Source organism: Collinsella aerofaciens (assembly GCF_009876115.1).
In the GTDB taxonomy this organism is placed as follows: Bacteria; Actinomycetota; Coriobacteriia; order Coriobacteriales; family Coriobacteriaceae; genus Collinsella; species Collinsella aerofaciens_N.
Window position 1 is genome coordinate 1 of the sequence record NZ_WWSY01000019.1, and the last position, 41,942, is coordinate 41,942.

Consider the following 41,942-nt stretch of genomic DNA (forward strand, 5'->3'; position numbering starts at 1 on the left):
GGAGGAATTCCGGAATCAGTCCCTATGTGCGGCGTAGGCCGCTTATTAGCCCGTCCAAGAATTGGGGCGCAGTTCATTGGAGGCCGGGGCCCGTAGATTTTGGAATATGCCTAGAAATCTACCGCGGTTGAGTGCTACTCGGCGTCGGCGAAGCCGTTGGGGTTGTGGCTCTGCCAGTTCCAGCTATCGCGGCACATGTCCGCGATGTCGTACTGGGCCTTCCAGCCCATCATGCGCTCGGCCTTGGAGGCATCGCACCAGTTGGCAGCGATGTCGCCGGCACGGCGCTCGCGGATCACATAGGGCAGCTCCTTGCCGCAGGCCTTGGAGAAGGCGGCGACGACCTCGAGTACCGAGGTACCGGTGCCGGTGCCCAGGTTAAAGATCTCGACGCCGGTCTTGCCGTTCATCCAGTTGAGGGCGGCAACGTGACCAGATGCCAGGTCGCACACGTGGATGTAGTCGCGAACACCGGTGCCGTCGGGGGTGGGGTAATCGTTGCCAAAGACCTGAACGGCCTCGAGCTTACCGACGGCGACCTGGGCGACGTAAGGCACCAGGTTGTTGGGGATACCCTTGGGATCCTCGCCGATCAGGCCCGACGGATGGGCGCCGATGGGATTGAAATAACGGAGCAGCACGACGTCCCACTCGGGGTCGGCGGTGTGGACGTCCATGAGAATCTGCTCAATCATCCACTTGGTCCAACCATAGGGGTTGGTCGCGGGCTTCTTGGGGTCCTCTTCGGTGACGGGAGGATTGTCCGGATCGCCGTAGACGGTCGAAGAGCTCGAGAAGATGATGGACTTACAACCGTGGTTGCGCATGACATCGATGAGCACCAGGGTGTTCTCGATATTGTTGTGGTAGTACTCGACGGGCTTGCTCACCGACTCGCCAACGGCCTTAAAGCCGGCGAAGTGGATGACGCGGTCGATCTGGTGGGTATCGAAGATCTTGTTCATCGCATCGCGGTCGAGCACGTTGGCCTCGTAGAAGGTGAGGTTCTTGGCGGCCTCGTCGCCCACGATGGTCTTGACGCGGTCGATGGCAACGGCGCTGGAGTTGGAGAGGTCATCGACGACGACAACCTGGTAGCCACCCTCGAGCAGCTGAACGACGGTGTGCGAGCCGATAAAGCCGGCGCCGCCGGTAACGAGGACGCAGGTGTCTTTGGGGTCGAGTGCTTTGGACATGTAGTCTCCTATCGAATCAGGAACACTTCTTGAGGGGAGTATAGCGCAGCTGGGGGCACCCAAAACACGCGGGGCAGGAAAACCAGAGGATTGATGTTAACGTACTCATAGGTCGTTATTTGCATAATCCTTACCTTTGACGTGGGACGTATTTGCGAGCCGCTGACCATGCTTTTCCAGCCGTTCGTGGAAATAGTTGGGACAAGCGCGATGTGCGTTAATATGTTTGAGTTGAGCGACATATAAATAAGCATGTAACGGAGTACATATGTCACCAAACAACGATTCCATCTTTACGCAGGAGCTTTCGCGCCGCACTGCCCTTAAGGCTCTTTTCGGCGCCGCTTCCGCAGCTGTTCTTTTTGGCCTGCCCGCCCGCGCCCATGCGGCTGAGGCCAGCCAAGAAACCACCGACAAACTGAATGCCGCCCAGGCCCAGCTCGACGAGGTCCAGGCTCAGCTCGACAGCATCGCCAATGAGTACGCGACGCTCGCCAACAAGAATGCCCAGACTCTCAGCGATATCGAGGGCGTTCAGGGCCAGATTGACGAGACGCAGGCTCAGATCGACACCAAGAAGTCGGAGCTCAAGAAGAAGCGTAACGACCTTTCCGATCGCGTGGCGGCAAGCTACAAGTCGGGCGGTACCAATATCCTGTCGCTGCTACTGGCTTCGGGCTCGTTTGAGGAGCTCGTCGCCAACGCGCATTACGTCGAGAAGATCAACAAGAGCGACCGCGACGCCATCGAGGATATCCAGACGATTCAGGCTGAGCTCGACGCGCAGAAGACCGAGCTCGAAGCACAAAAGGCCAACCTGGAGAAACTCAAGGACCAGCAGACGGCTCAGATGCAGGATATGCAGGCCAAGCAGCAAGAAGTCCAGACCGTGCTGAACGGTCTTTCCGACGACGTCAAGGAGCTCATGGCTCAGCGCGATTCCGAGATTCTCGCTGCCGCCCAGGCCGAGGAGGCCGCTAGGAAGGCCGCCGCTGCCGCGGCCGCCGCGAACAAGAACAATTCCTACTCGGGTGGTTCGAGCTCGGGCGGTGGATCGTATGCGCCCGGAACTCCGCAGCAGAATGCCGGCTCGGGCAAGCAGCAGGCCGTCGTCAACGCGTGCTACTCCACGCCTTCGCCGGGTCAGAACTGGTGCGCGGCGTGGGTTACCAATGTCTTCCGCAATGCCGGCGTGGGCTATTTTGGCGGCAACGCGTGTGACATGTTCAACGCCTGGTGCTATAGCTCCGACCGCTCGGCGCTGCAGGTGGGCATGATCGTGGCCGATTCCTCGCACAGCGGCACGGGTGCTCCGGGCCTTATCTACGGTCATGTGGGTATCTACGTTGGCGGCGGCATCGTTATGAGCAACGAGGGTGCCATTACGTCTAAGTCGCTTGATTCGTTCATTAGCTTTTATGGTACTGGCTCTGGCGTGCGCTGGGGCTGGCTCGGCGGTATTGCGCTGTCGTAACGCAAGTTGGGCCGCGTGCCCGCCCGCAATATATTTGATTGCCTGCTCGGGCAGTCCTGCGCAAGACGAAGGCCACATTAAGTGGCCTTCTTTGCGTGCGGAACTCGCGATCAATCAAATATATTGCGGGCGGGCACGCGGCCCTCTCGGGTCCTGAGCGCGACTCACCGGACTGGTTGTCTGATATTAAGATGGTGAAGGCCCCTTTCGGGGCCTTCTTTTTAGAGGAATTCGCCGACTCGGTGGACTTCGGTTTTGGTATTTGGAACCGATGGTTCACCAAAAAGAAAAATGAAATATAACCTAGCTGCAATAATCGCCTTGTTGCGAACTCGAACTGATCATGTAGATCTAAAATAGTCGCAATATACAATTGTCGAGCGGTGCGTTGGGTTGGAGCTGCTGCGGGTCCTATATGGATTGCGGTCTTGCGCCCCGATGTTCAAACAGGTTTCTCTCTAGACGGGAAGTTGCTCATGGACACCATATATGATGGAGACGACTGGGTCGATCATTATAGTTGGCGACTAGTCGGCTCGGATGACAATGGGGATGTGGTGTTTGATGGACTATGTCCAAAGCATCTCCATCCTTTTGTCTCGTCGTTAATTGAGAGTTCCGCTCGTGTTGCCCCCTACAGCTCGGCGTCGCTTCATGATACGGACGTTTTGAAGACCATAAAGGAATCAATTGACGAGGGCACGATGAGTAGCTTGCTGTTTTCTCGCCTTGTGGGGCTAGATGAGATTGGCTCGAAACGACTGCTTGCGGGCGAAAAGGTGGAACTCACTTATCGGTCGATGATTTCAATCCTGCGGATGGCCGATGTTCTTCGCAAATAAATGAAAACGGGACAAGTGAGCTACATCACTTGTCCCGTTATTAATTAAAGTGGACCGCGGCGAGCGGGCTATAAAAATTCGCCTACTCGGTGGACTTCGGGTTGTAGGTCTACTCCGAATTGGTCCTTGACGGTTGTTTGGATGTGGCGGATGAGTTCGTCGACGTCGGCGGCGGTGGCGTGGTCGGCGTTGACGATGAAGCCGCAGTGTTTTTCGCTCACCTGCGCGCCGCCGACAGCATGGCCGCGCAGGCCGGCATCCATGATGAGCTTGCCGGCAAAGTAGCCCTCGGGGCGCTTGAAAGTGGAGCCGGCACTCGGCATGTCGAGCGGCTGCTTGTCCTCGCGGCGCTGGCGGTAGTCGTCCATGTCGGCCTTGATCATCGCGGCGTTGCCCGGGGCGAGATTGAAGGTGGCCGAAAGCACGATAAAGCCGTCGTCGGCGATGCGGCTCTTGCGATAACCCAGGTTGAGCTCGTCAACATCGAACTCGATGATGCTGCCGCTGCCGCGGGTGCCGTCGTCGAGCATGCGGGCGGGCTTGTAGACGCGCACAGACCCCAGCACATCGGCCATGCAGGCACCGTAGGCACCGGCGTTCATGTAGCAGGCGCCGCCGACCGATCCGGGGATGCCCGAGATGGGCTCCATGCCGGTGAGACCGGCCTCGGCTGCTGCCGTGGCGACATCGGAAAGCAAGGCGCCGGCTGCTGCCGTGACGTGCGTGCCGTTGACCGTAATGTCGGAGAGGCCCTCGCCCAGTGCCACGACGATGCCGCGGATGCCCTTGTCACCGACGAGCAAGTCGGAGCCGTTGCCCACGATGGTGAGGGGCAGATCGCAGCGATAGCAGGTATCGAGCGTGGCGACGAGGCCCTGCTCGGTATCGGGCGTGACAAAGACGTCGGCCGGGCCGCCGATCTTAAACGTGGTGTGCTCGCGCATGGGCTCGCTCATCAACACGTTGTCCTCGCCGGCAACGCCAGCAAGCGCGCACAGCAGGTCCTCGTTAAAAAAGTCGTTCTCGTGCATACGAATATCCGCCTTTTGGTGGTCGTTGTCATCAATCGATTGCAATATACCCCACCCGGACGGATTTGGTGCGCTGGCGGCGATAAAACAGCCGTCTACCGGATTGGTAAAGTGTTTATCATCGAGGTAGAGGGACGGTCGCTATACTTTCAAGAGATTGCGCGAATACTCGGAAGGAGCGAGATGGGCAACAAAGTTACTCTCAAGCAGATTGCCCAGGAGGTGGGGCTTTCCCCCTCGTCGGTCTCGCTTGTTCTCAATAATCGGCCCTGCCGCATCTCGGAAGAAAACCGCAAGCTCATCAAGGAGGTCGCGGCGCGCAACCACTATGTCCCTAACCAGATCGCGCGCAGCCTGGTCATGCGCGAGTCACGCACGCTGGGCCTTATCGTTCCCAATATCGAGAGCCGCTTTTTTGCCTCGCTCGCCGGCAGCTTGGAAAAGCGCTGCCGCGAGGACGGTTACGCGCTCTTTATTACCAGCTCGGGTGGAAGTGCCGACGACGATCTTGAACTGCTGCGCCAGCTGGTGACGCGCGGCGTCGACGGCGTCTTTCTGGTGGTGGGTGACGAGTTCTCCGACGACCGCGCCCTGCGCGAAGAAGTCAGCCATCTGCCCATACCGGCGGTAATGGTCGACCGTGCCATTGAGGGGCTCGAGTGCGACAAGGTGATGTTCGACCACGAGATGGGTGGCTACATGGCTACCCGCTATCTGATCGAGCAGGGTCATCGCCGCATCGCCTGTCTGGTTAACGCGCGTCGCTCCAATACGGGTCGCAAGCGACTCGCCGGTTACGAGCGCGCGCTGCGCGAGGTGGGACTGCCCATCGACGCGCGCCTGGAGTTTGAGAGCGAATATTACATCCCGAGCGCCTACGAGGCCTCGGAGGCCGTGCTTGCAACCGATGCCACCGCCGTGTTCGCAAGCTCGGATAACATTGCCCTCGGTCTGCTCAAGCGCTTGCACGAGATGGGTAAGAGCATCCCGGGCGATATCTCGGTCGTAAGCTATGACAACTCGGCGGCCGACGTTCTCTTTGAGCCGGCGCTGACCGCGATTGAGCAGGATCCTGGTGTCCTCGCGGAGCATGCTTTTGGCTGCATGTCCAAGCGTCTTGCCGGTAGGGGCGGTAGGCGTGCCGAAGAGGTCGTTTTGGAGCCGGCGCTTATCGTTAAGGGCAGCGTGCTCGAGCTTACCGAATAAAGCTAAGCGCACTTGTTTGTTTGCATAGATTGCATGCGGAGTGTCCGCTATTTGCCGGCGGGGCCGGGGAGGCATACTTTGTTTTGAGAAGTTCGCGAAGCCCACTTCCAAAACCAAGCACCCCACCCCGGCCCTCGTCCGTGAACCCTTCCGCTGGGCGAGCCATAGACGCCGCGCACCGATGCGGTAAAGCGGCGGCTTGAAATTGGTGCTATATTCTGCTTGAGTTGTTTAATACTAGAACGGGAGGCTGATATGGGGCTGTTCAAGAAGAAAAACCCGCAGGATGCCTTTGATCCCGATGTGTTTACCATCACGGATACGATTTTGGACCCGCCGCGGTTTACTTTTTTGCCGGCTATCTACCAAGATGCCACGCGCCGCAAGTGGGCCGTGCATCAGCGCGGCGGCGAGCCGAAGATTTTTGACTATGCGGACGTGCTGCAGTGCGAGATTGTCGAGACCGGAAATCCCGAGGATGTGTCGGAGCTTAGCAATCGCGAACTAGCTCAGCAGATTTTGATTAATCCAGCTCAGGCTACCAAAAACAACGCTGCCAAGCGTAATATGTGCCTTGGTATGGGTGTCATCGTTGCCGTGCAAACCGGCGAGGATGAGATTTCGAAGCTTGAGATTCCGGTGACCGCGGGCGAAGTCAAGCGGGACTCCGGCCTATATCGGTCGTATCGGAACGTTGCAGAGCAGATCAAAGAAGCCTTCGACGCCATGGGGCGTCCGGAGCAATGATGCCCGCAGCATCAAGCGGTTGAGGAGCCGTGCCCATGCCGAGTGAACTATATGCGATTCCGCCCAAAGATCGCGCCTTTGAGGGCATTCTTTGGTATATCAATCATTATGACCTGCAGGGTGGCGACCGGCTGCCCGCCGAGCGTGTGCTCTGTGAAGAGCTGGGCGTGTCGCGCACGGCGTTGCGTGCTGCGATTACGCGCCTTATTTCGTGCGGAACTTTGGAAAGCCGCCGCGGTTCGGGCACCTATGTGTGTCCTCCCAAACCACTGAACATCTTTCAGGAAACATGGAACTATACGCAGGCGGTGGAGAGGGTTGGCTCAAAGTCGACCGCACGCCTGGTTTGGTCCAAGGTCGTGTACGCCGATATCGATCTGGCCCAAAAGGCCCAGATCGACCTGGGCATGCCGCTCTTCTGCATTCGACGTGTGCGCGTGGTTAATGGTTCCCCGGCGTCGATTGAGACGGCCCACGTCAATCTGTCTTTGTGCCCCTCGCTTCCCGATCACGATTTTGAGCAGGAAAGCCTCTACGACGTTTTGCTCAAAGAAGGGAATGTCCATGTGACGCACGGCAAGGAGCATATTTCCATCAGCCGTCTGAACGCCGACGAGGCCAAGTTGCTGGGTGCTCAGGAGGGCGCGCCGGTGTTTTACAAGGCTTCGCACGAGCGTGACGAGAACGATGGCTTTGTCGAGTATTGCAAATCCGTGATTCTGCCGACCAAATATCGTTTTGCCGATAACGGCGAGGCAGACGGCGTTGCGACGAAGGTGGGTATCGAATGGCTGATGCAGTAGAAGACTTGCCGGTTTACAAACAAATTCGCCGCTGCATTGCGGAGCGAATCGAGCGCGGCGACTACCCGACGGGCTCGATGATTCCGTCCGAAAACGAGCTGGCCGAGGAGTTTGGCACGACGCGCCTGACAATCCGAAGTGCCATGGACAAGCTGGTCAAAAGTGGCCAGATTCGTCGCGTGCAGGGCAAGGGCGCCTTTGTGGGACACAAGTGGTTTGACGAGCACGAACGCAAGGGCGGCTTCCGTCAGTCGGTTCTGGCGTCGGGCGCGACGCCGTCGGTGCGCATTCTGGCGCGCTCCAAACGCTACGCCGGCCCGTATTACGCCGACCTGTTTGGCATCGCCGAGGACGATCTGCTTTACTCGGTGCGCCGTCTCAACTGCATTGATGGGGAGCCCGTGTCGATCGAGATGACGCTGATTCCGTGTCTGCTGTTTCCGGGCATCGAAGACGTGGACATTTCGGTCTTCAGCCTGTTCGAGACCTACGACATGTTGGGGCGCAAGCCGGACAAGTCGATTGAGAAACTCGATATTGAAGCGCTGGGCGCACACGATGCGAGTTTGCTCAATCTTGAGCCGGGCGATCTGGCGCTCGTACTGGAATGCCTGACCTATGACTCGAGTGGGCAGGCGATCGAGCATGCCAAGTCTTTTAACCGCGGCGATGCCGGCGGATATACCTACAACTATTAGCGTCTAGAGCATCCTCGTGCACGGCGGGGTGCTCATTTTTTACGGACATGTGTCGCATGACCGATGAGCGGCAAAAACTGACCGTCTACCGAGAGGGGAGGATGAAATCAAAAAATCGGTATTAAAAACGGCTAACCTGTAATCGTTCACTGGTATTAAGAACCTTTGAATTGTTGAGCTTGGGGCCAAAATGTCCACAAGGTTAAGCGGCGCGACGGGGCGGCAAGCCCGTCCATTCCGTGCGACAATTCAAACTGCTCGTGAAAGGAGCGGGAATGAAGGAGACCGAGAAGATCGAGATCATGCACTTCGACCAGGAGGGCTACCTCGAGGACGGCAGGAACGTCTACGAGGCCGGCAAGCGGATGACCGCCCTGGCCGACCGCGTGCACGAGGAGGGCTACGACGCCGTCTTCCTGATGGGCGTCGGCGGCACCTGGGACGAGTTCATGCAGCTCGAGTACCTCATGAACAAGTTCGGCGACCGCGACCTCGAGGTCTACCTGATCCACGCCGCCGAGTGGAACGTCATGGGCCACAAGCGCATGACCGACAAGTCCGTCGTGCTGACCGCCTCCGAGTCCGGCACCACCCCCGAGGTGCTCGAGGCCGTCGGCAAGATGAGGGAGATGGGCGTGCGCGTCTTCGCCATGACCAACCCCGAGGGCAAGATCGGCCAGGCCGTGGGCGCCGAGAACTGCGTCATGATGGCCTCCGACCACGGCGCCGGCGGCTGCGAGAAGGGCTACTACCTCGCCGACTGCTTCGGCCTGCGCCTGCTCAACCGCCGCGGCTGCTTCCCCAAGTTCGACCTGTTCATCGAGCAGACGAAGGACGTCTGGAAGGACATGCTCGACATCCGCAAGCGCTTCGAGCCGCGCGCCGAGGAGCTCGCCAGGAAGTACGCGCTGGCCGACTACACCATGTTCATCGGCTCGGGCGCGCTGTGGGGCGAGACCATCCTGTACTCCATGTGCCTGCTCGAGGAGATGCAGTGGAAGCGCATCCGCCACATCACCTCGCACGACTTCTTCCACGGCACGCTCGAGCTGCTCGAGCCCGGCGTCCCGGTGTTCCTGTTCATGGGCGAGGACGAGTGCCGCGCCCTCGACGAGCGCGTCCGCGCCTTCCTCACCAGCGGCGTGACCGGCGACGAGGACTACGTCATCATCGACACCGCCGAGTACGCGATCCCAGGCCTGGACGACGACTTCCGCGTCATCGTGTCCCCCTGGATCCTGTCCGCGCTGACCACCGACCGCCTCGCGCGCAACTACGAGCTGGTCACCAAGCACAACCTCAAGTACCGCCGCTACTACCACCAGTTCGACTACTAGGAGCTGGCCACAGGTCCGATATCTTGGCTGGTTGATATCTCGGCCCTACACAAGGGCGCCCGCATTCGCGCGGGCGCCCTTTTTGCGTTGTGACAAGAGACTGCTGCTAACCGCTCGCCCTATGTTTCCAAATGAATACGCTGTGAGCCGTGAAGGACGATTCTCCCCGCAAACACTCTAGTATGCTAAAGTACTCAGAAGACCGGCGGAGCTATGCCGGTCTTCTGTTCTATATGAAACGCAGCATGAGGAGGCTCACCAGATGACGGCCACACCGTGGGGATTCCGGGACATATTGCCCGAGGAGGCTCAGGCGCGCGAAGAGATCGCATGTACGGTGAAGGGCTGCTTTAGGGAGCATCATTACCTGCCGGTTGAAACGCCGCTACTCGAGGACAAGGGTTCGCTCGAGGAGGGCGGGCGCATTGCGGACACGCCGTTTAAGCTCTTTGATGGCGACGGCCGCCTGTTGGTGGTCCGTCCCGACAACACGCTGCCGATCGTGCGCTTGGTTTCGACCCGCATGCGCGCTGCCGACTTGCCTCTGCGCTTACGTTACGAGGCGCCGGTGGTTCGCGAGTGTCAGCGCAATGCCGGTGGTTCGCGCCAGTTTACGCAGTTGGGCTTTGAGCTTATCGGCGCGGGCGATACCTCGGGCGATGTCGAGATTGTCTCGCTGGTCGCCGATGCCGTGCGCGAGCTGGCACTTCCCGATGCGCGCATTATCGCAGGCAGCGTGCGTCCTTTTAAGGAATTGCTCGCGGTATGCGAGGATCGTGAGCTGGCTGCCGAGGCCCTGCGCTGCGTGCATGCCAACGACTTTGTGGGCCTCGATGCTCGCGTGGCTGCCAGCGCCGAGTCCGGTGCCGTCAAGGCCGCCATTAGCGAGCTGCCGCGCCTGCACGGTGGTGCCGAGGTGCTCGACCGCGTGGACGCGCTGCTGGAGGCCGCCGGTATCGCCGCGCCGTTGACGCGCGAACTGCGTGCCCTGGTCGAGAGCCTGGCACCCGAGGACGCCCAGGTGCTGTCGTTCGACTTCTCCATCATGAACTCTTTCGATTACTACACGGGTCTGGTCTTTAAGGCCTATGCCGGCGGCTTGCCCGATCCGGTCGGCTCGGGTGGACGCTACGACTCCATCTTTACCGGTGCATTTGGCGACGGCATCGAGGTACCGGCGGCGGGCTTCGCCTTTTCGCTCGAGCGTCTGGAGGCCGCGCGTACCTCGGCCGAGGACGCCGCTTCCGATGGTGATCACGCCGCGGGCCGTGGCGCCGAGGGTCCGCTGCGCATCGCCGTGCCCAAGGGCTCGCTTAAGGCTGATACGCTCGACGTGCTCGAGGCCGCGGGCCTGGACGTCTCTGAGCTGCGTGACCCCGGCCGTCACCTGATTGTGCGCGGCCGCGACGCGCGTGCCGGCAAGGGCACGGTCGGCGATATCGAGTTTGTCATCGTGCGCCCCAGCGATGCGCCTGCCTTTGTGGGCTGCGGTGGTGCCGATTGCGGCATCTGCGGTTGGGACTCGCTTATCGAGGCCGACCTTAACCTGCTGCAGCTGGTCGATCTGGGCTACGGCCTGTGCACCTTTATCGAGGCGGAGCCCGCGTGGCGCGCCGGTCAGGCCGAGCGCAACTATGCCCGCCGCGGGTCGCTTCGCGTGGCCACCAAGTATCCGCGCATCGCGAGTGCCTGGTATGCCGAGCGAGGCGTGAACGCCGACATCGTTTCGCTGCATGGCAACATCGAGCTGGGCCCCATCGTCGGCATGGCCGATCGCATCGTGGACATTACCGCCACGGGCGCCACGCTGCGCGACAACGACCTGGTCATCACCGGTCGCATCATGGACTGCACGGCCCGCTTCTTTGTCAACCCGGGTGCCGCGCGCCTGGATCCGCGCGTGCGCAATCTGGCCGATCGCTTGGCGGCGGCCGTGAAGGACAAGCATTTTGAGCCCGTTGCGGGCTCGGCGCAATAGCGCGAGCACGCACGGGCGCCCCAACGTCTGGGCTGCGGGTCGACTGGCGCCGCCGCCCGGCCTCTCGTTTTTCGAACATAACCTCGACCGATAGGGGATACCGATATGAAGACCATCAAGCTTGCTCCCGGTGAGCGCCTCGTTACCAACCAGCTCAACCGCAAGGGCGTGCTGCCGCAAAACATCGTCGACGCCGCCCGCGAAATCGTGGCCAACGTGCGTGCCAACGGCGATGCTGCAGTGCGCGACTATTGCCAGCGCTTTGACGGCGTTGAGCTGCAGAGCTTCCGTCTGCCGCAAGAGCAGATCGATGCCGCGCTCGAAGGCCTCGATCCGGCCTTTGTCGCCGCGCTCGAGAAGGCTGCACGCCAGATTCGAGAGTTCCACCAGCGCGAGGTCGAGCAGAGTTGGTTTACCACGCGCCCGGACGGCACGATGCTCGGTGTTAAGGTGACCCCGCTCGCTGCGGCCGGCATCTACGTGCCGGGCGGTCGTGCGCAGTATCCCTCCACGGTGCTTATGAACGCCATTCCCGCCAAGGTCGCCGGCGTTAAGCGCGTGGTCATGGTGACCCCGCCGCAAAAGGGCTGCCTGATCAGTCCCTACACGCTCGCGGCCGCCAAGCTCGGCGGCGTGGACGAGATCTATATGGTGGGCGGCGCCCAGGCCGTGGCCGCGCTGGCGTACGGTACCGAGACCATTCCGCGTGTCGACAAGATTACCGGCCCGGGTAACGCCTTTGTCGCCGCTGCCAAACAGATTGTCTCGGGTGACGTGGGTATCGATATGGTCGCTGGCCCCTCCGAGGTCTGCGTGCTTGCCGATGCCACGGCCAAGCCTATGGTGGTCGCGGCCGACCTGATGGCCCAGGCCGAGCACGATCCGCTGGCAGCCTGCTATCTGGTGACCTGCGACGAGCAGTTTGCGCGCGAGGTCGAGGCGGGCATCGACATCCTGGTGGCGCAGTCGCCGCGTGCCGAGATCACGCGTGCCTCGCTCGATAACGAGGGCACCATCGTGGTGGCCGCCGACATGGCTGCCGCCGTCGAGGCGGTGAACACCGTGGCGCCCGAGCACCTGGAGCTGCACTGCAAGGACGCGATGGGCCTGCTTGGCGGCATTCGCAACGCCGGCGCCATCTTTGTGGGCGCTTGGAGCTCCGAACCGCTTGGCGATTACGTTGCCGGCCCCAACCACACGCTGCCGACCGGCGGTACGGCCATGTTCTCCAATCCGCTTTCGGTCGAAGAGTTCGTTAAGCGCTCGAGCGTCATTTGCTATACACCCGAGGGCCTGCTCTCCGACGCTCCCGCTACGCAGCGCCTGGCCGAGGCCGAGGGACTGTGGGCGCACGCGCTATCCGCCGCGCTGCGTCGCCGCGTGCTGGAGCAGGGCGAGGGTGCCGTGAGCGCCGAGTCGCTGGCCGCGGCCGACCTGACCAAGGTTGCCTGGCCGGGTGATGCCGTGGCGACGGTTGCCGAGGGCGTGGACCTGGCGGCTGCAGGCGCGGGTGGCGCCGGCGCGACCGGTGAGGAGGCCTAACATGGCCGAACTCACGCCCCGCATGAAGGAGCTCGTCCAGCCCTACTTGGCCGGCATTGAGCCCTATGATCCCAACTTTACGCCCACGCGCATCAACCTTTCGGCCAACGAGAACACCTATCCCGTGCCGGCCGGCGTGCGCGAGGCGATCGACGCGGCCCTGGCTGCCACGCCGCTCAACCGCTATCCCGATCCCATGTCCTGTGACCTGCGCGACGAGCTGGCCGCTTGGCATGGCGTGGCTCGCGAGAACATCTGCGTGGGCAACGGCGGTGACGAGCTGCTCTATAACTACCTGCTGGCGTTTGGCGGCGCGGGGCGGACCCTGCTCAACTGCCCGCCGTGCTTTAGCGAGTATGCGTTCTTTGCGTCGCTCTGCCAGACTGAAGTGCGCGATGTGTGGCGCGACCCGGCGACCTTTGAGCTCGACCAGGCGGCTATGTTCGCGGCCGCGCCCGAGTGCAACCTGGCGATCGTGACCTCGCCTAACAATCCCACGGGTGACGTGGCACCGCTCGACTTTGTCGCGGCCTTGTGCGATGCGTGCCCCGGCATGGTGATGGTCGACGAGGCCTACGTTGAGTTTGCCGACGATTCGTTTGGCGCGGCCACCACGGCGCAGGGACTTATCGCCGAGCATCCCAACCTGGTGATTCTGCATACGCTGTCCAAGGCGTTTGGCGCCGCCGGCGCGCGTCTGGGCTATGTGATCGCGGCGCCCGAGGTCATCGACGTGTTCGCGGCGATTCGCCAGATCTATTCGGTCAATGTGCTGAGCCAGGCCGCCGCGCTTGCCTGCGTGCGCGCCCGCGATGCGTACGCGCCCGTGGTGGCACAGGTCGCATCCGAACGCGAGCGCGAGCTGTGCGCCCTGCGCGCGATGGCTGCCGAGGGCATGCCCGTGGAGGCATGGCCGAGCGCGGCGAACTTTGTGCTCGTGCGCACGCCGCATGCCACGCGCGTGCGCGAGCGTCTGCGCGATGAGTATTCGATTTTGGTGCGTGACTTTAGCTACGCGCCGGGGCTCGCGGACTGTCTGCGCATTACCGTGGGCACCCCGCAGGAAAACGACGAGGTGCTGGCTGCGTTTGCCGCGCTGGTGAAGGAGGAGATGTAGATGGGCCGTTATGCCGAGGTGACCCGCAAGACGGGCGAGACCGACATTGTCGTAAAGCTCGACCTGGACGGATCTGGTGTGTGCGATATCTCGACCGGAGTGCCGTTTTTCGACCACATGCTCAACGCCTTTGGTCGTCATGGTCTGTTCGATTTGACAGTACATGCGGTAGGCGACGTGGAAGTCGACGCGCACCATACCGTTGAGGACACGGGCATTGTGCTGGGCGAGGCGTTTTGCCAGGCGCTGGGCGATAAAGCGGGTATTACGCGCTTTGCCGACGCGGCGATCGCCATGGACGAGACGCTCGTGATGGCCGCCGTGGATATCTCGGGCCGCGGGCAGGCCTACTGCGAGCTGCCCGTACCGACCGAGCGCGTGGGCACCTTTGATACCGAGCTGGCCGTCGAGTTCTTCTATGCCTTTGCGCGCGACGCCAAGCTCACGCTGCACGTGCGTGAGCTGGCGGGCGGCAACTCGCATCACATTATCGAGGCGGCCTTTAAGGCCGTGGGCCGCACGATGCGCCACGCCTGCGAGCTCGATCCCCGCGTGCAAGGCATCCCCAGCACCAAGGGATCGCTGTAACCTGCCAAAAAAGGATAGGTTTTGAATGAGATAAGGGAGGGTCGCGTGGGCGAACCGAAGATCGTGGTGGTCGACTACCACAAGGGCAACTTGTCGAGCGTCGTGCGCGGGCTTGCGCGCGCCGGCGCCGTCGCCTGCACGTCGGACGACCCGGAGCAGATCCGCAACGCCGACGGCCTGGTCATTCCGGGCGTGGGCGCGTTCTATGACGCGATCGCCTTTATGCGCCAGAGCGGCGAGGCGGACGCGGTGCTCGATGCCGTCGCCGCCGGAACTCCGCTGCTCGGCATCTGCCTGGGTCTTCAACTGTTTTTTGAGCGCGGCAACGAGGGCGTGCCTGCGGACGAGGGTGTGGTCGCCGATGGCAACGCCTCCGAGCAGGCCGGTGGCCCCTGGGTCGATGGCCTGGGTTTTATGCGCGGCTCGTGCACGCGCTTGGAATCGAGTCGCCTTAAGGTGCCGCACGTGGGCTGGGACCAGGTGCACATGACGCCCGCCGGTGCGGCCGATCCACTGCTTGCCGGTTTTGCCGAGGGTGCCAACATGTATTTCACCCACAGCTATGCGGTGGCCGACGATGCCGATGCCGCCGATGTGCTGGCGCTCACGCACTATACGCGGAGCTTCCCGTGCATCGTGCGCCACGGCAACGTGTGGGGCTGCCAGTTCCATCCCGAGAAATCCTCCGCGCTGGGTCTGCGCATCCTTAAGAACTTCGTCAACATCGTCGAGGAGGTCGGCCGATGATTCTGTTTCCCGCAATCGATTTGATCGGCGGCAAGGTCGTGCGCTTGGAGCGCGGCGACCGGAGCCGCTGCAAGGTATATTCCGACGACCCCGTGGCCGTCGCCCGCTCCTTTGCCGAGCAGGGCGCAAGCTGGGTGCATGTCGTCGACCTGTCCGCTGCCTTTGGCGAGGACGAGGACGCGTGCGCTGCCAACTCGGCAGCGATCGAGGCCATCTGCGGCGTCGATGGTCTGTCCGTGGATGTGGGCGGCGGCGTTCGCTCGCTCGCGCGCATCGACGAGCTGGCCGGCTATGGCGCTCGCCGCATTGCACTGGGTACCGTGCTGGTGACCGAGCCGGGTTTTGCCGAGGTGGCAGCCCAAGGCTTTGGTGAGCTACTGGTGGCAGACATCGCCGCGCGCGACGGCCAGGTCAAGGTGAACGGCTGGCGCGACGGCGCGGGTATGGCGCTCGACGATGCCGTGGCGCAGCTTTCCGAGCTGGGCTTTAAGCACCTGGTCTATACCGATATCGCGCGCGACGGCATGCAGACGGGCATCGATGTGGCGGCGTATCGCCATGTGGCCGAGGTCGCGGGCTTTCCCGTCGTGGCTTCGGGCGGTATCTCGACGCTCGACGACATCCGCGCGCTTGCCGCGGTGGGTGAGGGCGCGATTGAAGGTGCCATTACCGGTCGCGCGCTCTACGAGGACAACTTTACGCTGGCCCAGGCGCTGGCCGCCGCCCGAGGGGAGGAGTAGCCCATGCTTACCAAACGCGTGATTCCCTGTCTGGATGTTAAGGACGGCCGCGTGGTCAAGGGCGTCAACTTTGTGAGCCTGCGCGATGCGGGCGATCCGGTGGAGCTGGCGCGCGCCTACGACCGCGAGGGCGCGGACGAGGTCGTATTTTTGGACATTACCGCGACGAGCGACAACCGAGCGACGACCATCGAGATGGCGGCGCATGCGGCCGAGGAGCTGGCCATTCCCTATACCGTGGGCGGCGGCTTTCGCGACCTTGCGGGCATGCGTACCATGGTTGCCGCCGGTGCCGACAAGGTGTCGCTCAACTCTGCCGCCGTGCGTGACCCGTCGCTGATCAGCCAGGCTGCCGCGGCGTTTGGCAACCAGGCCGTGGTCGTGGCGATCGATGCCAAGCGCGTCGGTTTGCCCGGCGCATCTGGTGCCGACAAGTGGGAGGTCTTTACCGCGGGCGGTCGCAACGCCACGGGTATCGATGCGGTGGCGTGGGCCGAGGAGGCGGCTCGCCGCGGCGCCGGCGAGATCCTGCTCACCAGCATGGACCGCGACGGTACCAAGGCTGGCTTTGACCTGGCACTCACCCGTGCCGTGGCGCGCGCGGTGCCGATTCCCGTCATCGCGAGCGGTGGCGTGGGCACGCTCGAGCATTTTGCCGAGGGCGTGATCGAGGGCGAAGCCGACGCCGTGCTGGCGGCCAGCGTCTTTCACTTTGGAACCTCCAGCATTCGTCAGGTGAAGGAGTACATGGCCTCTCAAGGTATTCCTGTAAGATTGGATTTTTAAATGGAGCAAGTGACAACTGCGTCTGATCTTACGTACGACGCCCGCGGGCTGATTCCCTGTGTAGTTCAGCAGTATGACACTGGCGAGGTGCTTATGGTTGCTTGGATGAACGAGGAATCGGTGGGGCTGACGCTCAAGACCGGGACCACGTGGTTTTGGAGTCGCAGCCGCCAGGAGCTCTGGAACAAGGGCGCGACGAGCGGCAATATGCAGGAGGTCAAGGAACTCTGGGCCGACTGCGATAGCGATACGCTACTGGTCAAGGTCGACTCTCCGGGCCCGGCTTGCCACACCGGCAACCGTACCTGCTTCTTTAAGAAACTCGCCTAAGGCGGGCACCCTGTTGGGCGCTCGGTAAAACGGAAAGGATTGAACTATGGGTGTGCGCACCGCAAATGTTCAGGATGGAAATATCGGCGAGACGCTGACGGGTCTGGCCGAGGTGATTCACGGTCGTCGCGTTGCGTCGCCACAGGAGAGCTATACCGCTCGTCTGCTGACCGACGTCGAGGACGAGCTGCTCAAGAAGCTTGCCGAGGAGGCGAGCGAGGTCATCATGGCCTGCAAGGATAACGACCACGATCACATTCGCTACGAGGCCGGCGACCTGATTTACCATCTGCTCGTAACACTCGAACGCTACGGTATCACCCTCGGCGAACTGGCCGGCGAACTCAACGCCCGCCGCCACTAGTCATTGGGTAGTCATTGGGGACGTTCTTAAACGACTAGTCGTTTGGGACAGTCTTTGCCGACGCTGCCAAATAACATGCCCAATTACTACGATGAAACTGGATCTGCTGACCACACGTCGGTTTTGAGCAAATCGTCAACGCTTCTACCTGCGGTTTTATTTTCCGCATTAAGCCGATGGTCGGAGGTTTGCGGTTTATCGTAGTAAACGGGCGTTCTTTTTGGCGGGCGGTGTTGCACGGGCGTCGGTGGTGAGCAAAACGACCTGTTTTCCTCCGTCCCCAAGGGGTCATTTGTGAAGAGCGTCCCCAACGACTAGTCTTAGGCGAGGGGCGTGGGCTCCCATTCTCCGGTGGGGTGGGGGATGTCGAAGGTTCGATAGCCGCAGTCGTAGGCGTGGCCCTGGGCCTCGCGGATGTTCCAGCAGATATCGCAGGCGCGGTGCGCGTCCGAGCCAAAGGTGATCGGCACTTCGGCATGGGCAAAGCAGCGCAAAAGGCCGGTCGCGGGGTAGTAGTCGTCAAGCCCCTTGCGCGGCGCGGCAGTCGAGACCTCAACGCGCCGACTCGTGTCGTGTGCGCATTCTGCCATCTGCCCCCAGAACGGCGCGGGGTCAAAATCGGGTGCAAAGCCTTCCTTCGAAAAGCGCATGACCAGGTCGGGATGAGCCATCACATCAAAGTTAAGCGAGCTTTCGCAGGCGCGACACCAGTCGTCGACGTAGCGCTCCCACACGCCGCGCACGCCCAGGTTTTCCCAAACGTGCAGGTTGGTGTCATCATCGATCCAACCGCAGCTCGAATCGGGCGTGTCGGGACGAGCGACGTCCTCCGCCCCCGCCGCGCCCGCAGCGCCTGCCGCAATATCGCCTGGGTTGCCAATCCAATGCACGCTGCCCAGGCGTACCACGGCGCCTTCGGACCAGCGCTCAACCAAAGGCTCGCAACCTTCGTACCAATCGCACTCAAAGCCATAGATAAGCTCGAGCTCCGGCGCGATCCGCGCGGCAAGCTTGCGGGCGTCTTCAAAAGCCAGACGATGTGCCGGCAGGTCGCCCTCGACAACCTGCACCTCGCAATTGGAATCCATGCTGGCGGGCAGGGTGAGGTGGTCGGTTGAGACCATGACACGGCAGCCTGCCGCAGCAGCGGCGCGAACGTTGTCCTCAAACGAGGCGTGTCCGTCCGAAAACGAGGTGTGGGTATGGCAATCGACCAGCGGGCAAGCGGACATGGCGGCTCCTTTGCGTCAAGCGAATCCGCTTCATTGTAATGGCGCAGCTCTCAACACGCCGGGCACGCCGGGGGTCGAAATCGATTGGAAAGGCTGCGCGGCGCGTGCCGGCGTCGGCAACTACTTGTTTCGTGCCGCCGCGCGTTTGGCCTGCACCGTTACCATCGCGTGTCTCACGGCGGTGATGGGGCGATAGCGGATCATACGCGGTCCCGACCAGCGCATGACCTCGCGGATCTTCTCGCGCATGGCAGGCCGGTAACAATGCGAAGGACAGGCCGAGCAAAATGTCTTGGTGCCCATGTGCGGGCAGTGCTCAATGCGCGCGATGGCGTATTTTTGCAGCTCGGCGCATTCGGGGCAGAGCGTAATGGTCCGAAGGCCGAGCTTCACGCGCACGGGCTCATCGTCGCCAACCTGCTCGACCGCACGTCCGCCTCCATGATGCCCACGACACCACAGCGCAATCATCTGCGACACCATTTGGGCCTCGCGCTCACGTTTGCGTGCCAGCTCCGGTGTGTCGACCGGGCGCGCCATTAGCTCAGCCTCCCGTGCTCGACCGAAAGCGAGAAATCGGCAAAGGCGCAGGTGCTGGCACGGTGACTCACGAGCACAATGGTCTTGCCGCGGCGCTTGAGCTCGTCGATCGCCTGCATCACGGACGCCTCGTTGAGGGCATCGAGCGCGCTGGTGGGTTCGTCGAGCAAGATGAAAGGTGCGTCGTTGAGGAAGATGCGCGCAAGGCCGATGCGCTGGCGCTCGCCGCCCGAAAGCGAGTCGCCCAGCTCGGCAACGGGCGTGTCGAGTCCCTGCGGCAGACGGTCGATGAGCGTGGTGAGTGAGGCAGAGCGGCAAGCGTCGAGCAGCTCTGCATCGGTGGCGCTGGCGTGCGCGACCAGCAGATTCTCGCGTACGGTGCCGCAGAACAGATGTGTGTCCTGGGTCATATAGGCCTCGTGGCTGCGCAGGCTCGCCGTGTTGATGTGGCGGGCATCGACGCCGCTCACCGTGATGGTGCCGGCTGCGGGGTCCCAAAAGCGCATGAGCAGCTTAAGCAGCGTCGACTTGCCCGAGCCCGAGCGCCCCATGATACAGGTCATGGTGCCGGGCGCAAAGGTGCAGGCCACGTCGTCGAGGATGAGACCCGCAGCGGTGTCGTTCGCGATCCGCTTTGTGGCGCCCGCGTCCACGCCGCCCGCATAGCTAAAGCTGACATGCTCGGCTGCGGCGCCGGCAAACTCAACGTCCTGTCCGTCGGCGACCTCGACGCACTGGGGCTGCTCGTCGAGCAAATCGAGTACGCGTGCGCCCGAGGCGAGCGTCTCCTGCAGTGAGGCGCCCAGGCGGCTCACGGCCATCACCGAGCCAAACGACGACACAAAGGTAAAGACGGCGACAAACGCTGCGGCAAAGTCAATCGTTCCCGCAGCTACCAGCTGCAGCGCACGTCCGAGCATCACCAGATTGGCCGCAAGAATAAGCGCATCGGCTACGGCCTCGCTGGCCGCTTGGCGGCGCTTGAGGCGCGCGTCCACGGCGCCGACTTGCTCGGTCAGCTTGCCCAGGGCACGGCTGCGATCGGCGCCACCGGCAAACTGGATGGTCTCGCCCGCGCCGCGCAGACTGTCGAGCACAAAGGCGCCCAGCTTGCCAGCGCCCTCGCGGCTCTGGCGGCCGGTGGTGCCGCATGCCTTGGCCGAGGTCAGGGGCAGCAGCACGCCCAGGACCGCGTAGGCCACGAGCGCGATGCCCGCGAGCTCGGGGCTCACAGCCAGCAAAAAGCCCTCAAACACAACGGTGCAGACCAGGGCGATGGCGATGGGCGAGATGGTGTGCGCGTAGAAGACCTCGAGCAGCTCGATATCCGAGGTGACCAGGCTCACGAGCTCGCCCTTGCCGCGGCCCTCGAGCTTAGCGGGGGCGAGCTGGCGCAGGGCGCCAAACACCAGGTCGCGAATGTGTGCGAGTAGGCGGAACGCGATGTAGTGGTTGCAGAGCTGCTCTCCGTAATGGAGCGGTCCGCGTGCGATGCCGCAGGCGGCGCAGGCCGCGCATGCCGCGATAAGACCGAGCCCCAAGGCGTTGCGGCCCAGCGCGGCCATAAGGCCAAAGGCGCCAAAGGCCGGCACGAACGCGGCGGTGAGCATGCCAATGCTGCCCAGCGCGACGGCTAGCACAAGCCAGCCGGCAAGCGGTCGGACAAGCCCCATCATGCGCCATATGATGGACGGCGCCGAGCGACGGGTGCGGCCGGAGTCAGGCGCCGCGGTAGCGGAAGACGAGCCGGCACCGTTGAGGCCATCGGTACAGGCAGTACTGCCGCCAACAGCCTCAACCGCGCCGGCATCCTCGGCATCATCCTCCGCATACGCATATGCCGAGAGTTGCTCCTGGCTGTTCCACATGCGCGCATAGGCGCCCGCGCCCGACAGGAGCTCATCATGGGTGCCGCGCTCGGCAATGTGACCGCGTTCCAGCACCAGAATCTGATCGGCGTCCACGATTGTCGACAGGCGATGTGCCACCACGATTACGGTGTGCTCGCCGGCGAGCGATGCAATGACGTCGCCGATTGCGGCTTCGCTTGCGGCGTCCACATTGCTCGTCGCCTCGTCAAACACATAGATGGGCGAGTCGTGCAGCAGGGCGCGGGCCATGCACACGCGCTGGCGCTGGCCGCCCGAAAGGTTGGTGCCGCCCTCGTTAATCACCATGTCGAGCCCGCCGTTGGCCTGCACAAAGGCCGCCACGCGCGTGCGGCCGAGCGCGCGCAAAAGCTCGGCGTCGGTGGCGTTGGGCTGGGCGAGCAGCAGGTTGTCGCGCAGGGTGCCGGCAAACAGGTAGCCGTTGGTGGGCACCAGCGTGACGGCGCGCATGAGTGAGGTGGCCGTGGCATCGCGCAGTTCAACGCCGCCAATGCGCACGCTGCCGCGGTAGGCACCCTTGCGGCCCGAGATAATCCCCGCGAGCGTGGACTTGCCGCCGCCGCTTTCGCCCACGAGTGCCACGAGCGAGCCGTGCGCAATGGTCGCGCTGGCGCTGTCCAGCACCGTGCGGTCGCCGTAGACATAACCCACGCCGTCAAGCTCGATATCGCCGCGGCCGTCAAGCTCAACATCGCCGCGCTCGGGCTCGAGCGTATCCAAAATGCCAAACATGCGGCGCGAGGCGGCCATGCCGTTCATGGCCGTGTGGAACAGCGATCCCAGGCGGCGCATGGGCAAAAAGAACTCCTGCGACAGAAAGACGATGAGGAAGGCAGCCTCAAAGCCAATCTTGCCCGTGGCGAGCTGCAGCGCGGCTACGATAATGCCGAGCGCGGCACCCATATAGACGACCAGGTCCATAACGCAAATGGAGCGCAGCTGCATCACCAGCAGGCGCATGGTCGCTGTGCGGAAACGCTCGGACTCGGCGTTGATGCGCTTGTGCCAGTCGCGGTCGGCCTGATACACCTTAAGGGTGGTAAGACCCTGAACGGCCTCCAGGAACATGCCGCCCAGATCGACGTAGCTGCCCCAATACTCGGAACCGATCTTTTTTGCGTTGCGCATGACCATCATGATGGAGACGGGGATGACCGGAACGCAGGCGAGCAGCAGCGCGGCGGGAAGACCCGCCTGGCCCACGAGCAGTACAAACAGCGTGATGGGTGCCAAGCCGGCAAAGAAGAGCTGCGGCAGGTAACCGCCAAAGTACACCTGGAGTTGCGTGGCGCCCTCGACGCTGGTCTGGACGGCCTCGGCGGTGGGGACGGTCTCGGTGTAGGAGGGGCCGAGTGCGGTGAGCTTGTCGTAGACGAGCGAGCGCACGCGGCGGACGGCCTCGAACGCGGCCTTGTCGCCGGCGCGTTGGGCCAGGTAGATGGAGGCGGCGCGCACGATGATGGCGGCGGCGAGCGGCAAGGCCGCCTGTGCGAGGGCATCGACGGCGAGCGCGGCGGAAAGACCGTCCGTGACGATGCCGCCCAAGATGCGCGCAAGCACCCACATCACCGTGATATTTGCCATGAGCGCGATCCACTTAGACAGGACGCTTGCCATAATGTAGGGCGTTGCCTGCGGAACCAGGGAGAAGAGCCGCTTCTCGAACATGAAACCTCCTATGCCGTAACGGTGCCGGGCGGGGTCCTCGGCAGCCGCTTAGTTAGCCAAATGCAACTAGAGTATCATCGGCAGATTGGTAAGTATGCCGAGGGTAATTTTTGAACGATGAACTGCGTATAAAGTTCAAAATTGTTGAGTGCAGCGAACTTTGTGGTGGACGGAGTGCGGGCGCAATTCTGATCGTGTGCGGCCCCGCTCCAAAACGTGTACGTCAGCCTCCAAAACCGACAAAAAATGACATGTTTGGAGGCTGACGTACACGTTTAGATAGGGGCGAGGGCGGCGACGGACGAAAGTCACGCCTGCGCCACGTCCGATGTGCTAGCGTTTGGGTGAACAAAACGAGCCCGCGCGGAAAGGATCCGGACCGTATGCAATGCGATAGCACATCCCCGCTGTCTCGCGAGACCGATGCGCCCGAAACTATCGTCAAGCTGGAGTGCGACATCGATGACGCGTCGCCCGAGGTGCTCGCCTACGCCGCTGACCGCCTGCGCGAGGCCGGCGCCCGCGAGGTGCACTGGCTGTCCCTCTACTGCAAAAAGGGCCGCCCCGGATGGCAGTTGCAGGTGATCTGCTCGCACGAGGATATCGAGCGCCTACAGACGATTATCTTTTTGGAGACCACGACCAACGCCGTTCGTCGCCAGGTGATGGAACGCGTCTGCCTGCCGCGTCGTTTTGAGCAGGTAGCGACGCCTTGGGGCGAGGTGGCCGTCAAAGTAGCCACCCTGCCCGACGGCAGTGAGCGTGCGGCGCCCGAGTACGAGGACTGCGCCCGTCTTGCCCGCGAGCATAATGTGCCGCTCCAGCGCGTGATGCAGGCGGCACAAGCCCCGGCACTGCGATTTGAATAGCGCGGCCGGCGACATCCCGCGCCCAGCCCCATCAACCCCACACCGAAAGGACTCCCCATGAAATACCTCATCGCTTCCGACATTCACGGCTCGGCATACTGGACCGAGCGTCTGGTCGCCGCCATCGAATCCGAGCAGCCCGACCGCATCGTGCTGCTGGGCGACCTGCTCTACCACGGCCCGCGCAACGACCTGCCGCGCGACTACGCTCCCAAGCGCGTGATTCCGCTGCTCAACGCCCTGGCCGACCGCATCATCGCCGTCCGCGGCAACTGCGACGCCGAGGTCGACCAGATGGTGCTCGACTTCCCCGTCATGGCCGACTACGCCACGCTGTTCGACGAGACCGGCCGCGAGCTGTTCCTGACGCATGGCCACGTCTTTGGCGCTGGCATGCATAACAGCGTTGACCACGCGCCCGCGCTGCCCGAGGGCTCCGCGCTCGTCTACGGCCACACGCACATCAAGGTTAACGAGGCAAGCGAGGCGCACCCGGGCCTGTGGCTCTTCAACCCCGGCAGCGTGAGCATTCCCAAGGACGGTACGCACAGCTATGGCATCTACGAGGACGGCGCGTTCCGTCACGTGATCCTGGAGGAGGAATAACCATGGCCGAGCATATGGCTCAGCAAAATGCCGAGGGTTCGCGCGACCTGTCCACGCTGGTCGACGCGTCGGCCGAGCTGCGGCATCTGGTGCAGACCATCTGGCGCCTGCGTCAGCCCGATGGCTGCCCGTGGGACCGCGAACAGACGCATCAGAGCATTGGCAAGAACATGATCGAGGAGGCCTACGAGGCGCTCGACTGCATCGAGGCCGACGATGCCACGCATCTGCGCGAGGAGTTGGGCGACGTGCTCATGCAGGTCGTACTGCATGCGCAGATTGCGGCGGATGCCGGCGAGTTTTCGCTGGCCGATGTGGCGCGCGATATCGACGCCAAGCTCATCCGTCGTCACCCGCACGTGTTTGGCGATGCGGATGCCGACAACTCCGACGAGGTGCTCAAGATTTGGGACGAGGTCAAGCTTGCCGAGAAGGCCGCCAAAGACCAGGCCGTGGCGGCAGGCGAGGCCGCGCCCGAGGGTCTGCTCGACGGCGTGCCCACGCACCTGCCGGCGCTGATGCAGGCTCAGAAGGTGTCGCGCAAGGCGGCTGCCGTGGGCTTTGAGTGGGAGACGGTCCAGGACGTGTGGGACGAGGTCGCCGAGGAGCGTGCCGAGTTTGAGGCCGAGGCTTCCGGCTCGCCCGAGCGCGAGATGGAGTTTGGCGACCTGCTCTTTGCTCTGGTCAACGTTGCGCGCAAGGAGGGAATCGACGCCGAGAGCGCCCTGCGTGCCAGCACGGCAAAGTTCCGCCGCCGCTGGGCCGCAATGGAGCAGATGGCGGCCGACGCCCACGTTGATCTGGCCGAGCTTTCGACCCACGGCCTCAATGACCTCTGGGATGCCGCAAAGGCAGAGGAGTAAGACTGCGGGGGCGACGGGACGGACTTGTCCCATCGCCCCTATTATTTTTAAAAAAGATTGTATCCCTTGGCTAACTTAGGGCATAATGCAAAAAGTGCGATAAGGCTAACTTATGAACCTGCGCGCCACTGTAGCGTGCAAGCCGTGTCGCCAAGCATTCAACCCGTTTCCAAGTGAGAGGGAGACAACATGAGCGATATTTTGGACGTCTACGGTCGCGAGGTGCTCGACAGCCGCGGCAATCCCACTGTCGAGGTCGAGGTCGTGCTCGAGGACGGTAGCTTTGGCCGCGCAATGGTGCCTTCGGGCGCTTCGACCGGCGCCTTTGAGGCCTGCGAGCTGCGCGATGGCGACAAGGGCCGCTACCTGGGCAAGGGCGTTTCGCAGGCCGTCGAGCACGTCAATAACGAGTGCGCTAACGCCGTCGTGGGCCTCGACGCCTTCGACCAGCGCGCCGTCGATGCCGCGCTGATTGCCGCGGACGGTACCCCCAACAAGACCAAGCTCGGTGCCAACGCCATCCTGGGCGTGTCGCTGGCCGTTGCCCGCGCCGCTGCCGAGTCGGCGGGTCTTTCGCTGTACCAGTACCTGGGCGGCGTCAACGCCCATCTGCTGCCCACGCCCATGATGAACATCCTCAACGGCGGCGTGCATGCCGACAATAACGTCGACTTCCAGGAGTTCATGATCATGCCGGTGGGCGCCCCGAGCTTTGCCGAGGGTCTGCGTTGGTGCGCCGAGGTCTACCACACCCTCAAGGGCGTGCTGCACGAGGCCGGCCTGGGCGGCGGCGTGGGCGACGAGGGCGGCTTTGCGCCCAACCTCAAGACCAATGCCGAGCCGTTCGAGTACATCACCAAGGCCGTGGAGAAGGCCGGCTTTAAGCCCGGCGTCGACTTCATGTACGCCATGGACCCGGCCTCGACCGAGTTCTACAACGCCGAGACCGGCATGTACGAGCTCAAGGGCGAGGGCGTGGAGTACACGAGCGCCCAGATGGTTGATTACTGGGAGAAGCTCGTCGACACCTATCCCATCATCTCCATCGAGGACGGCATGGCCGAGGAGGACTGGGACGGCTGGGTTGAGCTCACCCGCCGCATTGGCAACAAGGTGCAGCTGGTGGGCGACGACCTGTTCGTCACCAACACCGAGCGCCTCAAGAAGGGCATCGAGCTGGGTGCCGCCAACGCGATCCTGGTCAAGGTCAACCAGATCGGCACACTCACCGAATCGCTCGAGGCCATCGAGACCGCCAAGGAGGCCGGCTATGCTTGCATCGTGAGCCACCGCTCCGGCGAGACTGAGGACTCCACGATTGCCGACCTGGTCGTGGGCGTCAACGCCGGCCAGATCAAGTCGGGCGCCCCGTGCCGCAGCGACCGTATCGCCAAGTACAACCAGCTCATCCGCATCGAGGACGAGCTCGAGGGCAGCGCGCGCTATGCCGGCAAGGCCGCGTTTTACAACATTCGCTAAACGGGCGAATTTGGCGAGGGGGAGGCTGACTCGGTTCCGTCCCGCCTTGACTGGATGCTGCAAAGCGCCATGGGCGCTGGGCCATACGGCTCAGCGCCTTTTTTATGTCGAGCAAAGGCTGGCGAAGGCGGTGCGGGCGCTCGTGCTATAACTAAAGGACTTAGCGCAAACAAACCTCAACCGCACAAGGCGCACATGGATCAGATTTACGACAACAGGTACTATTCCGCCGGTTCGCGCGAGCCGTCGCCTCGCCGTGCGCGCACGGTGCAGCTCGGTGGGTCCGCCTACGCCGGCGTCGATCGCTCCACGCAGCGCCCGACAAGTACCTCGCGCTCCAATGCTCAGGTGAATACTTCGACAGATGGACCGGTGCGCCCGGCACGTTCGTCGCATACGTCGCGCCCCTCGACTCAGGCACACGACAAATCGAGCAGGCCCTCGAACCGTTTTTCGGGCTCGGACTTTATGCGCTACGCCAACGACAACGCGGTGGTCAAGGCGATCTATGACTTTACGCATGGCTCTCTGCGCCCGCTGTTTATCGGCATTGTCGTGGCGCTGGCGCTCGTGAGCCTGTATTTCCCCGTGCGCGACCTGTACGTGGCAAAGCGTTCGAGCGATATCTTGGCCAAGCAGGTCGAGATTCGCCAGCAATACAATGATGAGCTGCAAAAAAGCGTCGACAAGCTGCTCTCGGAGGAGGGTATCAAGGACGCGGCGTCCGAGGACCTGGGCCTGGTGATGCCCGGCGAGAAGAAGATTGACGTGCTAGGCTTGGACGACGATTCGGACTCGTCGTCGAGCAAAAAGTCCTCAAACGCCAAGAAGGCCAGCGAAGTGGCCAAGGAAATCGAAGAAGTCGGCAAGGACGCGCCGTGGTACATCCAGGCGCTCGACATGCTGTTTGGGTTTAACGGCGTCGAGGGTCAGACGGTCGTGTCCAACGGCAAATAGCGCCCGGAGGGGAGCCCGCAATGACAAATTGCAAACGCTATAAGGTAGCCGCGATCGACCTGGGAACGGTGTCGTCGCGACTGGTGCTGGCGCAGGCCGAGGCCGGGGCGATCGTGGAATCGTCCAAGCATACCGAGATTACCGACCTGGGCGAGGGCGTGGACGCGACGGGCCGCTTTTGCGAGGAGGCCGTTGAGCGTGTGCTCGAAGCGTGTCGTATGTTTGTGGATGAGGCGCGTGCCTTTGGGGCCGCGTGCGTCTGCACCACGTGCACGAGTGCCGCGCGCGATGCGTCCAATGCCGCCCTGCTGCTGGACGGCCTGCGCGAGTTGGGGCTCAAACCACAGGTGATTCCGGGCGAGGTCGAGGCGCGCCTGACGTTTTTTGGCGTGGCGCACGACTTTGCCGGCGAGCGCATCATCGTCGCGGATTCGGGCGGCGGCTCCACGGAGCTCGTGACGGGCGTATACGCTCCGGAGCGCAGCGTCTTTGCGCTGGAGGGAACGCGCTCGCTGGACATCGGTTGCCGTCGCGTGACGGAGCGCTTTTTCTCCGCGTTGCCGCCCGCGGATGGCGAGCTTGCTGCCGCTGCCGCGTGGGCAGGCGAGCAGTTCGCCGCCTATTTTGAGGGCCTGCCTGTCGACTTTGAGCGCGCCGAACGCCTCGTTGCGGTGGGCGGTACCGTCACCACGCTCGTGACGCTCGTTCACGAACTGGAGCCGTACGATTCGAGCTTTGTGCACCTGCGCGAGCTTTCGATGGAGCAGGTCTCGGCCGCTATCGAGCGCATGTCCGCGCTGGACGTTACGGGCATTGCCGCGTTGCCGGGCGTGCAGCCCAAGCGCGCGGGCGTGATTCTGGCCGGCGCCGTGGTGATCCGCGAGCTTATGCGCGCCGGTGGCTACAGGGCGCTTACCGTGAGCGAGAACAGCCTGCTTGCCGGTATGGCCGCCACCATCAACGAGACCCTCGACGGTAAAACCCCCACCATCGCCTGGACCCCCAGCCTCAGCACCCTCTAACTATTCCACCGCAACTTAGAGTCCCGCCGGCGTGAAAAAGAAACGAGCCCGCATCCCTTGGGGACACGGGCTCGAACGCTTCATATGGTAGGGGCGGTGGGACTCGAACCCACAATCCTTGCGGCGAGAGATTTTAAGTCTCCTGCGTATGCCAATTCCGCCACGCCCCCGTGAGACTAGAAGTCTAGCACAAGCCGTCCGTTACGCGTTGACGGCCATCGAGTGTTGGCCCGACTTCTCCAGGAACTCCTGGAACTTGGCTTCGTCGCCCTTGTTCTGGTACTGCAGGGCCAGCAGGTACTCCAAGCGGCAGCGCTTGACCGGGTCGTCGCCGACATCCTCGAGCATGCGCTCCAGCTCGGGAATGTCGTTGTGGCGCTTGAGGATCATCGTGTCGTACATCAGCTGGCATTCGTGTGCGACTGCCTCGGCCTGGCCGCCCTCAAAACCCTTGATTTCGTGCAGCAGCTCCTTGGACTTTTTGCGGTCCTCCTGGCCAACGTAGTAGTTAAAAGCCTTGATCACCAGGTCGACGCGCTGCATCTTGGGCAGGTTGAGCCCCAACAGCAAATCGAACATCTCGTCGGCGCGCTTGTGGTCCTCGCGCAGCAGATATGAGTTCAGGCGCAGGTAGTCGCGGTTATAGCGCGGGTACAGCATGCTGGTGAGTTTGGCGTCGAGCAGGCGATCGAACTCGTCCCACTGCTTGGCGGCCATAAGCTGTTGCAGGCGCTTAAATGTGGTGCGTTTTTTGACGCTAAAAAATACCGACACGGCGATACAGATAATGACGACGGCGGTCCAGAGGGTGCGGGAATCGGGCATATTAGGGTCCTTAGTCGCTCATAAAGCGAGCGGTATGACAACACGTACTGGATGTATTATACGCAGCGCGCAAGCAAACTGGCATAAAAGCTCATCGAGGCCGAGTGACATCGCTTGCTGCGGTACACTTACCTAAAGTAAACCATGAAGGGAGACATTACCTATGAAGAAGATCGTTTTGGCTTGCGGTGCTGGCGCTGCTACTTCCACGCTCGTTGCCCAGAAGGTCGCCACCCTGCTCGACGCCAACGGTTATGCCGGCAAGTATGAGATCGTGCAGTGCGCCATCTCCGAGGCTAAGGATTACTGCGACGAGGGCGCTGACCTGCTGATCGCCACCACCGTTGCCCCCGAGGGCCTCACCTGCCCGTACGTGAGCGGCGTGCCCTTCATGACCGGCATGAACCGCGTCGCTGCCGAGAAGGCCGTTCTCGACGTCATGGCTCAGTAGGCGCTGCCTGTATGAGTGAGCAGAACGCCAATCCGGTCGAGCTCTTTGGCATGCGCGTTGCCCATGTGGGCATTAACGCCACCGACCCGGCAGACGCCCTGGAGATCGCGGAGCTGTTCTCGACGATGATGGGCCTGCCCGTCATCGAGACCCCCGTTTCGTACTTTAACGATTCGCTGGTCGAGATCATGAAGCAGAACGGTCGTGGCGCCAAGGGCCACATTGGCTTTGCCGTCAACGACATCGATGCGGCCGAGAAGTGGTTTGCCGAGCGCGGGCTCGAGGTTAACGAGGAGTCGCGCGTGCTGCTGCCCGACGGCGGCACCAAACTCGTGTACTTTAAGCGCGAGTTCGCCGGCTTTGCCGTGCACCTGTGCCGCGACTAGCGCACAAGCTGCTATAGCTAGCAAAAAGGGATAGAGCCGCATGGCCTTATCCCTTTTTTATGCCGAGGGACATCCCTACCGCGGCAGGCGAATCGTAAAGCGGCTGCCGACCCCTTCGACCGAGGTCACACCGATGACGCCGCCGTGGCTATCGACAATCCACTTGGCAATGGCGAGTCCCAGACCCGAGCCCTGCGTGCCGGCATCGCGCGCGTTGTCGGCACGGTAGAACCGCTCGAACGCGTGAGCTGCGGATTCCTGGTTCATGCCGATGCCCTCGTCCTCAACGCTTATGTCGATCGTGCCCGCGCCCGCATCCGGCGTCACGCCAAACGAGATGGATGTGCCCGCGTCCGAATACTTGGCGGCATTCTGCACGATTACGCGCAGGGCCTGCTTCACGAGCGCCACGTCGACGGGCGCGTCGCAGCGCGGGTCGCTGACAAGCGCAGCGTCAAAGGCCAGTCGATACGTGTGCTCGGTATCGATCATCTGCGATTCCTCGCATACCTCGCCGACCAGTGCAGCCAGGTTAGTATTCGCGCGCCGCAGCACGGTGCGGCCGGCATCGCCGCGTGCCAAAAACAGCAGCTGCTCCACGAGCTCCTGCATGTGCTCACTTTCGGCCTTGAGGGACGCGATGGATTCCGCCAGCACGTCCGGGTCGTCTTTGCCCCAGCGGTCGAGCATGTTTACGTAGCCCTGAATCACCGCTATGGGCGTGCGCAGCTCGTGGCTTGCATCGTTGACAAAGCGCATCTGCTGCAGCTTGGCCTCTTGCATCTGGCGCAGCAGGCGGTTGAGCGCGACCTCGATGCTTGCCAGGTCGGCGTCGCCGGTGGTGACGCTCGGCGAGTCGACGCTTGCGCGCTCGATGGCCTGCTCTAGCGTTTCCATCTTGCCGCCGGAGAGCTGCATACGGCCGAGCTCGTCCACGCGCAAGGCCAGGTCGTTGAGCGGCGCCATGGTGCGGCGCACGCGCCTCGCGCCGCCGAGCATGTTGAGCACGCTGATGACCTGCCAACCCACAACGACAAGGTAGAGAGGCCATAGCGTGACGAGGTCCTGCGCGAGGGGGAAGGTCTTGCTGGTGCGCGCAAGCTCGACGGTATAGGTGAGCGTTGTCAGGTCCCAGCCGCGCGCGGGCGTCAGCGACATGCCGTGAACGGTGGCGCCGGGAATCCAGCCTGCGGTAAACGCGCTGTCGGGCAGCGTCTGGTTGTATCCATAGACGAGGATCGCCGCCGCAATCACCATCAGCAGCAGATCGAGCCAGACGTAGCCCATCAGGCGGCGCCACATATAGCCCCAGTTGATGGCGCGAGCGATAGAGGTGACGCGCTTGGCCTCAGCGTTACGCACGGCAGACATAGCCCACCCCGCGCACGGTCTGGATGATGCGGGCACCGCCGGCGTCCTCGATCTTGGCACGCAGGTGTGCGATGTGCACGTCGACGTTGTTGGCGTCGCCCACGTATTCGTAGCCCAGCGCCTCGTGCGCGATGCGCTCGCGCGTGAGCACGGTTTCGGCATGCGCCATAAGCAGGGCGAGGACGTCGAACTCGCGGGCCGTCAGCACGATGGGCGAGCCGCCGACCGTGACTTCGCGGCGGTCGGGATCGAGCGCAACCGAGTCAACGGTAAGCGCGGCGGGGGAGGGCGTGGCAGCAGCCTGGGCCGTGTCGGTTGCCGGGGACATTGTGGCGATACCGACGGCCGTGCCGCTCGCTACGCCAGCCCTGGCGCCGGCGCCGCCAACGCCCGAAGCCGTCCGCGCGGCCTCCGAGCGCTTCAGCGCCACGCGAATCCGTGCGAACAGCTCCTCGATCGCAAACGGCTTGGTCAGGTAATCGTCGGCGCCGGCATCGAGCCCGGCAACCTTATCCATCACGGCATCGCGCGCGGTGACCATGATCACCGGCACGTCCTTGTGCTTGCGGACACGCCGCAGGACCTCCATGCCGTTGAGCTGCGGCAACAGCACATCGAGCAGAATCAGATCGTAGTCGCGCTCCAGTGCCAGGTCCACGGCGGTGCGGCCGTCGGCGGCGTGCTCCACCTGGTAGCCCTCGTGCTCCAGCTCGAGCGTCACAAAGCGGGCGATTTTCTCCTCGTCCTCTACGATCAGAATCCGTGCCATGCGTGCCCCCGTCTGCGATTACTTGTCGTCGTTCAGATTTTGCTTGATGTCGTCCGCGGCATCGGCGGCGTGATTCATAAGGTTGTTGATGCTGCCGGGCACGTCACCGTCGCTGTCGATGCGGTAACGCATGCCAAAGAACAGGCCAATCAGCATCAGCCATATCGTGGCACCCCAGGCAAACAGCGCGACGATGGGGATCAGGATGGGGATGTTGAGGATGATCGCATCGCGGCGCGTGGCGATAAACTTGGTGTCCAGGCTCAGGCGGAAGAGCTTTTTGAGGTACTCCCACACGCTGTCCATCTTCTTGGAGAAGTCGGTCTTTTCGCTCGACTTTTCATAGGCGGCCTGCGCGGCGACCATCTCGGCCGAGGGCTCATCGGCCGGCGCGGACTCGGTGGCGGCGTGCGCCGACGTGGTCTGGGTCTTGCCCTGCGACTCGAGCCAAATAATGGCATCCAGAACGTTGCCGTCAGCGGCGTCGAGCGCGGCCTTGGCATCGGTGTAGCTCACGTTGCACTTGGTGCGGATGGTTTCAACTTTTTCGAGGTCGTCCATGACCTGTCCTTTCGTTCGATGGGCGCGACGCCGGACGATCTGCCCGGGCGCGAGCGTTGCGTTCGGCGGCCTGCGCTGCGCGGCGCCGCCCTTGGTCGAACTCTATAGTGCAGGTTATAGATTAAGCGATTCTTGAGCCAAGATTAATGTTGGATGAGTTTTTGGGTGGCAGTGGGGAAGGAAGAGGTGTCCTTCTGGGTAGCTAGCGGCGAGGTCTAATACTTTTCCGAGAAGTGAACGAGCTAAAACGGACTCCCGAAGCATCGACACTTTAAGGACATCGTTTCCTGCGGTTTCGATACTGGAATCCTGCGATCTTGCCGACGAAAAATGTGGATGCTTCAGGGGTCCTAAAACAGACGTTCACTTCGCGGAAAAGTATTAGACCTCGATAGCGAGGGATGGGGTACCGGTAGCAAGCCGGCGGCAGGATTAGTTCCTGTCGCCGGCTTAAGTCGTTTCTACTGCCTATGCGCTACTCGCAGGCTTGGTCGACCACCTGGGTGACGGCCTTTTTTGCGGCTTCGAGGTCGCGCTGGGCTTGGGCGACAGCGGCCTCGGCTTGTTTCTTTGCCCCTACGACCTCGGCAAAGCGATTGATGGATTCACTGTACTCGCGCGTACGCGGGTCAAGCGCCGGCGGGACTTCGATCTCAAACAGGTCGGAGGGGCGGATGGCACGGATGCTGGCTGCTTCAGTTAATGCTTGAATCAGCTTTGCCCCGTGGCCTTCGGTAAGGTATCCAACGATTATCTCCGAAAACACCACGCGCTCATCTTCGGTCATCGTTTGGAATGACGGGCGAACGACGGTGGTGTTATGTGAGGCAACTAGATGTTGCTTCGCGTCTGCGGCACTGACCACGAGCAAGTTGGATGCGCCAGAGCGACCCAGCATTCGCGGCATGACGATATCGCCGGCGCGGAGTTCGTAGCGATCGAGGACGCTGGGGTCTACCTTTACGAATTTAGAATCCGAACCATTTTGATCATCTGCAGCATCTGCGGGCAGAAGATTGCCGTCCTGAAAATCTTGAGATGAGATCCGGCGCACCTCGACTGCGTCAATGTCGTTCGATGTCGTGCTCTCGCGGGGCATGAATGGCGCGACTCGCGTAAAAGAGTCACCGAGTGTGGCGCTGTAGTTTCGGGTGATGGCGATGAGGCTGATTTTGCCTTTTGAGAGAGAGGCGTGGTGTTGGAGCAGCTCGCGCGTGGCAAAAGTGGACGTTTCGATTGGCGTCGATCTTGACGTATCGGTATCAATGCGGGCCCAGTCAGGAGAGATAGAAAAGGTGATATCAGAGTAATACGATGTTTTAGTCACATATTGAAAACGCGGTCCGGGCTCAATTGCGCTGCGAAATGCAACGCTGCGATTTCCTGAAGACAGTATGAGGAGCGCGCTTGTCATGTAGGGCCTGGGCTCGGAAAGTGGCAAATAAACGACACTCTCGATGAGCCCTTCGCGTATCAAAATCGTGCGTGCCTGCTCAGCTTTATCAAGTAAATCGGCGGGAAGCACCACGGCTGCTTGAGTGCGGCCCGAAAGGGCGAGAGCATACAGGCACCAAATAAAAGGACCCCAGTCGCAAAAATCAAGGTAGCCAGGCTCCAAATAATCGATGAGCACGGCGCAGTCTTTTTCGACATCGCGCTTGTTTGTGCGATAGTAGTTTGATGCGTCGATAAACACTGGAGCGAGCTCACCATTACTTGTATTCTGTTTACCAGGTTCAAGCTCACAAATATCGGGCACGCCGTTACCGTTTAGGGTAAAGCACTTAGCGAGATCTTCGGCATCCACAGCGCCAGGCAGACGGACAGTGAGCAAGCGACTGTCTTGTTCCAGGTTAAGCGCGCGCGAGAGGGCGGCGGCGGTGAGGCGTGGCAATGATGATGTAGTTTCACGCATGTATAGAGCCCTTTCTTCTTAGTGGGTTTATATTAGCAGAAAAATTTGAAAATTTCTAATGACGAGAACAGCGCACTGTGCTATCCTCGAAGCAATCCAAAGCCAACTCAATAGCAATTGCTTGATGCATTCGCTTTGTAGCCTTTAGGCAAACTAAGCAATCAAGCAGGACGATTTCACTTATGAAACTACAGGTTAGATCGATAATCATCGTTCTAGCGTCAGAATATTCTAGAACCTAGAACAGACTAATCGACAAACATCTGCAACCAGATAGAAAGAAGCATTCATGAAGAAACTGGACAGTATCTACGAGGCATTCCTCAGTGCGATCGACGAGGATCTCCGTGGTATGTGCGAAGAGAACGGAAAGGCAGAGCTGCCACTTCCGTGTCCGTACTGCGGCGAGAAGAACGTCGAGCGCCTGGCTAAATCGCTCGTTGGCGTGCTGGAAGAGCGCTCGCCCGATAGTCCCGGGCTGGTGCCCGAGCAGTATCGAGCCGATGTACACGAGGCCCGCGAGCTTTTGACTGCTGCGACGCTCGCTTTGCTTCCGCTGTATTTTCCCCCGCGCGATAGCCGCATAGGCAGCGTGGCGACTGTGGTGAGTATGTTTAGGCACGGGCGTACTGCGGGCTTTAAATCGGCTGGTGTTCTCTTGTTCGAGGAAGTTGCGACAGGGATGAAGTACAGCACTAAGCAGGGCGCCTATATCCCGTCCTCCTTCGTGCGCCACACCGATGGCAGAAAGCCATGCGACCGGCTGCACCGCGATGGATCGCGTGGCTTTACGGCGGATGAAGATGATGCCGTCATGTTCTATAAGCGCTACCTCAAGGTGCAACGACGTGTGTTCGATACGAGTCCGCGTTTCAACTTTGAGCTATGCGTCAAACGCCCGTTTGAGGCACTTTTGGACGAACGACACACTTTTTATTACATGGAGGAAAAGATGGAAATCGATTTGACCAACAAGGTACACGGACTCGAAGATCGCTATCTCCTCAATATCAAGCAACATAAAGATTACGACCTGCTTGACAAGCTGATGATCCATGCACTGCTTGCGTACCTGGGCGACACAACGGTCTCAACTGCTGCTCGCGAGAGTTATCTGGCGCAGGCCGAGCGCCTGATCGGCCACGCGACCAAGTCGCCGCGATCGGCCCAGTTCAATGAGGACGACGGTGCCGATCGCATTGCCTAACAACCGCCAACACCACGCACAAGAAAGGAGCCACATCATGTCAGTCATCAAGATGTTCGGCTACGAGACAGCGCAACAAACGGAGTATCAGACCAAGAAGTGGGCGACTAGGGAGGAGATGCAGACGTTGTCGTCCGGCGATGAGCAGCGCGATGTGATCCTGGCTAAGGGTGCCACGGTGGCGTTCTACGAGGACGACAAACATTGGGAGACGAGTGTGTCCAACAATGTCTTTGCCTTTGGAGGTACCGGCAGCGGCAAAACGGCGAGTTTCATTTTGCCCAACCTGCTCAATCACCACGAATGCTGTTATGTGGTCACAGACACCAAGGGTGAGCTGCTGCGCCGTACGGGGAAAGGCTTTGAAGAGGACGGCTACGAGGTAACGGTTCTCGATACTGTTAATCCCGAGCAGTCGGCCGGATACGACCCTCTGCGTTACGTGATGGATGTCGAGGATATCCCCACCACGGTGGCGGCAATCATGGAGGGGGTCGATCCTGACGGTCGTAGCCGTAGGTATGATCCGTTCTGGGATAACGCGAGCGACCTGCTGCTTCGAGCGATTGTTGGAATCCTGTATCTCCTGGAGTGCCTTGCCGGCACCCTTGCGCCGGGCGAGGACCCCAATGCTTCGCGCCGCTACCTTAAGATGAACAACGTCTTTAAGCTGGCCGCGCTCATCAAAGTCACGGGAGATGGCGAGGGGCGATTCCCGTTGGACTACCTTGTGGAGGAGGTGGAGTCCAAGGAGTTTCTCGATAAGTATGGGACGGTGAACGCAGACCTGTACGGCGTTGAGCAGTATCGCGATTTTCGAGGTGCGGCCGATAGGACGCTTAAGAGTATTCTGATCACGCTCAATGCAACCATCTCGCGGCTCAAGACGCCTCAGCTCATGCGCGTTTTTGAAAATGACGAGATGCGTCTTGATCGTATCGACGAGGGCAAGCGCGTGATCGATCTTAAGGTGAGCGACAACGACTCGGCCAATGCATGGCTTGCGAACGTTGCCCTTAAGCAGCTGTTTAACCTTGCCCAGCGCCGTGCCGATGCCAGCCCCAGCGGTCATTTGCAGCGTCGCGTGCAGTTTGTGCTCGATGAGTTTCCCAATGTGGGACGCATCCCCGATTTTGAGCGCAGCATTGCGACCGTGCGCAGTCGCGGCATTAGCTTTTTGATGTGCGCACAATCGCTGAGCCAGCTCGATGGCGTATACGGCAAATCCACGGCGCTTACCATCCTCGATAACTGCGACAGCTTGGTTTATATGGGTGGTGGCAGCAACATCGCGACGCAGAACTACATAAGCGAACTGTGTGGCGAGTCGGTTTTGGGCACCAAGTACGTGGGTGCCGAGCGCACTGCCGTAGATGTGCGCGGTTACGTGATGACCCCGGGCGAGGTGGGGCTTATGCCTCGCACCGATTGCCTGGTCAAGGTGACTGGCATGCGTCCCTTCCGCGCCAAGAAGTACTTTTGCGACGACCATCCCAATGCCGCCAAGTGGCTGACGGATTAGCCCTTGCGGCCTCGCGCATTCCGACCTGTATTTTGGCCGCATGGCGTCGTTTGCCATGAGCCGTGCGGCCAGTTCCCTTTATCGATCCCATCCAGAAAGGAATTAACCATGCCCGTTATGTACCGTGAGCCCAGCATCATCAAGAAGTCCAAGGACGGCCGCGTTGCCGCCGTCGATATGGCAAGCGAGCTGCTTAACAGCCGCGTGCTGCTGTTGGAGGGCGAGGTCAACGATGTGACCTGCAACGGCCTCATCAAGTCCATGCTGGTGCTGGAACACCAAAGTGCGACTGAACCCATCACCCTCATCATCAACAGTCCGGGCGGTAGCGTTACGGCGGGGCTGGCGCTCATCGACACTATGCAGTCGCTCGATTGCCCCGTGATCACGGTAGGCGAGGGCGTTGTGGCCTCGATGGCCGCGGTGATCCTGGCCTGCGGCGACCACCGCCAGGTGTACCGCCACACGCAGGTGCTCATCCACCAGCTGATGGGTGGCACGGGGATGGCGCAGCAGACCGATATCGAGATTGCGGCGCAGCATACGGCGGCCATGCGTGCCGAGCTGGACGAGCTGCTGGCCGAGCACGGCAGCCTGAGCGCTCAGGAGTTCCACGAGCTCACCGAGCGTGACTGCTGGTGCAACGCCAAGCGCGCCTTGGAGTTGGGCCTGGTGGACGAGGTAATTGCGCCGAGCAGGAAGGGGCTCTAGCGGGGCGTATGCCTTGCAAGCGCGTTGAGCAGGGCGAACGATCGCGTGGTTTTACTGCCAGAAAGAGGTTGAACATGAGCAGGATTTGGGATGTCGATGGTATTGAGTGGGAAGACTTGCCCACCGTGAGCGACTTGCTGTGCGCTGCGGACACAAAGATCCTGGCGCGCGAGGTTGCTCTGCGATACGGGGGCAAGCCGGACGGTCGTGGCCGTGGCGATAGCGAGCGCAATCTAAAGCGCGTCCGCCGCAAGGTCAAAAAGCTGCGGAAGATTGACCCCGAGCCCAACGACAAGATTATTTTGCTGCCCAAACATGTCATCAACCGCCGCGATGCGGGCCGCGGCTTTGGCTATTACGACGTGGAGCCGTGCGCCTTTACGCGCGGTGGTGTGCAAAAGTCAGGGGAGGGCGCGTGTGCTGAAGTGTATCCGTGGGAACTGTTCCTGCTCAACGAGGAGCCTGCAAGCGTCATTCTGGGCTATCGCGTATGGCTCGGCGGCGAATGGGACCTGTGCGAGCGCTATCGTTTTTTGGCTGTGGTGTGCGCCGGCGTGCTGCATCGCATCCGCGAGCAAAAGGAGCTGCGCAAGTGCCTCGAGGAGGACGATGCGGCCTGTGATATGGACGAGGACGAGGCAATCGAAGGGGTTCGCAATGACGTGCTGTATCCCGAGGAAGTAATCAGCGCAAAGATTGGCGGCTATTGGGATACGAGTCTGGGGCTCGATCTGCCCTGGAAGGACGAGCATTTCGAGACCTGCGTACGGATCGACAGGGCAATCGATGACCTGTTTACCGAGGAGACGAAGCGCAATGCCGAGGTGCTTGGGAGGAAGCTCGAGCGGGGGTATGAAAAACGCGGGGAAGCGCCGTCGTGCATACCTTTCACCGATGAATGAGAAAGGGTGGCGATCGTGATTTCCTCCGGGTTTATCCTGGACCTGTTAAGTGAGCGGTGCGCGGGCGAGGAGCAATCATGACTGGTCGTGGAGACAAATGGTCGAGGGAAGAAACCCTTGTGGCTCTGTTTCTGCACCTCGCCCTACCATCAAAAATGGTTGATGATACAAGCGAAGATGTCCAAGCGTTAGCTAAGGCCATTGGCAGAACGCCGGGCGCGGTTGCTCTAAAAATCTGGAATCTTGCATCTTTCGATGAGCGGTGACGTGCTCGTGGCAAGGTCGGAATGACCCATGCAAGCAAAATGGACAAGATGGTTTGGGCCGAGTATTCCTCTGCTGGTGATGAGCTTGTCGAGGAAGCAACCGAGGTTTTCCTCAATCGTTTCGATTTTGAAGAACCGCTAAGCGATGAGTTGAAGAGACGATTGGCTTTGATTTGTCAGAGGGCAAGGAGCGCGAAGCAATCGTTTCGATGCGGGTGAACCAGAAGTTCTTTCGGAATACCTTGCTCGTCAATTACAATTCAAGATGCAGTTTGACGGGGTTAACGAACAAGGCGCTGTTGGTCGCCAGCCATATCAAGCCCCGGGCAGTCTCTGATCCAAAGACGGAGCGACTTGCGCCCGACAACGGCTTGCTTTTGAACGCATTGCACGATAAAGCGTTCGATCGGGGACTAATCACCATTACGAAGGACCTAAAGATGGTGGTGTCCGGTGTGGTCGGGCACGAAACACCTGAGGACGAGTATTTGTGACGCTACAACAGAGATTCGATTACGCTTCCGAAGCGATTCGCCCCACGAGCTGAGTTCATTGAGTACCACAATGACTTGGTGTTTAAGGGGTGGAAGGAGGTGCCCTGATTTCAAATCAAAATGCTGCGGATACGGGAGCGCGCGCTCAGACGCCATTGGAGTCCATGTTGTTGCACGGGATAGTCTGAGGTATTGTCATGATGGTTTTGCCGATTGGCCTCTGAATTTCTCGGCACCGCTATCGTTTTGTCAAAAGCGGAAGCGGTGCCGGTTCGCATGGTCAACAATGTACATGTCGGGAGATGCCGCGGGCGAAGGCCCTTACCGTCTCTCATTTATAGTATTCGAGCGGTTCTTGTAGCGAAACATCCAGCGCTGCACGCTTTAGCGGTTCCGCTCTTATTTTGTACAGTTTTTCAATCAATATGTCGCGACGTACTCCATAGTGAATCTCGCTATGGCAATTGGGACAGAGACAGATTAAATTCGCTTGGACATCAAGTGAATGATTGAAATATGCTTGTGCGTTCATTGGTATTAGGCGATGGACCTCTACAAAGGGCATCTCATCTCCTTTTCTGGGAAAACGGGGATGATCGTGAGCTAACTCACAGCAATAGTGGCACTTTATGCGCGCCATCTCCTTTTGTGCATCATTAACTGTCCATTGCTGCGTTGTTATGGATTTTGATCTTGGCATAGGTTTCGATCCATCGATTTCCGCGGCCAAGGGTTGACCGTGGTGGATATCGCTCATGACGGTGCTGCCAGTCTTTTTGGCGCTTTAATATCCTGAAAAGCAATTGCTCCAGGCAATTCGGTTGGGTAAAGCTCGATTTTCTCGAAAAGGCTGTCAGATCCCTCCTTTTCTGCAATCAGGTTAAGCTGCTTGCAGATGAGTTCTTGGCGGGGAGGGCACGCAATTTCAACTTGATTAAAAAGACGTGTGATAGAGCCGCATCCAATTGCTATCTGAGTCATGCGGGCATTTCCGCCTCCTGATCGCTGGCGATCACCATCGTTGATCCGCGACTCACCACTTTTGAGCAGAGAGAGTGCGGTGTTTATCAAGCTACAGATTTTCATGACGGTGTCATTCGATGCTCCACCATTTGGAATGTCCAACCTGATGGCGGCGCCCGCATTGTTTTTTCGATCAAATGACTTTTCCATCAAGAACACCGGAAAGAAGCGCTGATGCATATGCTTTAGATTCGTCTTCATCTCGATTGAGGGCTTTTTCTACAAAATGGAGCAAGTCACTAAATTCGAATGGGTTTTGAAACAAAAGAGTGGCTATAAAGCCAGACGGATGGCGAGTAACTGGTCTAAAGGCATATTTGTAGCCGGATTGCTTCAGAATTCTTTCGATTGCGACGTTATATTCAGTCCGTGAACTCTCATTGGGGAGGCCGTTTTTGTTGCAGCGAAAAGAAATGGACCAGCTATTGTGCTGCCCGATTTTCCTATAATTGTCAGAGTTGATTAATATGCCCCCAATAATGAAAAAATCAGTCAGGGTTGCACCGAATAAGCCGGTGAGAGGGTTCAAAGCAACAGCGGAAGCAGAGTGCAAATCGTTATTCTCCATGCAAATCACCTGACAAACTCTAGAGTATGGTCGTTGAGATAGTGGGGTAAGGCGTTTTTACCCACATATTGTCTATTATTAATTTCAGATATAATTCGCAATTAGCCTGCATGGCGATTCGAGATGGCCGCGGATAATAAAAAGATGGCTTTTCTAAACAAATCAACGAAATAGGGTTGGCAGTTCTTTCAACCATCTATAAGATATTTTTTCTGCTATTTCGTGTTAATTTACGTTATTTTTGGTAGCGCGCAGAGATGTGGTGTAAGAGGCGGGGCATGCCCCGCCTCTTCTCTTTCTTGAAAGGGAGGGGACACCGC

At 60.7% G+C, this 41,942-nt stretch carries 42 protein-coding genes and 1 tRNA gene; 30 read left to right on the plus strand and 13 right to left on the minus strand.

Going from position 1 to position 41,942, the window contains the following annotated elements; genetic code table 11:
• Window positions 1-134: 134 nt before the first annotated feature.
• Window positions 135-1,196: a UDP-glucose 4-epimerase GalE gene (gene galE / locus GT571_RS08520; protein ID WP_117564856.1), complete on the minus strand. Its 1,062-nt coding sequence runs from the start codon at window positions 1,194-1,196 to the stop codon at window positions 135-137.
• 268 nt (window positions 1,197-1,464) lie between these two features.
• Between galE and GT571_RS08525 the strand changes: the two genes are divergently transcribed.
• Window positions 1,465-2,670, plus strand: coding sequence for a coiled-coil domain-containing protein (locus tag GT571_RS08525; protein WP_161156651.1), 1,206 nt, complete (start codon window positions 1,465-1,467; stop codon window positions 2,668-2,670).
• Window positions 2,671-3,146: 476 nt separating this feature from the next.
• Window positions 3,147-3,512, plus strand: a complete 366-nt coding sequence (locus GT571_RS08530) for a hypothetical protein (RefSeq protein ID WP_147350683.1) — start codon at window positions 3,147-3,149, stop codon at window positions 3,510-3,512.
• Window positions 3,513-3,580: 68 nt separating this feature from the next.
• On the opposite strand, the gene murB is transcribed toward GT571_RS08530, so the two are convergent.
• On the minus strand, window positions 3,581-4,543 hold the full coding sequence (gene murB, locus GT571_RS08535; protein WP_161156716.1) for a UDP-N-acetylmuramate dehydrogenase: 963 nt from the start codon (window positions 4,541-4,543) through the stop codon (window positions 3,581-3,583).
• 183 nt (window positions 4,544-4,726) lie between these two features.
• Here murB and GT571_RS08540 point away from each other — a divergent pair, with 183 nt between their 5' ends.
• The 14 genes from GT571_RS08540 to hisE all read left to right on the plus strand — a co-directional run bounded on the left by GT571_RS08540 (window position 4,727) and on the right by hisE (window position 17,526).
• Window positions 4,727-5,749: a LacI family DNA-binding transcriptional regulator gene (locus GT571_RS08540; RefSeq protein ID WP_161156653.1), complete on the plus strand. Its 1,023-nt coding sequence runs from the start codon at window positions 4,727-4,729 to the stop codon at window positions 5,747-5,749.
• A gap of 255 nt (window positions 5,750-6,004) precedes the next feature.
• Window positions 6,005-6,496: a hypothetical protein gene (locus GT571_RS08545; RefSeq protein WP_161156655.1), complete on the plus strand. Its 492-nt coding sequence runs from the start codon at window positions 6,005-6,007 to the stop codon at window positions 6,494-6,496.
• Window positions 6,497-6,531: 35 nt separating this feature from the next.
• Entirely contained in the window at window positions 6,532-7,299 is a 768-nt protein-coding gene (locus GT571_RS08550; RefSeq protein WP_161156657.1) for a GntR family transcriptional regulator, read from the plus strand.
• On the plus strand, window positions 7,284-7,997 hold the full coding sequence (locus GT571_RS08555; RefSeq protein ID WP_161156659.1) for a GntR family transcriptional regulator: 714 nt from the start codon (window positions 7,284-7,286) through the stop codon (window positions 7,995-7,997). Before GT571_RS08550 ends, GT571_RS08555 begins: the two co-directional genes overlap by 16 nt.
• Window positions 7,998-8,272: 275 nt before the next feature.
• Window positions 8,273-9,334: an SIS domain-containing protein gene (locus tag GT571_RS08560; RefSeq protein ID WP_161156661.1), complete on the plus strand. Its 1,062-nt coding sequence runs from the start codon at window positions 8,273-8,275 to the stop codon at window positions 9,332-9,334.
• A gap of 262 nt (window positions 9,335-9,596) precedes the next feature.
• The gene (gene hisG, locus GT571_RS08565; protein ID WP_161156663.1) at window positions 9,597-11,312 is read left to right on the plus strand and encodes an ATP phosphoribosyltransferase; all 1,716 of its coding nucleotides are present in this window, start codon (window positions 9,597-9,599) and stop codon (window positions 11,310-11,312) included.
• A 105-nt stretch (window positions 11,313-11,417) separates the two neighbouring features.
• Window positions 11,418-12,854: a histidinol dehydrogenase gene (hisD, locus tag GT571_RS08570; RefSeq protein WP_161156665.1), complete on the plus strand. Its 1,437-nt coding sequence runs from the start codon at window positions 11,418-11,420 to the stop codon at window positions 12,852-12,854.
• Window position 12,855: 1 nt separating this feature from the next.
• Entirely contained in the window at window positions 12,856-13,971 is a 1,116-nt protein-coding gene (gene hisC / locus GT571_RS08575; protein WP_161156667.1) for a histidinol-phosphate transaminase, read from the plus strand.
• Window positions 13,972-14,559, plus strand: coding sequence for an imidazoleglycerol-phosphate dehydratase HisB (gene hisB / locus GT571_RS08580; RefSeq protein WP_161156669.1), 588 nt, complete (start codon window positions 13,972-13,974; stop codon window positions 14,557-14,559).
• Between the two features lie 45 nt (window positions 14,560-14,604).
• Window positions 14,605-15,306, plus strand: coding sequence for a glutamine amidotransferase-related protein (locus tag GT571_RS08585; protein WP_161156717.1), 702 nt, complete (start codon window positions 14,605-14,607; stop codon window positions 15,304-15,306).
• The gene (locus tag GT571_RS08590) at window positions 15,303-16,046 is read left to right on the plus strand and encodes a 1-(5-phosphoribosyl)-5-[(5-phosphoribosylamino)methylideneamino]imidazole-4-carboxamide isomerase (protein ID WP_161156671.1); all 744 of its coding nucleotides are present in this window, start codon (window positions 15,303-15,305) and stop codon (window positions 16,044-16,046) included. Before GT571_RS08585 ends, GT571_RS08590 begins: the two co-directional genes overlap by 4 nt.
• A 3-nt stretch (window positions 16,047-16,049) precedes the next feature.
• Window positions 16,050-16,832 carry an imidazole glycerol phosphate synthase subunit HisF gene (gene hisF, locus GT571_RS08595; RefSeq protein ID WP_161156673.1) on the plus strand — a complete coding sequence of 261 codons (783 nt, stop codon included), beginning with the start codon at window positions 16,050-16,052 and terminating at the stop codon, window positions 16,830-16,832.
• Complete coding sequence (gene hisI, locus GT571_RS08600; RefSeq protein WP_161156676.1) at window positions 16,833-17,162, plus strand: phosphoribosyl-AMP cyclohydrolase; 330 nt, start codon at window positions 16,833-16,835, stop codon at window positions 17,160-17,162.
• A gap of 46 nt (window positions 17,163-17,208) precedes the next feature.
• Window positions 17,209-17,526, plus strand: coding sequence for a phosphoribosyl-ATP diphosphatase (gene hisE / locus GT571_RS08605; protein WP_161156678.1), 318 nt, complete (start codon window positions 17,209-17,211; stop codon window positions 17,524-17,526).
• Between the two features lie 320 nt (window positions 17,527-17,846).
• On the opposite strand, the gene GT571_RS08610 is transcribed toward hisE, so the two are convergent.
• The 3 genes from GT571_RS08610 to GT571_RS08620 all read right to left on the minus strand — a co-directional run bounded on the left by GT571_RS08610 (window position 17,847) and on the right by GT571_RS08620 (window position 22,855).
• A complete protein-coding gene (locus tag GT571_RS08610) occupies window positions 17,847-18,758 on the minus strand; it encodes a PHP domain-containing protein (protein WP_161156679.1) in 912 nt (303 codons plus the stop codon).
• A gap of 120 nt (window positions 18,759-18,878) precedes the next feature.
• Window positions 18,879-19,298 (minus strand): nitrous oxide-stimulated promoter family protein, encoded by a 420-nt coding sequence (locus tag GT571_RS08615; RefSeq protein WP_161156681.1) that lies wholly within the window; start codon window positions 19,296-19,298, stop codon window positions 18,879-18,881.
• Window positions 19,298-22,855: a thiol reductant ABC exporter subunit CydD/CydC gene (locus GT571_RS08620; protein WP_161156683.1), complete on the minus strand. Its 3,558-nt coding sequence runs from the start codon at window positions 22,853-22,855 to the stop codon at window positions 19,298-19,300. Before GT571_RS08620 ends, GT571_RS08615 begins: the two co-directional genes overlap by 1 nt.
• A 383-nt stretch (window positions 22,856-23,238) precedes the next feature.
• Between GT571_RS08620 and larC2 the strand changes: the two genes are divergently transcribed.
• From larC2 to GT571_RS08650, 6 genes are all read left to right on the plus strand, one after another.
• Complete coding sequence (larC2, locus tag GT571_RS08625; protein WP_118385328.1) at window positions 23,239-23,724, plus strand: nickel pincer cofactor biosynthesis protein LarC2; 486 nt, start codon at window positions 23,239-23,241, stop codon at window positions 23,722-23,724.
• 57 nt (window positions 23,725-23,781) lie between these two features.
• Window positions 23,782-24,330, plus strand: coding sequence for a phosphodiesterase (yfcE, locus tag GT571_RS08630; RefSeq protein ID WP_117646212.1), 549 nt, complete (start codon window positions 23,782-23,784; stop codon window positions 24,328-24,330).
• Window positions 24,331-24,332: 2 nt separating this feature from the next.
• On the plus strand, window positions 24,333-25,193 hold the full coding sequence (gene mazG / locus GT571_RS08635) for a nucleoside triphosphate pyrophosphohydrolase (protein WP_161156685.1): 861 nt from the start codon (window positions 24,333-24,335) through the stop codon (window positions 25,191-25,193).
• Window positions 25,194-25,382: 189 nt separating this feature from the next.
• Window positions 25,383-26,672 carry a phosphopyruvate hydratase gene (gene eno, locus GT571_RS08640; protein WP_117564903.1) on the plus strand — a complete coding sequence of 430 codons (1,290 nt, stop codon included), beginning with the start codon at window positions 25,383-25,385 and terminating at the stop codon, window positions 26,670-26,672.
• Window positions 26,673-26,867: 195 nt separating this feature from the next.
• Window positions 26,868-27,629 (plus strand): FtsB family cell division protein, encoded by a 762-nt coding sequence (locus tag GT571_RS10120; RefSeq protein WP_240136046.1) that lies wholly within the window; start codon window positions 26,868-26,870, stop codon window positions 27,627-27,629.
• A gap of 20 nt (window positions 27,630-27,649) precedes the next feature.
• Window positions 27,650-28,651: a Ppx/GppA phosphatase family protein gene (locus tag GT571_RS08650; protein WP_161156687.1), complete on the plus strand. Its 1,002-nt coding sequence runs from the start codon at window positions 27,650-27,652 to the stop codon at window positions 28,649-28,651.
• Between the two features lie 85 nt (window positions 28,652-28,736).
• Here the strand turns inward: GT571_RS08650 and GT571_RS08655 are convergent.
• Window positions 28,737-28,821, minus strand: a tRNA-Leu gene (locus GT571_RS08655).
• A 31-nt stretch (window positions 28,822-28,852) separates the two neighbouring features.
• Window positions 28,853-29,476: a hypothetical protein gene (locus tag GT571_RS08660; RefSeq protein WP_161156689.1), complete on the minus strand. Its 624-nt coding sequence runs from the start codon at window positions 29,474-29,476 to the stop codon at window positions 28,853-28,855.
• A 163-nt stretch (window positions 29,477-29,639) separates the two neighbouring features.
• Here GT571_RS08660 and GT571_RS08665 point away from each other — a divergent pair, with 163 nt between their 5' ends.
• Window positions 29,640-29,927: a PTS sugar transporter subunit IIB gene (locus GT571_RS08665; RefSeq protein ID WP_117564906.1), complete on the plus strand. Its 288-nt coding sequence runs from the start codon at window positions 29,640-29,642 to the stop codon at window positions 29,925-29,927.
• Between the two features lie 11 nt (window positions 29,928-29,938).
• Window positions 29,939-30,313 (plus strand): VOC family protein, encoded by a 375-nt coding sequence (locus GT571_RS08670; protein WP_161156691.1) that lies wholly within the window; start codon window positions 29,939-29,941, stop codon window positions 30,311-30,313.
• Window positions 30,314-30,388: 75 nt separating this feature from the next.
• Here GT571_RS08670 and GT571_RS08675 read toward each other — a convergent pair whose 3' ends face one another.
• From GT571_RS08675 to GT571_RS08690, 4 genes are all read right to left on the minus strand, one after another.
• Window positions 30,389-31,684, minus strand: coding sequence for a sensor histidine kinase (locus GT571_RS08675; RefSeq protein WP_161156693.1), 1,296 nt, complete (start codon window positions 31,682-31,684; stop codon window positions 30,389-30,391).
• Window positions 31,668-32,453 (minus strand): response regulator transcription factor, encoded by a 786-nt coding sequence (locus GT571_RS08680; RefSeq protein WP_161156695.1) that lies wholly within the window; start codon window positions 32,451-32,453, stop codon window positions 31,668-31,670. The genes GT571_RS08675 and GT571_RS08680 overlap by 17 nt, the downstream gene beginning before the upstream one ends.
• 18 nt (window positions 32,454-32,471) lie before the next feature.
• Window positions 32,472-33,014 carry a UBA domain-containing protein gene (locus tag GT571_RS08685; RefSeq protein ID WP_161156697.1) on the minus strand — a complete coding sequence of 181 codons (543 nt, stop codon included), beginning with the start codon at window positions 33,012-33,014 and terminating at the stop codon, window positions 32,472-32,474.
• 475 nt (window positions 33,015-33,489) lie between these two features.
• A complete protein-coding gene (locus GT571_RS08690; protein ID WP_161156699.1) occupies window positions 33,490-34,929 on the minus strand; it encodes a restriction endonuclease subunit S domain-containing protein in 1,440 nt (479 codons plus the stop codon).
• A 289-nt stretch (window positions 34,930-35,218) separates the two neighbouring features.
• Here GT571_RS08690 and GT571_RS08695 point away from each other — a divergent pair, with 289 nt between their 5' ends.
• From GT571_RS08695 to GT571_RS08720, 6 genes are all read left to right on the plus strand, one after another.
• A complete protein-coding gene (locus tag GT571_RS08695) occupies window positions 35,219-36,136 on the plus strand; it encodes a hypothetical protein (RefSeq protein WP_161156701.1) in 918 nt (305 codons plus the stop codon).
• Between the two features lie 37 nt (window positions 36,137-36,173).
• Window positions 36,174-37,658, plus strand: a complete 1,485-nt coding sequence (locus GT571_RS08700; RefSeq protein ID WP_161156702.1) for a VirD4-like conjugal transfer protein, CD1115 family — start codon at window positions 36,174-36,176, stop codon at window positions 37,656-37,658.
• A gap of 108 nt (window positions 37,659-37,766) precedes the next feature.
• Window positions 37,767-38,369: a ClpP family protease gene (locus tag GT571_RS08705; protein WP_161156704.1), complete on the plus strand. Its 603-nt coding sequence runs from the start codon at window positions 37,767-37,769 to the stop codon at window positions 38,367-38,369.
• 74 nt (window positions 38,370-38,443) lie between these two features.
• The gene (locus tag GT571_RS08710; protein ID WP_161156706.1) at window positions 38,444-39,271 is read left to right on the plus strand and encodes a hypothetical protein; all 828 of its coding nucleotides are present in this window, start codon (window positions 38,444-38,446) and stop codon (window positions 39,269-39,271) included.
• 77 nt (window positions 39,272-39,348) lie between these two features.
• Entirely contained in the window at window positions 39,349-39,537 is a 189-nt protein-coding gene (locus tag GT571_RS08715; RefSeq protein WP_161156708.1) for a hypothetical protein, read from the plus strand.
• 173 nt (window positions 39,538-39,710) lie between these two features.
• The gene (locus tag GT571_RS08720) at window positions 39,711-40,031 is read left to right on the plus strand and encodes an HNH endonuclease (protein WP_161156710.1); all 321 of its coding nucleotides are present in this window, start codon (window positions 39,711-39,713) and stop codon (window positions 40,029-40,031) included.
• Window positions 40,032-40,784: 753 nt separating this feature from the next.
• On the opposite strand, the gene GT571_RS08725 is transcribed toward GT571_RS08720, so the two are convergent.
• On the minus strand, window positions 40,785-41,234 hold the full coding sequence (locus tag GT571_RS08725; protein ID WP_204987219.1) for a hypothetical protein: 450 nt from the start codon (window positions 41,232-41,234) through the stop codon (window positions 40,785-40,787).
• Window positions 41,188-41,622: a hypothetical protein gene (locus tag GT571_RS08730; RefSeq protein ID WP_161156714.1), complete on the minus strand. Its 435-nt coding sequence runs from the start codon at window positions 41,620-41,622 to the stop codon at window positions 41,188-41,190. Before GT571_RS08730 ends, GT571_RS08725 begins: the two co-directional genes overlap by 47 nt.
• Window positions 41,623-41,942 lie beyond the last annotated feature (320 nt).

What these genes read in the sequence shown, in the direction of transcription:
- galE (WP_117564856.1), bottom strand. Translation starts at nt 1,196, where the DNA reads ATGTCCAAAGCACTCGACCCCAAAGACACCTGCGTCCTCGTTACCGGC.
- GT571_RS08525 (WP_161156651.1), top strand. Translation starts at nt 1,465, where the DNA reads ATGTCACCAAACAACGATTCCATCTTTACGCAGGAGCTTTCGCGCCGC.
- GT571_RS08530 (WP_147350683.1), top strand. Translation starts at nt 3,147, where the DNA reads ATGGACACCATATATGATGGAGACGACTGGGTCGATCATTATAGTTGG.
- murB (WP_161156716.1), bottom strand. Translation starts at nt 4,543, where the DNA reads ATGCACGAGAACGACTTTTTTAACGAGGACCTGCTGTGCGCGCTTGCT.
- GT571_RS08540 (WP_161156653.1), top strand. Translation starts at nt 4,727, where the DNA reads ATGGGCAACAAAGTTACTCTCAAGCAGATTGCCCAGGAGGTGGGGCTT.
- GT571_RS08545 (WP_161156655.1), top strand. Translation starts at nt 6,005, where the DNA reads ATGGGGCTGTTCAAGAAGAAAAACCCGCAGGATGCCTTTGATCCCGAT.
- GT571_RS08550 (WP_161156657.1), top strand. Translation starts at nt 6,532, where the DNA reads ATGCCGAGTGAACTATATGCGATTCCGCCCAAAGATCGCGCCTTTGAG.
- GT571_RS08555 (WP_161156659.1), top strand. Translation starts at nt 7,284, where the DNA reads ATGGCTGATGCAGTAGAAGACTTGCCGGTTTACAAACAAATTCGCCGC.
- GT571_RS08560 (WP_161156661.1), top strand. Translation starts at nt 8,273, where the DNA reads ATGAAGGAGACCGAGAAGATCGAGATCATGCACTTCGACCAGGAGGGC.
- hisG (WP_161156663.1), top strand. Translation starts at nt 9,597, where the DNA reads ATGACGGCCACACCGTGGGGATTCCGGGACATATTGCCCGAGGAGGCT.
- hisD (WP_161156665.1), top strand. Translation starts at nt 11,418, where the DNA reads ATGAAGACCATCAAGCTTGCTCCCGGTGAGCGCCTCGTTACCAACCAG.
- hisC (WP_161156667.1), top strand. Translation starts at nt 12,856, where the DNA reads ATGGCCGAACTCACGCCCCGCATGAAGGAGCTCGTCCAGCCCTACTTG.
- hisB (WP_161156669.1), top strand. Translation starts at nt 13,972, where the DNA reads ATGGGCCGTTATGCCGAGGTGACCCGCAAGACGGGCGAGACCGACATT.
- GT571_RS08590 (WP_161156671.1), top strand. Translation starts at nt 15,303, where the DNA reads ATGATTCTGTTTCCCGCAATCGATTTGATCGGCGGCAAGGTCGTGCGC.
- hisF (WP_161156673.1), top strand. Translation starts at nt 16,050, where the DNA reads ATGCTTACCAAACGCGTGATTCCCTGTCTGGATGTTAAGGACGGCCGC.
- hisI (WP_161156676.1), top strand. Translation starts at nt 16,833, where the DNA reads ATGGAGCAAGTGACAACTGCGTCTGATCTTACGTACGACGCCCGCGGG.
- hisE (WP_161156678.1), top strand. Translation starts at nt 17,209, where the DNA reads ATGGGTGTGCGCACCGCAAATGTTCAGGATGGAAATATCGGCGAGACG.
- GT571_RS08610 (WP_161156679.1), bottom strand. Translation starts at nt 18,758, where the DNA reads ATGTCCGCTTGCCCGCTGGTCGATTGCCATACCCACACCTCGTTTTCG.
- GT571_RS08615 (WP_161156681.1), bottom strand. Translation starts at nt 19,298, where the DNA reads ATGGCGCGCCCGGTCGACACACCGGAGCTGGCACGCAAACGTGAGCGC.
- GT571_RS08620 (WP_161156683.1), bottom strand. Translation starts at nt 22,855, where the DNA reads ATGTTCGAGAAGCGGCTCTTCTCCCTGGTTCCGCAGGCAACGCCCTAC.
- larC2 (WP_118385328.1), top strand. Translation starts at nt 23,239, where the DNA reads ATGCAATGCGATAGCACATCCCCGCTGTCTCGCGAGACCGATGCGCCC.
- yfcE (WP_117646212.1), top strand. Translation starts at nt 23,782, where the DNA reads ATGAAATACCTCATCGCTTCCGACATTCACGGCTCGGCATACTGGACC.
- mazG (WP_161156685.1), top strand. Translation starts at nt 24,333, where the DNA reads ATGGCCGAGCATATGGCTCAGCAAAATGCCGAGGGTTCGCGCGACCTG.
- eno (WP_117564903.1), top strand. Translation starts at nt 25,383, where the DNA reads ATGAGCGATATTTTGGACGTCTACGGTCGCGAGGTGCTCGACAGCCGC.
- GT571_RS10120 (WP_240136046.1), top strand. Translation starts at nt 26,868, where the DNA reads ATGGATCAGATTTACGACAACAGGTACTATTCCGCCGGTTCGCGCGAG.
- GT571_RS08650 (WP_161156687.1), top strand. Translation starts at nt 27,650, where the DNA reads ATGACAAATTGCAAACGCTATAAGGTAGCCGCGATCGACCTGGGAACG.
- GT571_RS08660 (WP_161156689.1), bottom strand. Translation starts at nt 29,476, where the DNA reads ATGCCCGATTCCCGCACCCTCTGGACCGCCGTCGTCATTATCTGTATC.
- GT571_RS08665 (WP_117564906.1), top strand. Translation starts at nt 29,640, where the DNA reads ATGAAGAAGATCGTTTTGGCTTGCGGTGCTGGCGCTGCTACTTCCACG.
- GT571_RS08670 (WP_161156691.1), top strand. Translation starts at nt 29,939, where the DNA reads ATGAGTGAGCAGAACGCCAATCCGGTCGAGCTCTTTGGCATGCGCGTT.
- GT571_RS08675 (WP_161156693.1), bottom strand. Translation starts at nt 31,684, where the DNA reads ATGTCTGCCGTGCGTAACGCTGAGGCCAAGCGCGTCACCTCTATCGCT.
- GT571_RS08680 (WP_161156695.1), bottom strand. Translation starts at nt 32,453, where the DNA reads ATGGCACGGATTCTGATCGTAGAGGACGAGGAGAAAATCGCCCGCTTT.
- GT571_RS08685 (WP_161156697.1), bottom strand. Translation starts at nt 33,014, where the DNA reads ATGGACGACCTCGAAAAAGTTGAAACCATCCGCACCAAGTGCAACGTG.
- GT571_RS08690 (WP_161156699.1), bottom strand. Translation starts at nt 34,929, where the DNA reads ATGCGTGAAACTACATCATCATTGCCACGCCTCACCGCCGCCGCCCTC.
- GT571_RS08695 (WP_161156701.1), top strand. Translation starts at nt 35,219, where the DNA reads ATGAAGAAACTGGACAGTATCTACGAGGCATTCCTCAGTGCGATCGAC.
- GT571_RS08700 (WP_161156702.1), top strand. Translation starts at nt 36,174, where the DNA reads ATGTCAGTCATCAAGATGTTCGGCTACGAGACAGCGCAACAAACGGAG.
- GT571_RS08705 (WP_161156704.1), top strand. Translation starts at nt 37,767, where the DNA reads ATGCCCGTTATGTACCGTGAGCCCAGCATCATCAAGAAGTCCAAGGAC.
- GT571_RS08710 (WP_161156706.1), top strand. Translation starts at nt 38,444, where the DNA reads ATGAGCAGGATTTGGGATGTCGATGGTATTGAGTGGGAAGACTTGCCC.
- GT571_RS08715 (WP_161156708.1), top strand. Translation starts at nt 39,349, where the DNA reads ATGACTGGTCGTGGAGACAAATGGTCGAGGGAAGAAACCCTTGTGGCT.
- GT571_RS08725 (WP_204987219.1), bottom strand. Translation starts at nt 41,234, where the DNA reads ATGCATCAGCGCTTCTTTCCGGTGTTCTTGATGGAAAAGTCATTTGAT.
- GT571_RS08730 (WP_161156714.1), bottom strand. Translation starts at nt 41,622, where the DNA reads ATGGAGAATAACGATTTGCACTCTGCTTCCGCTGTTGCTTTGAACCCT.